This window comes from Bradyrhizobium sp. UFLA03-84 (genome assembly GCF_002289535.1).
Taxonomy (GTDB): Bacteria; Pseudomonadota; Alphaproteobacteria; order Rhizobiales; family Xanthobacteraceae; genus Bradyrhizobium; species Bradyrhizobium viridifuturi.
Window position 1 is genome coordinate 1 of the sequence record NZ_NSJY01000007.1, and the last position, 51291, is coordinate 51291.

Annotated in this window: 55 protein-coding genes and 1 pseudogene; 18 read left to right on the plus strand and 38 right to left on the minus strand. The window is 65.3% G+C overall.

Translation table 11 applies throughout. From position 1 onward, the window contains the following. The 6 genes and pseudogenes from CK489_RS42060 to CK489_RS09345 all read right to left on the minus strand — a co-directional run. A pseudogene (locus tag CK489_RS42060) lies at positions 1–425 on the minus strand (OmpA family protein); the annotation flags it as partial. Between the two features lie 231 nt (positions 426–656). Continuing rightward, the gene (locus CK489_RS42150) at positions 657–890 is read right to left on the minus strand and encodes a hypothetical protein (RefSeq protein WP_095732110.1); all 234 of its coding nucleotides are present in this window, start codon (positions 888–890) and stop codon (positions 657–659) included. Between the two features lie 105 nt (positions 891–995). Then, on the minus strand, positions 996–1382 hold the full coding sequence (locus tag CK489_RS09330) for a VOC family protein (protein ID WP_050631429.1): 387 nt from the start codon (positions 1380–1382) through the stop codon (positions 996–998). Positions 1383–1491: 109 nt separating this feature from the next. After that, complete coding sequence (locus tag CK489_RS09335; RefSeq protein ID WP_095732111.1) at positions 1492–2319, minus strand: FkbM family methyltransferase; 828 nt, start codon at positions 2317–2319, stop codon at positions 1492–1494. A 61-nt stretch (positions 2320–2380) separates the two neighbouring features. Then, positions 2381–4447 (minus strand): ABC transporter ATP-binding protein/permease, encoded by a 2067-nt coding sequence (locus tag CK489_RS09340; RefSeq protein ID WP_198960882.1) that lies wholly within the window; start codon positions 4445–4447, stop codon positions 2381–2383. Between the two features lie 99 nt (positions 4448–4546). Then, complete coding sequence (locus CK489_RS09345) at positions 4547–6691, minus strand: hybrid sensor histidine kinase/response regulator family protein (protein ID WP_094194336.1); 2145 nt, start codon at positions 6689–6691, stop codon at positions 4547–4549. Between the two features lie 352 nt (positions 6692–7043). Between CK489_RS09345 and CK489_RS09350 the strand changes: the two genes are divergently transcribed. The 3 genes from CK489_RS09350 to CK489_RS09360 all read left to right on the plus strand — a co-directional run bounded on the left by CK489_RS09350 (position 7044) and on the right by CK489_RS09360 (position 12057). After that, entirely contained in the window at positions 7044–7331 is a 288-nt protein-coding gene (locus tag CK489_RS09350) for a FeoA family protein (RefSeq protein ID WP_095732112.1), read from the plus strand. After that, complete coding sequence (gene feoB, locus CK489_RS09355) at positions 7328–9202, plus strand: ferrous iron transporter B (RefSeq protein WP_050631431.1); 1875 nt, start codon at positions 7328–7330, stop codon at positions 9200–9202. Before CK489_RS09350 ends, feoB begins: the two co-directional genes overlap by 4 nt. A gap of 104 nt (positions 9203–9306) precedes the next feature. Continuing rightward, positions 9307–12057, plus strand: a complete 2751-nt coding sequence (locus tag CK489_RS09360; RefSeq protein WP_095732113.1) for a bifunctional acetate--CoA ligase family protein/GNAT family N-acetyltransferase — start codon at positions 9307–9309, stop codon at positions 12055–12057. Between the two features lie 28 nt (positions 12058–12085). Here the strand turns inward: CK489_RS09360 and CK489_RS09365 are convergent, their stop codons facing one another. From CK489_RS09365 to CK489_RS09385, 6 genes are all read right to left on the minus strand, one after another. Beyond that, positions 12086–12871: a succinate dehydrogenase iron-sulfur subunit gene (locus tag CK489_RS09365; RefSeq protein WP_050424944.1), complete on the minus strand. Its 786-nt coding sequence runs from the start codon at positions 12869–12871 to the stop codon at positions 12086–12088. Positions 12872–12889: 18 nt separating this feature from the next. After that, positions 12890–14731: a succinate dehydrogenase flavoprotein subunit gene (gene sdhA / locus CK489_RS09370; RefSeq protein ID WP_095732114.1), complete on the minus strand. Its 1842-nt coding sequence runs from the start codon at positions 14729–14731 to the stop codon at positions 12890–12892. A 3-nt stretch (positions 14732–14734) separates the two neighbouring features. Next, positions 14735–15109, minus strand: a complete 375-nt coding sequence (gene sdhD / locus CK489_RS09375; RefSeq protein WP_094194339.1) for a succinate dehydrogenase, hydrophobic membrane anchor protein — start codon at positions 15107–15109, stop codon at positions 14735–14737. A gap of 14 nt (positions 15110–15123) precedes the next feature. Next, positions 15124–15522, minus strand: coding sequence for a succinate dehydrogenase, cytochrome b556 subunit (gene sdhC / locus CK489_RS09380; protein WP_095732115.1), 399 nt, complete (start codon positions 15520–15522; stop codon positions 15124–15126). A 229-nt stretch (positions 15523–15751) separates the two neighbouring features. Next, positions 15752–16108 (minus strand): LysR substrate-binding domain-containing protein, encoded by a 357-nt coding sequence (locus tag CK489_RS42155; protein ID WP_349626921.1) that lies wholly within the window; start codon positions 16106–16108, stop codon positions 15752–15754. After that, positions 16009–16671, minus strand: coding sequence for a LysR substrate-binding domain-containing protein (locus tag CK489_RS09385; protein WP_245350302.1), 663 nt, complete (start codon positions 16669–16671; stop codon positions 16009–16011). The genes CK489_RS42155 and CK489_RS09385 overlap by 100 nt, the downstream gene beginning before the upstream one ends. A 137-nt stretch (positions 16672–16808) precedes the next feature. On the opposite strand from CK489_RS09385, the gene CK489_RS09390 reads away from it, so the two are divergent. Then, positions 16809–17669 carry a sulfite exporter TauE/SafE family protein gene (locus CK489_RS09390; RefSeq protein WP_095732116.1) on the plus strand — a complete coding sequence of 287 codons (861 nt, stop codon included), beginning with the start codon at positions 16809–16811 and terminating at the stop codon, positions 17667–17669. Between the two features lie 104 nt (positions 17670–17773). Here CK489_RS09390 and CK489_RS09395 read toward each other — a convergent pair whose 3' ends face one another. Then, entirely contained in the window at positions 17774–18343 is a 570-nt protein-coding gene (locus CK489_RS09395; protein ID WP_143278112.1) for a hypothetical protein, read from the minus strand. A gap of 104 nt (positions 18344–18447) precedes the next feature. Beyond that, the gene (locus CK489_RS09400; RefSeq protein ID WP_095732118.1) at positions 18448–19974 is read right to left on the minus strand and encodes a malonate--CoA ligase; all 1527 of its coding nucleotides are present in this window, start codon (positions 19972–19974) and stop codon (positions 18448–18450) included. A gap of 87 nt (positions 19975–20061) precedes the next feature. On the opposite strand from CK489_RS09400, the gene CK489_RS09405 reads away from it, so the two are divergent. After that, positions 20062–20823 (plus strand): SDR family oxidoreductase, encoded by a 762-nt coding sequence (locus CK489_RS09405; RefSeq protein WP_095732119.1) that lies wholly within the window; start codon positions 20062–20064, stop codon positions 20821–20823. A gap of 203 nt (positions 20824–21026) precedes the next feature. On the opposite strand, the gene CK489_RS09410 is transcribed toward CK489_RS09405, so the two are convergent. Next, positions 21027–22427, minus strand: a complete 1401-nt coding sequence (locus CK489_RS09410) for an MFS transporter (protein ID WP_095732136.1) — start codon at positions 22425–22427, stop codon at positions 21027–21029. 329 nt (positions 22428–22756) lie between these two features. Here CK489_RS09410 and CK489_RS09415 point away from each other — a divergent pair, with 329 nt between their 5' ends. From CK489_RS09415 to CK489_RS09425, 3 genes are all read left to right on the plus strand, one after another. Beyond that, positions 22757–23311, plus strand: coding sequence for a fasciclin domain-containing protein (locus tag CK489_RS09415; protein WP_050631437.1), 555 nt, complete (start codon positions 22757–22759; stop codon positions 23309–23311). Between the two features lie 181 nt (positions 23312–23492). Then, positions 23493–24125, plus strand: a complete 633-nt coding sequence (locus CK489_RS09420; protein ID WP_095732120.1) for a cytochrome b/b6 domain-containing protein — start codon at positions 23493–23495, stop codon at positions 24123–24125. 11 nt (positions 24126–24136) lie between these two features. Continuing rightward, on the plus strand, positions 24137–24922 hold the full coding sequence (locus CK489_RS09425) for a molybdopterin-binding protein (protein ID WP_095732121.1): 786 nt from the start codon (positions 24137–24139) through the stop codon (positions 24920–24922). Between the two features lie 54 nt (positions 24923–24976). Here CK489_RS09425 and CK489_RS09430 read toward each other — a convergent pair whose 3' ends face one another. Together CK489_RS09430 and CK489_RS09435 are read right to left on the minus strand one after the other, a co-directional pair. Further along, positions 24977–26155, minus strand: coding sequence for a YbfB/YjiJ family MFS transporter (locus tag CK489_RS09430; protein ID WP_095732122.1), 1179 nt, complete (start codon positions 26153–26155; stop codon positions 24977–24979). An 89-nt stretch (positions 26156–26244) separates the two neighbouring features. Then, the gene (locus CK489_RS09435) at positions 26245–27108 is read right to left on the minus strand and encodes a DMT family transporter (protein WP_095732123.1); all 864 of its coding nucleotides are present in this window, start codon (positions 27106–27108) and stop codon (positions 26245–26247) included. Between the two features lie 147 nt (positions 27109–27255). On the opposite strand from CK489_RS09435, the gene leuB reads away from it, so the two are divergent. Beyond that, complete coding sequence (gene leuB / locus CK489_RS09440; RefSeq protein WP_095732124.1) at positions 27256–28368, plus strand: 3-isopropylmalate dehydrogenase; 1113 nt, start codon at positions 27256–27258, stop codon at positions 28366–28368. A gap of 111 nt (positions 28369–28479) precedes the next feature. Here the strand turns inward: leuB and CK489_RS09445 are convergent, their stop codons facing one another. Further along, positions 28480–28890, minus strand: coding sequence for a hypothetical protein (locus CK489_RS09445; RefSeq protein WP_050631443.1), 411 nt, complete (start codon positions 28888–28890; stop codon positions 28480–28482). 177 nt (positions 28891–29067) lie between these two features. Next, positions 29068–29862, minus strand: a complete 795-nt coding sequence (locus tag CK489_RS09450; protein ID WP_095732125.1) for a hypothetical protein — start codon at positions 29860–29862, stop codon at positions 29068–29070. Between the two features lie 115 nt (positions 29863–29977). On the opposite strand from CK489_RS09450, the gene CK489_RS09455 reads away from it, so the two are divergent. Next, positions 29978–31012, plus strand: coding sequence for an aspartate-semialdehyde dehydrogenase (locus CK489_RS09455; protein WP_050631445.1), 1035 nt, complete (start codon positions 29978–29980; stop codon positions 31010–31012). 26 nt (positions 31013–31038) lie between these two features. Next, entirely contained in the window at positions 31039–31590 is a 552-nt protein-coding gene (locus tag CK489_RS09460; RefSeq protein ID WP_095732126.1) for a TIGR00645 family protein, read from the plus strand. A 9-nt stretch (positions 31591–31599) separates the two neighbouring features. Here CK489_RS09460 and CK489_RS09465 read toward each other — a convergent pair whose 3' ends face one another. Next, positions 31600–32256, minus strand: a complete 657-nt coding sequence (locus CK489_RS09465) for a carbonic anhydrase (protein ID WP_095732127.1) — start codon at positions 32254–32256, stop codon at positions 31600–31602. Between the two features lie 144 nt (positions 32257–32400). Here CK489_RS09465 and CK489_RS09470 point away from each other — a divergent pair, with 144 nt between their 5' ends. Continuing rightward, the gene (locus CK489_RS09470) at positions 32401–33279 is read left to right on the plus strand and encodes an HpcH/HpaI aldolase/citrate lyase family protein (RefSeq protein ID WP_095732137.1); all 879 of its coding nucleotides are present in this window, start codon (positions 32401–32403) and stop codon (positions 33277–33279) included. A gap of 24 nt (positions 33280–33303) precedes the next feature. Here CK489_RS09470 and CK489_RS09475 read toward each other — a convergent pair whose 3' ends face one another. The 5 genes from CK489_RS09475 to CK489_RS09495 form a co-directional block, all read right to left on the minus strand. After that, positions 33304–33669 carry a c-type cytochrome gene (locus tag CK489_RS09475; RefSeq protein WP_050631449.1) on the minus strand — a complete coding sequence of 122 codons (366 nt, stop codon included), beginning with the start codon at positions 33667–33669 and terminating at the stop codon, positions 33304–33306. A 4-nt stretch (positions 33670–33673) separates the two neighbouring features. Continuing rightward, entirely contained in the window at positions 33674–34099 is a 426-nt protein-coding gene (locus tag CK489_RS09480; RefSeq protein WP_050631450.1) for a hypothetical protein, read from the minus strand. A 76-nt stretch (positions 34100–34175) separates the two neighbouring features. Further along, positions 34176–34967: a glycosyltransferase family 32 protein gene (locus CK489_RS09485; protein ID WP_095732128.1), complete on the minus strand. Its 792-nt coding sequence runs from the start codon at positions 34965–34967 to the stop codon at positions 34176–34178. Positions 34968–35157: 190 nt separating this feature from the next. Then, positions 35158–35760: a 3-isopropylmalate dehydratase small subunit gene (gene leuD / locus CK489_RS09490; RefSeq protein WP_095732129.1), complete on the minus strand. Its 603-nt coding sequence runs from the start codon at positions 35758–35760 to the stop codon at positions 35158–35160. A 188-nt stretch (positions 35761–35948) separates the two neighbouring features. Continuing rightward, complete coding sequence (locus tag CK489_RS09495) at positions 35949–36347, minus strand: metallopeptidase family protein (protein ID WP_050631452.1); 399 nt, start codon at positions 36345–36347, stop codon at positions 35949–35951. A gap of 101 nt (positions 36348–36448) precedes the next feature. Between CK489_RS09495 and CK489_RS09500 the strand changes: the two genes are divergently transcribed. Further along, positions 36449–36772, plus strand: a complete 324-nt coding sequence (locus tag CK489_RS09500; protein ID WP_095732130.1) for a hypothetical protein — start codon at positions 36449–36451, stop codon at positions 36770–36772. Here the strand turns inward: CK489_RS09500 and CK489_RS40660 are convergent. Then, positions 36769–36990 carry a hypothetical protein gene (locus CK489_RS40660; RefSeq protein ID WP_143278113.1) on the minus strand — a complete coding sequence of 74 codons (222 nt, stop codon included), beginning with the start codon at positions 36988–36990 and terminating at the stop codon, positions 36769–36771. The genes CK489_RS09500 and CK489_RS40660 overlap by 4 nt on opposite strands. Positions 36991–37245: 255 nt before the next feature. Here CK489_RS40660 and CK489_RS09505 point away from each other — a divergent pair, with 255 nt between their 5' ends. Then, entirely contained in the window at positions 37246–37488 is a 243-nt protein-coding gene (locus CK489_RS09505) for a hypothetical protein (RefSeq protein ID WP_050631454.1), read from the plus strand. Between the two features lie 130 nt (positions 37489–37618). Beyond that, positions 37619–37951 (plus strand): hypothetical protein, encoded by a 333-nt coding sequence (locus tag CK489_RS09510; protein WP_095732138.1) that lies wholly within the window; start codon positions 37619–37621, stop codon positions 37949–37951. A gap of 74 nt (positions 37952–38025) precedes the next feature. On the opposite strand, the gene CK489_RS09515 is transcribed toward CK489_RS09510, so the two are convergent. Next, complete coding sequence (locus CK489_RS09515; RefSeq protein WP_050631456.1) at positions 38026–38319, minus strand: DUF1330 domain-containing protein; 294 nt, start codon at positions 38317–38319, stop codon at positions 38026–38028. Between the two features lie 160 nt (positions 38320–38479). On the opposite strand from CK489_RS09515, the gene CK489_RS09520 reads away from it, so the two are divergent. Continuing rightward, a complete protein-coding gene (locus CK489_RS09520; protein ID WP_095732131.1) occupies positions 38480–39058 on the plus strand; it encodes a hypothetical protein in 579 nt (192 codons plus the stop codon). 48 nt (positions 39059–39106) lie between these two features. On the opposite strand, the gene CK489_RS09525 is transcribed toward CK489_RS09520, so the two are convergent. The 6 genes from CK489_RS09525 to CK489_RS09550 all read right to left on the minus strand — a co-directional run bounded on the left by CK489_RS09525 (position 39107) and on the right by CK489_RS09550 (position 44823). Next, positions 39107–39319: a hypothetical protein gene (locus CK489_RS09525; protein WP_050631458.1), complete on the minus strand. Its 213-nt coding sequence runs from the start codon at positions 39317–39319 to the stop codon at positions 39107–39109. Positions 39320–39423: 104 nt separating this feature from the next. After that, positions 39424–40830, minus strand: coding sequence for a 3-isopropylmalate dehydratase large subunit (leuC, locus tag CK489_RS09530; RefSeq protein ID WP_095732132.1), 1407 nt, complete (start codon positions 40828–40830; stop codon positions 39424–39426). Positions 40831–41176: 346 nt separating this feature from the next. Beyond that, on the minus strand, positions 41177–41557 hold the full coding sequence (gene rplS / locus CK489_RS09535) for a 50S ribosomal protein L19 (RefSeq protein ID WP_028336277.1): 381 nt from the start codon (positions 41555–41557) through the stop codon (positions 41177–41179). Between the two features lie 110 nt (positions 41558–41667). Continuing rightward, positions 41668–42429 carry a tRNA (guanosine(37)-N1)-methyltransferase TrmD gene (gene trmD, locus CK489_RS09540; protein ID WP_095732133.1) on the minus strand — a complete coding sequence of 254 codons (762 nt, stop codon included), beginning with the start codon at positions 42427–42429 and terminating at the stop codon, positions 41668–41670. A gap of 9 nt (positions 42430–42438) precedes the next feature. Further along, positions 42439–43521, minus strand: coding sequence for a quinone oxidoreductase family protein (locus tag CK489_RS09545; RefSeq protein ID WP_095732134.1), 1083 nt, complete (start codon positions 43519–43521; stop codon positions 42439–42441). Positions 43522–43611: 90 nt separating this feature from the next. After that, on the minus strand, positions 43612–44823 hold the full coding sequence (locus CK489_RS09550) for an MFS transporter (RefSeq protein WP_095732139.1): 1212 nt from the start codon (positions 44821–44823) through the stop codon (positions 43612–43614). A gap of 173 nt (positions 44824–44996) precedes the next feature. Here CK489_RS09550 and gcvA point away from each other — a divergent pair, with 173 nt between their 5' ends. After that, positions 44997–45908: a transcriptional regulator GcvA gene (gene gcvA, locus CK489_RS09555; protein WP_198960883.1), complete on the plus strand. Its 912-nt coding sequence runs from the start codon at positions 44997–44999 to the stop codon at positions 45906–45908. A gap of 11 nt (positions 45909–45919) precedes the next feature. On the opposite strand, the gene rimM is transcribed toward gcvA, so the two are convergent. The 3 genes from rimM to ffh all read right to left on the minus strand — a co-directional run bounded on the left by rimM (position 45920) and on the right by ffh (position 48421). Next, positions 45920–46441 (minus strand): ribosome maturation factor RimM, encoded by a 522-nt coding sequence (gene rimM, locus CK489_RS09560; protein WP_050631462.1) that lies wholly within the window; start codon positions 46439–46441, stop codon positions 45920–45922. Positions 46442–46458: 17 nt separating this feature from the next. Then, entirely contained in the window at positions 46459–46791 is a 333-nt protein-coding gene (rpsP, locus tag CK489_RS09565; RefSeq protein ID WP_050424979.1) for a 30S ribosomal protein S16, read from the minus strand. An 82-nt stretch (positions 46792–46873) separates the two neighbouring features. After that, positions 46874–48421, minus strand: a complete 1548-nt coding sequence (gene ffh, locus CK489_RS09570; protein ID WP_050631463.1) for a signal recognition particle protein — start codon at positions 48419–48421, stop codon at positions 46874–46876. A 379-nt stretch (positions 48422–48800) separates the two neighbouring features. Here ffh and CK489_RS09575 point away from each other — a divergent pair, with 379 nt between their 5' ends. Beyond that, a complete protein-coding gene (locus CK489_RS09575) occupies positions 48801–49865 on the plus strand; it encodes an MBL fold metallo-hydrolase (protein ID WP_198960884.1) in 1065 nt (354 codons plus the stop codon). Positions 49866–49993: 128 nt separating this feature from the next. Here CK489_RS09575 and CK489_RS09580 read toward each other — a convergent pair whose 3' ends face one another. Together CK489_RS09580 and CK489_RS09585 are read right to left on the minus strand one after the other, a co-directional pair. Further along, positions 49994–50713 carry an SIMPL domain-containing protein gene (locus CK489_RS09580; protein WP_095732141.1) on the minus strand — a complete coding sequence of 240 codons (720 nt, stop codon included), beginning with the start codon at positions 50711–50713 and terminating at the stop codon, positions 49994–49996. Between the two features lie 5 nt (positions 50714–50718). Further along, a partial coding sequence (locus tag CK489_RS09585; protein ID WP_095732142.1) for a GyrI-like domain-containing protein occupies positions 50719–51291 on the minus strand: 573 nt, incomplete at its 5' end.

Sequence of the window (51291 nt, forward strand, 5' to 3'; positions counted from 1 at the left end):
GGGGCGGCAGCCGGCGGTGGTGCCGGACGCACGGCGGGCGGTTCGGGGCGCGCTGGTGCTGCAGGCGGCGTCGGATGCGCAGGGGCGGCCGCGGGCGGCGGAGGTGGTGTCGGGCGTGCGGGCGCAGCAGCCGGCGGGGGTGGCGGTGTCGGGCGAGCGGGCGCAGCGGCCGGCGGCGGAGCCGGATGCGCGGGCGGCGCGGCCGCAGGAGGCGCCTGCGGATGCGGCGCAGCGGCGGGCGGCGCGGGATGGGCGGGAGCGCCCGGTGCCGGTCGCGGCTTCGGCTTTCCGTCAGGTCCGAGCTCTTCCTTTGGCTGCGCCTGTGCGACGACCAGCGGCGAAGTTTGTGCGTGCGACGCGGAGGTTGCGAATTGCATCACCGTCAGCGCAGTCGTGGCGAGCAGCACGAGACGAAGCTTTGTCATGGTATTGGAGTCCCCGGGGCGGAAAGTCTGGGCAGGAGGGAAAGTGAGAGCCGAACAATTCGGCAGGACGATGAATTGCCAGCCGTTAGGCCGGATTGTGGCGAGCGCCGAATCATCGACGAAGTTTATTTCGACATTATAACGGGTTGCATGTGTCTTTGTTCACTGGACATTCAGAAGAAACGCTTCGACACATTCGCAATCGATTTGGAACTAAGGCGCGAGGGTGACTTACCGCCCGGGCGGACGATCTGTCGCAGGCGGTGGGCCGGATGGTCCAGGCGGCCCGCGCACCGGTGATTCGTCGGGGGTGTTGCCGGGCAACTCGTCCGGCCGCGGCGGCTCGCCCGGTTCGCGCACGGGCGGCGGAATTTCCGGCTGCGGATTGCCCGGCGGAATTCCAGGCGGCGGTTCGCTCGGATTGCCCGGCGTCGCCGGTGGGATCTCGGGGGGCTCGATCGGCATCACATCGAGGCCCCGTGGCCGATGCCAAGTCGCGTCGCGTGCATTGATCGCTCCGTTGTCGTTCGAAGCGATAACGGATCGCGCGCCGCGCCGTTCCTGCCGGCGTTATCCTGGTGCGTGGCAGACCGCCTCGATGTTGTGGCCGTCGGGATCGAGCACGAACGCGCCGTAATAGTTCGGGTGATAATGCGCGCGAATGCCCGGCGCGCCGTTGTCGCGGCCGCCGGCCGCCATCGCGGCCTTGTAGAAGGCGTCGACGGTAGCGCGGTCCTTGGCGGTGATGGCGATGTGCACCGGCTTGTTCATCGCGCCTTCGCCGCCGATCCAGAAATCCGGCTTGCCGTTGGCGCCGAAGCCTGCCGCCGGCGCGTGGCCGGTGACTTCCGCAGGCACTTCCATGATCAGGCCGTAGTCGAGCGGTGCCAGCGCCGTCTGGTAGAACGCCTTCGCGCGTTCGTAGTCAGAGACCGAAAAGCCGATATGGTCGATCATCGCGAGCCTCCCTTGTTGCATCCGCGCTCTCGCTTCACCTCCCCTTTTAAGGGGCTTCAGGGGAAGGAGAAGATTGTTCGGTGCGACCGGCCTCAGCCGCGCGCAAGTCTCAGCTCCGCACCAGCAGCGTGTTGCTTCGCGTCCGGCCCTGATCGACGTAACCACGCGTGTGCATGTCCGCAATGCAGTCGTCGGTCCATTCGTCCTTCGACAGATGCTCGATCACGACCGCGCGCGGCCACAGTTGCTCCGGCGCGTCGCGGAAGAAGCCGACCAGCACACGATCCTCGAAACCTTCGACGTCGATCTTCAGCGCATCGACCTTGTCAGCGCCGGCCTCCTCGAGGATGCGTTGCAGCCGCAGCGACGGCACCTTGAATACCTTGCCGGTGGGCGTGCCGATGACGATGTGGCTGGCACCGAGATTGTCGCCGTCGGTCTCGATCATCAGCTCGCCGTCGGTGGGGCCTGCGGCCGCGGCGACCAGGCGCACCTGCGGAAAGCCTGAGGCCTGGGTGTTGAATTTGAGCCGCGCATGCGTGATCGGATGCGGCTCGATCGCGATCACCTTGCCATCGGGTCCGACATCGCGCGCCAGCGCCAGCGCATAGGTGCCGACATTGGCGCCGAGATCGACGAACGTGCCGCCGGCGCCGACATGGCGGCGCAGGAACGCGAGCTCTTCGAGGTTGTAGTCGGGATTGAACAGCGCACCGCGCTCGGTCGCGCTGTGCTGGTGATGGAAGCGGAACGATGCGCCTTGGTAGGTCACATCGAGCGGTCCCGCGCCGAGCAGATTGACAAGCCGCGACAGCCATGGCCGGAACGCGCCGCGCCTCAATCCGGTGCGATGCGCAAGCCGGATGATGGCGGCCTGTGCCGCATTGGGCGCCAGGGCGCCGAACGGCGCCGGCGAAATGTCGTTGCTGGGGATCACGCATTGCCCTCGTCAAAAGCGGCGCATGCATAGCCGGTTTTGACGGGAGCGCCAACGCCCGTTATGCGGCCTTGGCCGAAGCTCGACGATTCCGCAGGAAGCGCCCGAGCAGCTTTCGCTTGCCCTTGCGCGGGATGAGGTCGACGTCACTGACCAGCTTGGCGCCGCCCTTGCGGCGCTCCAGCACGATCTTGCGGCTGTGAAACGCTTCGAGCTCGACCCGATGAGCGACGCTGACGATGGTCGCGTTCGGCAACTCCGCCGTCACCATCTCCATCATCTTGTCCTGGCTCTTCTCGTCGAGCGCGGAGGTCGCCTCGTCGAGCACGACGATGTCGGGGTTGTGCAGCAGCAGGCGCGCAAACGCGAGCCGCTGCTTCTCGCCGCCGGACAGCGTCTGGTCCCAGGGTGCGTCTTCCTCGATCTTGTCCTTGAGATGGTCGAGGCCGACCTTGTGCAGGGCGTCGCCGATCTGCTCGACGTTCCAGTCCTCCGCCGCGCCGGGATAGGCCACCGCCCGCCGCAGCGTGCCCGAAGGCACGTACGGCTTTTGCGGCAGCATGAACAGGCGGCGGTCCGCATGCAGTCCGACACTGCCGCCGCCCCACGGCCATAGGCCGGCAATGGCGCGGACCAGCGTGCTCTTGCCGGTGCCGGATTCGCCGGCGACCAGCAGCCGTTCTCCCGCATCGATCGCGACTTCGGTTTCGCCGACCACGGCCGTGCCGTCATCGAGCGTGACCGAGAGGTCGTTGAGACTCAGCATGGCCTCGCCCTCGGTCTCGCCGCGTTTGATGCGGCCGAAGCCGTCGCCGGTCTCGGCGCGCTCGAGCCCGTCGAGCGACATCATCAGCGACGCGATGCGGCGTGCGCACGCGTTCCAGTCGGCGAGCCTCGGATAATTGTCGACCAGCCAGCCGAACGCAGTCTGCACGATGGTGAAGGCGGAGGCCGCCTGCATCACCTGGCCCAGCGTCATGCTGCCGTCGAGGAACTTTGGCGCGCACAACAGCAAGGGCACGACCGGCGCGATGAGATTCGATCCCTGCGAAACGAGCGTCGTGCGCATATGCTGCCCGGCGAGCCGCGCCCATTGCCGCAGCACGTTCGAGAATGTCCTGTCGATGCCGTCGCGCTCTTCGGTCTCGCCGCCGAGCAGCGCGATGCTTTCGCCGTTCTCGCGCACGCGGGTCAGCGTGTAGCGGAATTCGGCTTCCGCCTGGTTCTTGTCCTCGGATATCTGCACGAAGCGGCGACCGATCACCATGATCGAGCCGGATGCAATGGCGGCGTAGATGATCGCGGCAATCACCAGGAAGCCCGGGATGGTGATGGACGAGCCGCCCAGCGTCACCGTCAGCGCGCCGCCGATCGTCCAGAGCACGACGATGAACGTGATGGCGGACAGCAGCGCCGACGTCACGCCGGCGATGAAGTCGACCGGCGAGTCGGTCGCGATTCGCAGATCCTCGGCGATGCGGTATTCCGGATTCTTGTGATCGCCGTCGACCAGATTAAGCTGGTAGTAGCGGCCGTTCGCCAGCCAGCGCGACACCACGGCGTTGGTCAGCCAGGCGCGCCAGCGCCGTTGAATCCCCATGCGGCCGAATACCTGCGCGACGCCCAGCAGGACGCTGCCGATCGCGAGCGGAAAGAAGATCGCGGTGAGGTGGAAGACGCTGACCGAATCCCGCTTCTCGATCGCATCGAAGATCGCGCGATTCCAGACGTTGATGCCGTACTGGACGGCGACGTTGGCGACGATCAGCAGCAGCAGGCCGATCGTGAACAGCCACGCCAGCCGGTCGCCATTGCGGCCCCAGTAGCCGCGCGCAGTGATCCAGAATCGGGTCAGCAGATAGTCTTTGCGCGCCTGTTCGGCTTCCTCGGGCGACAGTTCGGGATCGGGTTCGAGGATTTCAGGCGGCGGCGGTTCGACATGGTCGCCGTTTTCCGCAATGACCTCGACAAATTCCGATTTGTCGTCCGCTTTCTTGTCGTCCGCTCCGCTCGGTGCAGCGTTGCCGTCCGCGGCACCGCCGCGCTTCGCTCTCGCGTTCCGAGGCAAGGTGGCCTTGGCCGGCGAGGGCCTGTTCGACGATCCGGATTTTGCCTCAGCCTTGCCCATCGCGCGACAACGCGAGGGAAATCACAAGGTTCCAGTGCGGTTCCGAGGCATGCAGAATCACCGGACGACAGCGTGCTGAGCTGTGCCAGCGCAATCACCTCACCCCGCCGGCGCCTGATCCCGCCGCAGCCGGCGCGAGCGTGCGGCCTTGTGCAGCATGCGCGCCAGCTGCTCGGCCGAATAGGGTTTCTGCAGCAGCTCGAAGCCGCCGCTGCCCTGCTGCGACAGCACCTGGCTGTAGCCGGAGGCGAGCACGATCGGCAGATCGAGCCGCTGCCGGCGGATCTCCTCGGCAAGCTCGATGCCGCTCATGCCGGGCATCACGACATCGGTGAACACGAGGTCGAACCGGCCGGGGTCGACGGTCAGCTCCTCCAGTGCGTGGGTGGCGTTCTCCACCAGCACGCAGGTGCAACCGAGCTGGGTCAGCGTGTCGGCGGCGAACTTTCCGACCTCGGCATTGTCCTCGACGATCAGGACCGTTGCGCTGGTCGGATCGACCGAAGGCGCATCCTCCATGAGCGGCGATTGCGCGCTGTGCTTGCCGACGACGCGCGGGAGATACAGCGTGAATGTCGAGCCCTTCCCGACCTCGCTGCTCACGGTGACCTCGCCGCCGGACTGCTTGGCGAAGCCGAACACCTGCGACAGGCCGAGGCCGGTACCGTGACCGACCTCCTTGGTGGTGTAAAACGGCTCGAAGATGCGGCCGAACAGCTCCTGCGGAATTCCGACGCCGGTGTCGGCCACCGACACCGCAACATGGCCGTGCGGGCTCGGCGGCGTGCTGGTCTCGGACGGCAGATTGTCCACGGCGCGGACCGCGATCGTGAGCCGGCCGACGCCGTCCATCGCGTCGCGCGCATTCACCGCCATATTGATGATGGCGGTCTCGAACTGGCCGGCGTCGGCGTTGACGAGGCAGGTCTGGTCCGGCACCTGCGCCGTGATCTCGATGCGCGAGCCGATCAGGGTCGCGATCATCTCGCTCAGGGTGCGGACGTTCTGGCAGGCATCGAACACCTCGGGCTTGAGCGTTTGCCGGCGCGCGAACGCAAGCAGCTGGTTGGTCAGCTTGGCGGCACGGTTCACCGTGTTGGAGATCGCATCGATGTAGCGCTGCCGCCGCGGCTCCGGTAGGTCCGGCCGCCGCAACATGTCGACCGACGCGCGGATCACGGTGAGTAGATTGTTGAAGTCGTGTGCGACGCCGCCGGTCAGTTGCCCGAGGGCTTCCAGCCGCTGGCCATGCCGCAATGCCTCCTCGGCTTCGATACGCTTGTTGGCCTCCTCCTCCAGGCGCTCGGTTCGCTGATAGGCGAGCACCAGCAAGCCGAACAGCAGCGCGGTGGCCGGGATGCCGAAGATCAGGTGCTGGGCCATGGTCGTGATCCAGCGCGCCCGGATCGCCAAGGTTTCCAGGCCGGCGCTGACATAGATCGGGTATTCGGCCAGCCGCTCATAGCGCATGCGCCGTTCGATGCCATCGACGGGGGAGCGGATCGTCATGGTGCCGGCCTGCGGATTGGCGGCCATCTGCTGTCCGAGCGGCCCGCTCGGCTCGAACCTGGCGTCGTGGTCGACGACCGGGAAGTGCGCCAGCACCGCGCCGTCGGTCCGGATCAGCGCCAGGAAGCTGCCGGGCTCGCGGCCGATCCGCGCATAGAAGTTTTCGAAATACTCCGGAAGCACCGAAGCCTGGATCACGCCGGCAAAGCTGCCGTCCGGGTTGCTGCGGCGCCGGCCGACGCTGAAGAACCGCGCGCCCTGATAGGGCGGCCGCGGGGTCAAGACCTCGCCGATATAGGTGCCGATGTCGCGCTCGACATGGATCCGGAAGTAGTCCCGATCCGAGAAATCGATGTCGGGAGCCGGCTCCACCAGGCTGTTGACCAGGGCATGGCCGCTGGCATCGAACACCCAGATCGATTTCACCTGGGGAAGCGTCTCGGCAACCTGGCGCAGCCGCTCGTGCAGGCTCTTCTCGCGCGCGACGATCTCGGCATCGCTCATGCCGCGGACGACCTCGGTGACCTCGCCGAGGCTGCGGTCGATGGTCTCGAACACCTTGAGCGCGTGTTCATGGGTGACGTCGAGGGTCCGCTGGATTTCCTGGTCGGCGGCCTCGCTGGTCGAGATCCGGGACATCGCCGAAGCGAACAGGAACAGCGCCAGCGGAAGGGCCAGCGAGCCAGCCATCATCCATTGCAGCAGTCTCAGCGAATTGCGTGGTGCGGTCGGCACGGGCGCTCCGGCTCCTTGCAGACCTTAACGCAAACCATTGTGCCGGAGGAAGCAAATCCCCGTCCCGGATCGCCGTATCGGAAGCTCGTCCGCGTCCGCGGGCAACGAAAGTCGGTTCGGGGCGCTCGGTCGGCTGCCGGCTCGAACTCAGGCCCGGCGCGGCGGGGCGATGACCGCCGGCCTGGCGGGGCCGGCCACGCCGCCCGCGGGGATCACGACCCCGTTAGCCGGAGCGCGGCAGTCAAGCGGAAAATCGGCCGGGAAGACGATCGGAGACGCTCTTTTTAGGGGTTCTAAAACCTCTCACGGGCAAATGCTTGACCCTGTGACTACCTGCTGAAAAACAGGCCGCATGACAGGCGATCCAGACACTTCCCAGGACATTCTTCACGACACCCGGCTCGGGCATGCGGATCGCGGTTTTGTCGGCAAGATCATCAGGCTCGATGCGCTCGTGACGGGCTCATCGCTCTCTCCGCAGGAGCTGGAGCAGCGCCTGGTCGAGATGGGATTTGTGGAAGGCGCGCGCGTGGAAATCCTGCACGAAGGCACGATCCGGCGGGACCCGATCGCGGTGCGCGTCGACAACATCACGATCGCGCTGCGCCGGAGCGAAGCCATGGCCGTGATCGTCGAATGACAACTGCATCCCTGCGCCTGGCGCTGGTCGGCGCGCCGAACACCGGCAAGACGTCGCTGTTCAACAGCCTGACCGGCAGCCGCCAGAAGGTCGCCAATTATCCGGGCGTCACGGTCGAGCGCAAATCCGGCGGCTTCGTCACGCCGGAGGGCCGCAGCGTCACCGTGCTCGACTTGCCCGGCACCTATTCGCTGCGCGGCCGCAGCCCGGACGAGGAGATCACCCGCGACATCGTGCTCGGCCGCTTCGACGGCGAGGCGGTGCCCGACCTCATGCTCTGCGTCGCGGACGCCACCAATCTGCGGCTGACCCTGCGGCTGGTGCTCGAGCTGAAGCGCGTCGGCCGGCCGATGATGCTTGTGCTCAACATGATCGACATCGCAAGGCGGCGCGGCGTGACGATCGATCTCGATCGGATGTCGCAGGAGCTCGGCCTGCCGATCGTGACCTCGGTCGCGGTTCGCAAGGGCGGTGTCGACGAACTCCTGAAGCGGACCGACGAATTCCTGGCGAAGTCGCATGAGGCGGCGGCCAGCGAGTGGACGACGCCGACGATTGCCGACCTCAAGGCGGCGCAGCGCGAGGCGGATCGCATCATCGCGGCAGTGGTGACGCTGCCGACCAAGCCGGACACGCTGACCAACCGGATCGATTCGGTCGTGCTGCATCCGGTCTGGGGTCTCGTGATCCTGGCCGTGATCCTGTTCGTGATGTTCCAGGCGGTGTTCACCTGGGCACAGCCGGCGATGGAGCTGCTGTCGGACGGTTTTGCCGCGCTCGGGCAGCTGATCCATGACCTAATGCCCGCAGGCTGGGGCCTGTTGCAGAGCTTCCTGCAGAACGGCCTGATCTCGGGCGTCGGCAGCGTCATCGTGTTCCTGCCGCAGATCATCATCATCTTCCTGTTCATCCTGCTGCTGGAAGATTTCGGCTACATGGCGCGCGCCGCGTTCCTGATGGACCGCATCATGGGTGGCGCCGGGCTGCATGGCCGCGCCTTCATTCCGTTGCTGTCGAGCTTCGCCTGCGCCATTCCCGGCATCATGGCGACGCGGGTGATCGACAACCGCCGCGACCGCCTGACCACGATCCTGATCGCGCCGCTGATGACCTGCTCGGCGCGGATTCCGGTCTACACGCTGATCATCTCGGCCTTCGTTCCGGCGACCACGCTGTGGGGCTTCGTCAATCTGCAGGGGCTCGTGATGTTCGGCCTCTATGCCGCCGGGATCACCAGTGCGCTGACGGTCTCGGCGATCGCGAAATTCTTCCTGTGGCGCGACCACGCGCCGGCGCCGTTCATGCTGGAATTGCCCGACTACAAGATGCCGCGGCTGCGCAGCATCGCGATCGGCGTATTCACCCGCGCCAAGATGTTCCTGTATCGCGCCGGCACCACGATCCTCTCGATGATGGTGCTGATCTGGTTCCTGGCGTCGTTCCCGCAAGCGCCCGCCGGGGCCGAGGGGCCGGCGATCAACTACAGCTTCGCGGCGATGATCGGCCACGCGCTCGAGCCGCTGCTGCGACCGATCGGCTTCAACTGGCAGATCGCGGTGGCGCTGATCCCGGGTATGGCGGCGCGCGAGGTCGCGGTCGCTGCGCTCGGCACCGTCTATTCGATCGAGGGCGGCAAGGAGGCGGCCGATCAGATCGGCCAGGTGCTGGCGCAGAAATGGACGCTGGCGACCGCGCTGTCGCTCCTGGTCTGGTACATCTTCGCCCCGCAATGCGCCTCGACGCTCGCGGTGATCCGCCGCGAGACCGGCGGCGCGAAGTGGATGGTGGTGACGTTCATCTACATGCTCGCGCTGGCCTATGCCGCAAGCTTCCTGACCTTCAATTTGGCGCAGGCGCTCGGCCTTCATTGATAAGAGCCGTTGTGGCGGCAATGGGTGCAACAGGCCGAACGACGAAGTAGAGTTCATCCGGGGGCGCCTCACGCGCATCCTCGGGTTCCCTGCGAGACCATGCAATGTCGACCTACGGCCTGGAGCGGCTCTTTTCGCCTCGAAGCATCGCGGTGGTCGGCGGTAGCCCGCGTCCGTCATCGCTCGGCGCAGCCGTGCTGCGAAACGTCAGGGCGAGCGGCTTTGCCGGCAAGGTCGGCGTCGTCAACCGGCAGTATGCCGATGTCGATGGCGTGCCGACCGTTCCGGACCTGAAGTCGCTGCCATTCGTTCCGGATCTCGTCGTCATCAGCGCGCCGCCGGCCGCGGTCCCGGAGATCGTGGCGGAGGCCGCCTTGGCCGGGGTTGCCGGCGCCGCGATCCTGTCGGCTGGTCTCGGCTACGGCGCGGGGTCGCTTGCGGAGCTTGCAGGGCAGACGGCGCGGCGGCACGGCATGCGCCTGATCGGGCCGAATTGCCTCGGCGTCATGGTGCCGCGCGCCAAGCTCAATGCAAGCTTCGCCTCGCATCAGCCGCCCGATGGACATGTCGCGCTGATCTCGCAGTCCGGCGCGGTCGCGTCGGCGATGATCGAATGGGCGGCGGAGCGGCGGCTCGGCTTCTCCGGTATCGCCTCGATCGGTGACCAGCTCGACGTCGACGTCGCCGACCTCCTGGATTATTTCGCGCTCGACGATCATACCAACGCCATCCTGATCTACCTCGAGGCGGTCAAGGATGCGCGCAAGTTCATGTCGGCGGCGCGCGCCGCGGCGCGCATGAAGCCGGTCATCGTCGTCAAGTCCGGCCGGATGGCGCAGGGGGCGAAGGCCGCCGCGACCCACACCGGTGCGCTGGCCGGTTCGGATGCGGTCTATGACGCCGCGTTCCGCCGCGCCGGCATGCTGCGCGTCTACGACCTTCGCCAGCTGTTCGATTGTGCCGAGCTGCTCGGCCGCGGCTTCGTGCCGCGCGGCAACCGGCTCGCGATCCTGACCAATGGCGGCGGGCTCGGCATCCTCGCGACCGACCGGCTGGCCGAGCTCGGCGGCGTTCCCGCGACGCTGATGCCGCAGACCATTGCGCGGCTCGATGAGTTGCTGCCGCAGGGCTGGTCGTGCGCCAATCCGGTCGACATCGCGGGGGATGCCGATGCCGCCCGTTACGTGGTGGCGCTCAACGCGCTGCTCGATGACGCCAACAACGACGCCATCCTGGTCGCGAATGTGGAAACCGCGGTGGCGCCCGCCGTGGGAATTGCCGAGGCCGTGGCGCAATGCGTGCGTGACCGCAGGACCAAGCGCAGCGCAGTCGCCGCACTGGTGCTCGCGGCATGGGTCGGCGCCGACGAGCGCACCGGCGCGATCTTCGAGGCGGCGCGGATTCCGCATTTCCCGACCGAGGACGATGCGGTTCGCGCCTTCATGTATCTGGTGCGCTACCGTGAGGCCTCTACGGCGCTCGCGGCGACCCCGCCCGGCGTCGCGTCGGTGTTCACGCCAGAGACGGCGGCGGCGCGGCACGTCGTCATGAATGCGCTGTCGGAAGGACGGGCATGGCTCGATCCGGCCGAGATCGTCGCCCTGTTCAAGGCCTATCGCATTCCGATTGTGACGACGCTCGTCGCCGACAGTGCCGAGGATGCTGCCGAGATGGCGGCGCCATTCCTCGCCGAGGGACATGCGATCGTGGTCAGGGTGTTCTCGCGCGACATCAGGCACGCGTCCGATGTCGGCGGCGTCATCCTCGACCTGCGCACCAGGGACAGTGTGATCGAGGCTGCCAGGACGGTTTTGAAGCGCGCACGAAGCGCGCGGCCCGACGCCATCCTGCAAGGCGTGACGATCCAGCCGATGATCGTGCGGCGCGCTGCGCGCGAATTGATCCTCGGCATCGCCGACGATCCGACCTTCGGCCCGGTGATCGTGTTCGGTCGCGGCGGCCCCGCGGTCGAGGTGATCAACGACAGGGCGCTGGCGCTGCCGCCGCTCGACATGAATCTCGCCCATGAGCTGGTCGGACGCACGCGTGTCTCGCGGTTGCTCGGCGGCTATGGCGATGTGCCGGCCGTCCCGGCCGAATTGGTGCCGCTCACCTTGGTCAAGTTGGCGCAAATGGCCGCCGACATTCCCGAGGTCGCCGAGCTCGACATCAATCCGATGCTGGCGGACGAGACCGGCGTGCTCGCGCTCGATGCGAGGGTCGCGATCCGCAAGCCCGCCCGGCTGTTCGCCGGCCAGACCAGGCTCGCGGTCAGGCCCTATCCGTCGCAATGGGAGGGCGAGCTCGCGTTACGTGACGGCTCGCGCGTCACGGTGCGCCCGATGCGGCCGGAGGACGAGCCGATGGTCGATGGCTTCTTCAAGCGCGTGAGTGCCGAGGACCTCAGGCTGCGCTTCTTCCATGCGATGAAGGAATTTTCGCACGCGTTCATCGCGCGGCTCACCCAGCTCGACTATGCGCGCGCGATGGCCTTCGTGGCGCTCGATCCAGTGAGCGGCGAGATGATGGGCGCGGTACGGCTGCATTCGGACTCGCTGTACGAGAACGCCGAATACGCGATCCTGCTGCAGTCCGATCTCAAGGGCAAAGGGCTCGGCTGGGCGCTGATGCAGCTCCTGATCCACTATGCGCAGTCGGAGGGACTGAAGCGGCTGTCCGGCCAGGTGCTCACCGAGAACACCACGATGATCGGGATGTGCCGCGATCTCGGCTTCACCGTGACGATGGATCCGGAGGATCACAGCATCGTCGACGTCGTGCTCGACCTCCGCAAGCCGGGGGTCGATGCGGTCGGTGCCGATATCCTGATCCGGCCCACGGCGACTGGCGGCTGATAACAGCGCCAGTCGCGGTCGCGGCAAATCAGATCTGGCGTTCGACCATCTTGAACTTGAGCTCGGCGATCGCCTCGGACGGGTTGAGGCCCTTCGGGCACGCCTTGGCGCAGTTCATGATGGTGTGGCAGCGATAGAGACGGAACGGATCTTCGAGATTGTCGAGCCGCTCGCCGGTCGCTTCATCGCGCGAATCGGTGACCCAGCGCGTTGCCTGCAGCAGCGCGGCAGGGCCGAGGAAGCGTTCGCTGTTCCACCAGTAGCTCGGGCACGAGGTCGAGCAGCAGGCGCACAGGATGCACTCGTAGAGACCGTCGAGCTTCTCGCGGTCCTCGTGGCTCTGCCTCCATTCCTTCTGCGGCGTCGGCGTCGTGGTCTTCAGCCACGGCTCGATCGAGGCATACTGGGCGTAGAAATTGGTGAGGTCAGGGACCAGGTCCTTCACCACCGGCTGGTGCGGCAGCGGATTGACCTTCACCGCGCCGCCCGCGCCGACATCGTGCATCGACTTGGTGCAGGCCAGGGTGTTCTGGCCGTCGATGTTCATCGCGCAGGAGCCGCAGACGCCTTCGCGGCAGGAGCGGCGGAAGGTCAGCGTCGGGTCGACGTGGTTCTTGATCCAGATCAGGCCGTCCAGCACCATCGGACCGCAATCATGGGTGTCGACATAGTAGGTGTCGACGCTCGGATTCTTGCCGTCGTCCGGGTTCCAGCGATACACCCGAAATTCGCGGGTCTCGGTGGCGCCGGCCGGCTTCGGCCAGGTCTTGCCGCCGGAAATCTTCGAATTCTTCGGAAGTGCGAATTCAACCATGCTTGCTCGCCTTCGTTCTCAGTAGACCCGCGCCTTCGGCGGGATGTACTGCACGTCATTGGTCATCGTGTAGTCGTGGACCGGTCGATATTCGATCGCGGTCTTGCCGGCCGGGTCGATCCAGGTCAGCGTGTGCTTCATCCAGTTCTTGTCGTCGCGGGCCGAGAAGTCCTCGCGCGCATGCGCGCCGCGGCTCTCGGTACGGTTGGCCGCCGAATCCATCGTCACGACCGCCTGCACGATCAGATTGTCGAATTCCAGCGTCTCGATCAGGTCGGAATTCCACACCAGCGAGCGGTCGGAGACCGAGATGTCGCCGACGCCGCCATAGACCTTATGGATCAGGTTCTGGCCTTCCTGCAGCACGTCGCCGGTGCGGAACACCGCGCAATTGTTCTGCATCACATGCTGCATGCTGTCGCGCAGCTTGGCGGTCGGCGTGCCGCCGGAGGCGTGGCGGAAGCGATCGAGCCGGCCGAGCGCGAGGTCAGCGGAATCCTTCGGCAACTCCGGCTGCTTGGCGTTCGCCGTCAGCTTGTCGGCAAGGCGCAGCGCGGCGGCGCGGCCGAACACCACGAGGTCGATCAGCGAGTTGGAGCCGAGGCGGTTGGCACCGTGCACCGAGACGCAGGCGGCTTCGCCGATCGCCATCAGGCCCGGCACCACCGAATTGTCGTCGCCGTTGCGCTTGGTCAGCACCTCGGCGTGATAGTTGGTGGCAATGCCGCCCATGTTGTAGTGCACGGTCGGCACGATCGGGATCGGCTCGCGGGTGACGTCGACATTGGCGAAGATCTTCGCCGATTCCGAGATGCCCGGCAGCCGCTCATGCAGCACCTTCGGATCGAGGTGATCGAGGTGCAGGAAGATGTGATCCTTCTTCTTGCCGACGCCGCGGCCTTCGCGGATCTCGATCGTCATCGCGCGCGAGACGACGTCGCGCGAGGCAAGGTCCTTGGCCGACGGCGCATAGCGCTCCATGAAGCGCTCGCCCTCGGAGTTGACGAGATAGCCGCCTTCGCCGCGGGCGCCTTCGGTGACGAGGCAGCCCGAGCCGTAGATGCCGGTCGGATGGAACTGGACGAACTCCATGTCCTGCAGCGGCAGGCCGGCGCGCAGCACCATGCCGCCGCCGTCGCCGGTGCAGGTGTGGGCCGAGGTGCAGGAGGCGTAGGCACGGCCGTAGCCGCCGGTCGCCAGGATCGTGGTCTGGGCGCGGAAGCGATGCAGCGTGCCGTCGTCGAGCTTGAGCGCGATCACGCCGCGGCAGACGCCCTGGTCGTCCATGATCAGGTCGATGGCGAAGAATTCGATGAAGAACTCGGCCGCGTGGCGCAGCGACTGGCCATACATCGTGTGCAGCATGGCGTGGCCGGTGCGGTCGGCCGCGGCGCAGGTGCGCTGCGCCTGGCCCTTGCCGTAGTCCATGGTCATGCCGCCGAACGGGCGCTGATAGATCTTGCCGTCCTCGGTGCGCGAGAACGGCACGCCCCAATGCTCGAGCTCGTAGACCGCGTCGGGCGCGTTGCGCACCATGTATTCGATCGCGTCCTGGTCGCCGAGCCAGTCCGACCCCTTCACGGTGTCGTACATGTGCCAGCGCCAATCGTCCGGATGCATGTTGCCGAGCGAGGCCGAGATGCCGCCCTGCGCCGCAACGGTGTGCGAGCGGGTCGGGAACACCTTGGTGATGCAGGCAGTGCGCAGTCCCGCTTCCGAGCAGCCGACCACGGCGCGCAGGCCCGCGCCGCCGGCGCCGACCACGACGACGTCGTAGGTGTGGTCCTGGATCGGATAGGCCTTGCCGTTCGTGGCCGGGCCACTCCCGTTGGTGGCCTTGCCGTTACCTTCGCCGGCCATGGGTCAAACTCCCGATGACAATTTGAGGATTGCGTAGATCGAGGCCAATGCGACCGCGACGCAGAAGAAGTTGTTGGCCATCACGCTGGCGATCTTCAGCTTCTCGTTGTGGATGTAGTCTTCGATCACGACCTGCATGCCGATCTTCATGTGCCAGGTGCTGGCGACGATGAAGAGCAGCAGGATGATGGCGATCGGGATCGAGCCGAGGATCTGCGCTGCGCCGGCATGGTTGCGGCCGATCAGCATGATCACCACGACGATCACGGGAACGATCAGCAGCGTCATCGCGACCGCGGTGAGGCGTTGACGCCAGAAATCGGAGGTGCCGGTATGCGCGGAGCCAAGGCCGCGGACGCGTTCCAGCGGCGTGCGCATCGAGGAAGGGCCGCTCATCGTCCACCTCCAACCGCATAGGCAATGATCCAGACCAGCACGGTCAGCGAGATGCCGGCGATCAGCGCGCCCCAGGTCAGCGCTTCGCGCTCATTGGCCTTGAACCCGTAGCCGAGATCCCAGACGAAATGCCGGATGCCGCTGCACAGATGGTGCATCAGCGCCCACGTGTAGCCGAACACGATCAACTTGCCGATCGCACTGCCGGTGAAGGCCTGGACATTGGCGTAGGCGGTCGGGCCGGAGGCGGCGGCGATCAGCCACCAGGCCAGCAGCAGGGTGCCGAAATAGAGTGCCAAACCTGTGGCACGGTGAACGATGGACAGCGCCATCGTCAGCGTCCACCGGTAGGTCTGCAAATGGGGTGAAAGCGGTCGTTCGATCCTGGCGGTCATCGGCGGGCTTTATGCTGTGAGGGACCGCGCCCGGCCCATCGGGGAACGCGGTAGAGGAGTTCTATTTACGGACTAGGATCACCCCGCGCAACGGCCAATTAGCCTTCGCTCGAACCGAAGTTCATTGTTAGACTTGCCGAATTCTGGTTGATCCGCAGCGTGGTATACTAAATGCAAGGCTAGGCGAACTAAGAAGTGAATCCCTGTTCGCTTACGGCGACAGGCGTGTTCAGCAGGCCGTTGACGGGGTCCGGAAGGCGTCGATCCTGCCCCATTGTTCCACCAGATAATCGACGAATGCCCTGATCTTAGGCGACGCGAGGCGCGCCGGCTGAAGCATCAAATGCAGCGGCGTCGGCGCCGGCTCATGGTCGATCAGCAGGCGCCGCAAGCGGCCGCACGCGAGATCGGACTGCACTTGCCACGACGGCACACGGACGATGCCCGCACCATCCCGCGCCGCAACAACCAACGCGTCTAGGCTATTCATCCAGAGCCGACCGGATATGCGGAATTTGCGACCCGTCTTCGAGCCGTCGGCAAAGCGCCATGCGGCGCTGCCGGGCGAATCGGAAACACCAGGCAGTCATGATCAGCAAGATCGTCCGGCGTCTGCGGCTCGCCGCGCCGAGCCAGATAATCCGGCGCCGCGCACACGATCATCTGCAAATCGGTGAGCTTGCGCGTGATGAGCTGCGAGTCGCGCAAGCGGCCGATGCGGACAGCGAGATGGATATCCTCCTCGACCATGTCGACGGCGCGGTCGATCAACAGCAGGTCGACCGACAGCGCGGGATAGCGGCGCAGAAACTCGACCAGCATCGGTGCGATCACGAGCCGTCCGACCAGGCTCGGTGAGCTCAGTCGAATCCGGCCTGACGGCTGATGCGGGTCCCGCGCCAGCGCCGCCCCCATCTCCCTCACCTCGCCGAGAATCGATTTCGCGCGCTCGTAGAGAATTCGGCCATCGTCGGTCAGCCCGAGCTGGCGCGTGGTGCGCAGCAGCAGGCGGGTGCCGAACTGCTCTTCCAGCGCGCTGATCTGGCGGCTCACCGAAGTCAGCGAGCTCGGCAACGACCGCGCCGCCGCCGACAGGCTGCCGGTCTCGACCGCGCGGACAAAGGCCGCCATCGCCGCAAGCTGGTCCACGCTCGATCCTTCCGCAATCCGCAACAGAGCCTGCTCAAGAGCATAGATACTCCCGAATCCCAAAAGGGGCTATTGATCTGCGCGAACAGCCTCACGGCAATCCGCTATGGGCGCCCAACGAACACTGCGCAAAGGACATGATGGCCGGCCTCGACCCCAGGGAATTGCTCGAGCTTGCGCTGCTGCTGGTCGCGGTCGGCGCGCTGTCCGGCTTTCTTGCCGGCCTGTTCGGGATCGGCGGCGGCGCGATCCTGGTGCCGGTGTTCTACGAATGCTTTCGCCTTGCCGGCGTGCCGCTCGAGGTGCGGATGCCGCTGTGCATCGGCACCTCGCTCGCCATCATCATCCCGACCTCGCTGAGCTCGTTCCGCGCCCATTATCGCCGCGGCGCGGTCGACATGACGATCCTGAAGCGGTGGTGGCTGCCGATCATGATCGGCGTCGCCGCCGGCAGCGTCACCGCACGCTTTGCGCCGGAGCGGCTGTTCAAGATCGTGTTCGTGATGGTGGCGTGGTCGGCGGCAGCGCGGCTGCTGTTGGCGCGCGAGACCTGGAAATTCGGCGACGACGTGCCGAAAGGTTTCCTGATGCGCGTCTATGGTTTCTTCGTCGGCCTGCTGTCGACGCTGATGGGCATCGGCGGCGGCCTGTTCGCCAATCTGCTGATGACGTTCTACGGCCGGCCGATCCATCAGGCGGTCGCGACCTCGTCCGCGCTCGCGGTGCTGATCTCGATCCCCGGCGCGCTGGGTTATGTCTACGCCGGCTGGCCAGCCGCCGCGCGCTTTCCGGACGTTGCCGCGCTGCAACTGCCGTTCGCGCTCGGCTACGTCTCCCTGATCGGCGCGCTTCTGGTGATGCCGACCACGCTCGTCACCGCGCCGCTCGGCGTGAGGATCGCGCACGCGCTGTCGAAGCGCGCGCTGGAGGTGGCGTTCGGGGCTTATCTCTTCATCGTCGGCGGACGGTTTGTGATCAGCCTTGTCGGCGGGCATTAACCCGTCTTCGCTGCTACGTCATTGGTGGTGGCGTTCCTTTGGCGCTCTAAACACCAGCAGGAACGGCAAATCCCGTGCGATGGGGTCTCTTGCGATGGGGTCTCTTATGCAACCAACTTCGACCACTTTTCAAAGATATCCCAAAGACCGTCCCCCTTTCTTTTTTGACTGACCACTCCGTATGCGAAGGTAACCACCATGCGCACCGGATTGAAGGGACCAAGCTTAAATGCCACGAGAACGGGCTGTCCGTAGTCTATAAATTTCTTGTTGGCGAGCGGCTGTTCCCACTTCAAGGATGGATGGTTCTTCAAGAAGACCTGACTCAAGTACATCCCAATATCCATAGCGAGAGACAGGGTGTGGTCGGTCAGCTCCTCGCAAGGAATATCGATCGGGAACTTCGTTTTTTTCTCGATGTTCTTGATCTCATTCTCCGAACGCGGACGGACAGCAATCTGGGTCACGAACCACTGCCCCAATAAGCTGAGAGAACTTGGATTTCCATCCGGCTGCCAACTTTCGTAGCCGGGAGTGCTCTGGACTGCCTTGGTTAGCTTGCCCACGCGCTGTGGGAGCGCCTCGCCAAACCATTCGAGATAGCGACCAAGTTCCTTTTTCGGCATCTCTTCAAAGGAGAGCGTAAAGGGCGGTCTTATCGGTTCGTAGGTCATAATCAACCCGTAGCCCGGATGGAGCGAGCGTAGTCCGGGAATCCCACCAATGATTAGACCGGTCCCCGGATTACGCCTCGCTTCATCCAGGCTACGCAGCCGAGCTACTTCGCGTAAATATCCTTATACGTATCCCGCAGAATGTTCTTCTGCACCTTGCCCATCGCGTTGCGCGGCAACTCATCGACGACGAAGACGCGCTTGGGCATCTTGAACTTGGCGAGCCGCCCGTCGAGCGCCTTCAGCACCGCGGCCTCGCTGACATCGGCGCCCTTGTTGCAAACCAGGACGGCGGTGACGCCCTCGCCGAAATCGGCATGCGGCACGCCGATCACGGCGGATTCGATTACGCCGGGCATGGCGTCGATCTCGCTCTCGATCTCCTTCGGGTAGACGTTGAAGCCGCCGGAGATCACGAGGTCCTTGCCGCGGCCGAGGATGTGGACATAGCCCTTGTCGTCGATCTTGCCGAGGTCGCCGGTGATGAAGAAGCCGTCGGCGCGGAATTCGGCCTTGGTCTTCTCCGGCATCCGCCAGTAACCCTGGAACACGTTCGGACCCTTGACCTCGATCATGCCGATGGTCTCGCGCGCCAGCTCCTTGCCGGTCTCGGGATCGGTGACCCGCACCGTCACGCCGGGCAGCGCGAAGCCGACTGCGCCAGGCACGCGGTCGCCCTCATAGGGGTTCGACGTGTTCATGTTGGTCTCGGTCATGCCGTAGCGTTCCAGCACGGCGTGGCCGGTGCGCGCCGACCATTCGCGATGGGTGTCGGCGAGCAGCGGCGCGGAGCCCGAAATGAACAGCCGCATGTGCTTGGTGGCGTCCTTGTTCAGGCCGGGGTTCTGCAGCAGGCGGGTGTAGAAGGTCGGCACGCCCATCATCACGGTGGCGCGGGCCATCAGCTTGAGGATCGCATCCGGATCGAACTTCGGCAGGAAGATCATCGAGGCGCGTGCGAACAGCGTCACGTTGCTCGCCACGAACAGGCCGTGGGTGTGATAGATCGGCAGCGCGTGGATCAGCACGTCCTTGTCGGTGAAGCGCCAGTAGTCGACCAGCGAATAGGAGTTCGAGGCGAGATTATCGTGCGACAGCATCGCGCCCTTGGAACGGCCGGTGGTGCCGGAGGTGTAGAGGATCGCCGCGAGGTCGTTGTTTTCGCGCGGCACCGTCGCGAAGTCCTTCGGCGCCTTGTCGGCGGCTTCGGTGAGCGAGCCCTTGCCGGTTGGATCGAGCGTCTCGACCTTGGCGCCGACCTTGCCAGCGATCGCCTTGATGCCCTCCAGCTTGGAGGGATCGCAGACCACAAGCGCCGGCTCGGCGTCCGATATGAAGTATTCGAGCTCGTTCAGCGTATAGGCGGTATTGAGCGGCAGATAGACGCCGCCGGCGCGCACCGTGGCGAGATACAGCACCAGCGCCGAAACCGACTTCTCGGTCTGTGCCGCGACGCGGTCGCCCGGCTTGACGCCGCGCTCAACCAGCACGTTCGCCATCTGGCCGGCGCGCGCGATCAGATCGCCATAGGAGATGCGGCTGCCGTCGAGCTGCTCGATCGCGAGCCGGTTGGGATCGTCGAGGCCGTCGAACAGGCGGGAAAACAGGTTGGCGTTGGTGGTCGTGTTCATGCAACATCCCCTGAGGGGCGAAAGCGCCGGTAACAGTCCGGCTGGATTAGCAAAAACGCCCTTCGGAAAGCAACGGAGACAGTTTGCATGACAAATCATGGGAAACGCGTGGTCTGGGTCACCGGCGGTGGAACGGGAATCGGTGAATCCGGGGCGGAATTCCTGGCTGCGGACGGCTGGACGGTGGTGGTTTCCGGCCGCCGCAAGGAAGAGCTCGACCGCGTGGTCGCCAACATCACGAAAAAGGGCGGCAATGCGGAGGCGATCCCGCTCGACGTCAGCAACAAGGCCGACGTCAACAAGGCGGCCGAGGCGATCGTCGCCAGGCATGGCCGCATCGATCTCCTGGTCAACAGCGCCGGCATCAACGTGCCGAAGCGCAGCTGGGCCGACATGGAACTGGAAGGCTGGGACAAGCTCGTCGAGGTCAACCTCAACGGCGTGCTCTATTGCATGCGCGCGGTGCTGCCGACGATGCGCAAGCAGCAGGACGGCTGCATCATCAACGTCGCCTCCTGGGCCGGCCGGCACGTCTCGAAGATGCCGGGCCCGGCCTACACCACGACAAAGCACGCGGTGCTGGCGCTGACCCATTCCTTCAACATGGACGAATGCGTCAATGGCCTGCGCGCCTGCTGCCTGTCGCCGGGCGAGGTCGCAACCCCGATCCTGAAGCAGCGGCCGGTGGTGCCGAGCGAGGCCGAACAGGCCAAGATGCTGCAGCCCGAGGATTGCGGCCGCACCATCGCTTTCGTCGCCAGCATGCCGGCGCGGGTCTGCATGAACGAGATCCTGATCAGCCCGACCCACAACCGCGGCTTCATCCAGACGCCGGCGAACCGGGATTAGGCGGAGCTCCCTCAACCGGTCGTCCCGGCGAAAGCAGCGACCCATAACCACCGGCGTTGGTGGTTAGCCTACGCTGGAGCCCCAGCTCGCGCAAAAACGATCATTCGTGGTTATGGGTCCCGGCTCGCGCGGAGCCTGTCATCGGGCGGCGCTTCGCGCCGACCCGTTGGCTTGGCCTGGACGACGGCGTGGGTGATTCTACCTTACTCGCTGATCTCGTTCAGCTCCTTGCCGGTATGCTCCGGCACGAACAGGAACACGCCGATCGCCATCGCGATCATCAGCACGGGGATGCAGAGGAACGCCAGCGCGAACGAGCCGGTGTGTTGCTGGAGCGCGATCGAGACGAAGGGGAACAGCACGAAGCCGACGAAATAGGCGATCGCCCAGACCACGCCGTTGGCGGCGCCGCGGATTCGGGTCGGGAAGATCTCAGCGGTGAGCGTCGTGCTCGGGCCCCAGAAGCCGAGGAAGCCGAGACACCAGGCGAGCCCGAACGTCCACAGCAGGACGCGATCCTCCGAATAGACCCAGAGCGTCATGAAGATCGCGCCCTCGATCAGGGTCACGATGAAGGTGCGGCGGCGGCCGATCTTGTCGATCAGCCAGCCGACCAGGCAGAGGCCGAGGAAGCCGCACAGGCCGTAGAACACGTAGAACAGGCTGTACTCGGTGGTCGACCAATGCTTCTCGGTCGACAGGTACAGCGGCATCCAGGCGCCGACGGTGCCGTAGATACAGGTCGAGGCGCAGGCAACGAACAGCGCGACCAGGGTCGAGGGCAGCACATCGGGCATGAACACCTGGCTGATGCCGACCGACTTGGCCTTGGTGAACCAGTTGTGGTCGTCGTCGCTGACGGTGCCGCCGCGCGCCAGCGTCTCCGAGATGCGCCGCTTGCGGTCCTGCGAGCGCACCCAATAGGGCGATTCCGGACAGGTCGAGCGGATATAGATCGCCAGCAGCGCGATCACACCGGGCACCATCACGGCGATGCGCCAGCCGAAATTGGCGGCGATGAGGCCAGTGATCGCACCGGCAAGCGTGGCGCCCAGGCACCATGCCGAGCGGGTGATGCTGATGACGCGGCCGCGCAGCCGCGCCGGCCAGGTCTCCGCCACCAGCATCGAGCCGAGCGACCATTCGCCGTTCAGCGCGAAGAACAGCAGTGAGCGCGCGATCACGAACACCGCAAAGGTCGGCGACAGCGCCGCGACCGGCATCAGCAGCGAGAACAGCGCGATGTTGACCGCGAGCAGCGTGCGGCGGCCATAGCGGTCGGCGAGCCACGGCCAGAAATAGAGCCCGGCGATGCCGACGAACAGCGCGATCTGCATGCCGGAGCGATACTCCGGCAGGGTGAGCTGGAATTCCTTGATCACCATCGGCGAGATCAACGCGAAGATCACGCCGTCCATGCCGTCGAAGCCCCAGCCGAGCGCGTTGGCGGTGGCGATGTGCCAATGGGTCTTCGTGAGTTCGGTGCTGCCGGCGACGGCGCGGTAGTTGGCGTATTGCAGATGCTTCTGTTCGAGCGGACCGACGTCGCTGTCGGCATCGTTCACCATGGGCGCGGCGCGCCCATCCGCCGTAATGCTGCTCATGACCGGCATCCCCACGACCGCCTGCGGCGAAGCTGCGCCGCAATCTCAGGCTGAACCAATCGAACAATGGCGGCAAGCAAATTGCTCGCGGCAGCGCACGCGTCCATTCCGTTGAATGGAATGCGGGATGGGTTGCGCGAAGCCTCGCGCATACGGAGCGCGGCGCGGCCGGTTTCAGGAATCACAAAGAATTATTTCCGGAAACCGCCCGGAAAACCTCGCGTAGCTCAGCTCAACGACGGCGCTTGCATCAACCAACCCGCGCCGTTGTTGCCCCTTCATCGCCGGCGGAGACGCGCCGGCCAGATTACCCATTGGGAGACGAAATCATGTCGAAGCGTATTGCCTATCTCGCTGCCGCCGCCTTCAGCGCGCTCGCGATCACAGCCACCGTCATCGCGCCGGTCCGCGCCGAAGAAAAGACCGTGATGGTCGGCGGCGCCGCGATGTTCCCGTCCAAGAACATCATCCAGAACGCCGTCAATTCGAAGGACCACACCACCCTCGTCGCCGCGGTGAAGGCCGCCGGCCTGGTCGGCACGCTGGAAGGCAAGGGCCCGTTCACGGTGTTCGCGCCGACGAACGCCGCGTTCGGCAAGCTGCCGGCGGGAACCGTCGACAGCCTCGTGAAGCCCGAGAACAAGGCGACGCTGACCAAGATCCTCACCTACCATGTGGTGCCCGGCAAGCTCGAGGCTTCCGACCTCACCGACGGCAAGATGCTGAAGACCGCCGAGGGCGAGCAACTGACCGTGAAGCGGCAGGACGGCAAGGTCTGGATCGTCGATGCCAAGGGCGGCACCTCGATGGTGACGATCTCCAACGTCAACCAGTCGAACGGCGTCATCCATGTGGTCGACACCGTGCTGATGCCGGCGTCGTAACACCCGGCCGCCCGGTTTAGTCCCTGACCGGTCCGACGAGATCGCGAGCCGGAGCCTCGCCCCGGCTCGCATTTTTGTGACCACATGAAGTGGCCAATATCAAACTGATGATGCCCGACCCTGTAACGGAATGCCGGTTCCCGGCGTATAAGCCGGTAACGACCACGAGCAGAGAACTTTCATGACGAGCCTTGCCGTCAGCGACCACCAGGCAGAGACCGCAACACCGGTGAAGGTGATCCAGCCGGTGTGGGTCCGGATCGTGCACTGGACCAACGCCTTCGCGATGATCCTGATGATCATGTCCGGCTGGCAGATCTACAACGCCTCGCCGCTGTTCAGTTTCACCTTCTCGCGCAGCATCACGCTCGGCGGCTGGCTCGGTGGCGCGCTGCTCTGGCACTTCGCTGCGATGTGGCTGTTGATGGTCAACGGCCTGACCTATCTGGCGCTGGGTTTCGCGACCGGCCGCTTCCGCAGGAAGCTGCTGCCGATCACCCCTGGCGGCGTGATTGCCGACACCAAGGCGGCGCTGACCTTCAAGCTGTCGCATGACGATCTCAGCAAATACAACTCGGTGCAGAAGCTGCTCTATGCCGGCATCATCATCGTCGGCGTCGTGATCGTGCTGTCCGGCCTGTCGATGTGGAAGCCGGTGCAGTTGCACTGGCTGGCGTCGTTGTTCGGCGGCTACGACATCGCCCGCTATGTCCACTTCACCTGCATGGCGCTGATCGTCGCCTTCCTGGTGATCCATGTCGCGCTCGCGCTGCTGGTGCCAAAGAGCCTGCGCGCCATGATCATCGGACGCTGAGGGAGGGTATTATGGGTCGTCTCAGAAAACTCCTCATCCCCGGCGTCGACAAGAAGCTGCTGGTGCGCGATGCGGTGAAGACGATGCCGGAGCTGACGCGCCGTCGCTTCATCACGGCCGGCACCAGCCTCGGCGCGCTGACGCTGCTGACCGGCTGCGACGTGGTCGATTCCTCGTCGGCGGAGGAATTGCTGAAGAAGGTCTCGAAGTTCAACGACGCGGTGCAGGCCTGGATGTTCAATCCGGACGCGCTGGCGCCGACCTTCCCCGAGAGCATGATCACCAAGCCGTTCCCGTTCAACGCCTATTACGACCTCGACGATGCCCCCGTCATCGCGGCGGAGGACTGGAAGCTCGAGGTGCGCGGGCTGGTCGACAACAAGAAGGCATGGACGCTCGACGAATTGTACAAGCTGCCGCAAGTCAAGCAGGTGACGCGCCACATCTGCGTCGAGGGCTGGAGCGCGATCGGCAGCTGGACCGGGACGCCGCTGCGCGACTTCCTCAAGATCATTGGCGCCGACACCCGCGCCAAATATGTCTGGTTTCAGTGCGCCGACAAGGACGGCTACAATTCACCTCTGGACATGCGCACGGCGCTGCATCCGCAGACCCAGATGACGTTCAAATTCGCCGACGAGATCCTGCCGCGCGCCTATGGCTTCCCGATGAAGATCCGGGTGCCGACCAAGCTCGGCTTCAAGAACCCGAAATACGTGCTCTCGATGGAAGTCACCAACGACTACAAGGGCGGCTACTGGGAAGACCAGGGGTATAATTCGTTTAGTGGGAGTTAGCAGCCGTCATCTCGGCCTAGTGCGCAATTGCGCACTAGGCCGGGACGACCAGGCTTACGGCCCCACCTTCCTCTGAAACGCCGACAGCAGCGCGCCGAGCGCGAGCATCGCGGCCGAGACGTTCAGCGCGAATGACAAGCTGCCGACCGCGTCGGTGATTGCGCCGACCACGATCGGCCCGAGCGTCTGGCCGATGCCGAAGGCGATGGTCATCGCCGCGATCGCGGTCGGCCAGGCTTCCGGCGGGTAGTTGAGGCGCACGAAGGCGGTGGTCGAGCCGACCACGGCGAAGAACGCGACACCGAACACCAGCGCCGAGATCCCGAGCAGCAGCGGCGAATGGCCGAAGATCGGCAGAGCGGCGCCGAGCGCGTTGACGCCGAGAATGATTGTTGTCGCGAGCCCGCCGCGGTCGAGCGCCAGCACCCGCCGCCACACCCATGGCGTGACGAATGCGCTGACGCCGATCAGGCTCCAGAATGCGCTCTGCGCCACCGCGCCGCCGCCACCGTCGCGGACATAGGCGATCATGAAGGTCATGTAGGCGATGTAGCCCGCGCCGAACAGGAAGTAGGCGGCGAGGTAGATCAGGACCGGCCTCACGGCGAATTTGGTCCGCACGATGCCGCCGGCGATCGCGTCGGCGTGGAATGGCGCAAGTAGCAGCGGCACGGTCATGATCACCGAGAGCAGGGTCATCGCCCACCACACGATCCACCAGGAGCCGGCGCCGAAGCCTTGCAGCACGAAGGGCGCGATCAGGCCGGATGCCAATATGCCGATGCCTGGCCCGGCATAGAACAGGCTGAGCAGGAAGTTGGCGCGTTCCGGTCGCGATTGCGCGATGGTTGCCGCGAGTGCGCCGCCGCCGACAAAGCCGATCGCGGCAGCGAAGCCGGCCAGGAGGCGGGCAAAGCTCAGCACGGCAAAATTGCCCGAGATGGCGCAAAGCGCCAGCGACAGCACGCAGGCCAGTGTCGACCAGCGCACCGATGTGGCGAGCCCGAAGCGCTGGATCAGCCGCGAGGCGAACAGCGCGCCGACCAGATAGCCGGCGGCATTGATCGTGTTCATGAAGCCGGCGGCCGAATACGACCACGCCAGCGAGTCACGCATATCGGGCAGCACCAGCGAATAGGCGAAACGGCCGATGCCGAGGCCGACCGTCGGTGCAAGCGATAGAATCAGGATCAGCCGCGCGGGGTGCGGGTAGGATGGGGTGGGGGCTCTCACAATTCACTCCGGCAATACCGGCATTGTGGCAGGCCGCGGCGCTCCTGCCCACCACTGGAGGCCGCAACACTGTCTTGCGTATCGGGCAATCAGGCGATCAGGACCAGCGCGACGCCGATCACGGTCAGCAGGGTTCCGGCGACGATCCGCGCCGTGATCTCGACATGCTTGAGCATGACGGCGCTCATCGCCACGGTCACCAGCGGGTAGATCGCCGCGAGCGGCGCCACCAGCGTAATCGGACCGTTGCGGACCGCGGCGAACAGGCTGAGCGCGCTGAGCCCGTTGCTGATCCCGGTCAGCGCGAACCAGAACAGGCCTTCGCGCGGTGCCTGCACCCTGAAGCTGCCCTTGCGGATCCGCTGCACGGTCAGCACCACCAGCGAGGACATCACGTATCCAATCAGGCAGGCCCATAGCGGACTCGGCCAGACCGCAAGCCCGAGCTTGGCGATCGGGGGCACGATGCCGCGCACCAGCGCGCTCGTGAGCGGCAGCAGCAGCGCCCAGCTGCGCCAATGGCCGAGGTCGCGCGGGCGGGTCACGGTGATCACGGCGGCGCCCGCGACCGCGACGACGAGGCCCAGGAGCTGCTGTGGCTGCAGCGGCTCGTGCAGCAGCACCACGGCCGCGGTGACCGCGAACAGCGGCGCCAGATTGCCGAGCGTCGAGGTGATCACCGGGCCGAGCGCCCGGTTCGACGCAAAGGTCAAAAGCGTCAGCGAGGCCGGGAAGAACAGGCCGATTGCCATGAAGATCGGCAAGGCCCGCCAGACCACCGGCTCGCCATGCAGGATCAGCGGCGACAGCACCAGGAACAGCAGGGTGAAGGAGGGCACGCTGATCGCCGCTCCCGACAGCGGCTCGACGGTGCGCAGGCCGAGCTGCGCCAGCACCACCCCGGCACCGAGGAAAATGGCCGAGGCGAAGGCGTAGATAATGGCTGCGGTCATGAGTCCGTCTTGTTGGCTTCTTGAGGCGCGGTTGGCTCTTTCCGGGCCATTTTGGCCCTGCTCAGGGTGCCTTGCCAATCGGTGCGGGGCGTTTTAGCACTCGCGCCAGACGATGACGGGCATGCCCGATTGAATGAGGTAACGACCATGGCGACCCACAAACTGCTGCTTCTCCCCGGCGACGGCATCGGCCCCGAAGTGATGGCCGAGGTGCAGCGCGTGATCGACTGGCTGAATGCGCAGGGCATCGCCAAGTTCGAGACCGAGCAGGGCCTGGTCGGCGGCTCCGCCTATGACGCACACAAGGTGTCGATCTCGGAAGCCGACATGGCCAAGGCCACGGCGGCCGATGCCGTGATCTTCGGCGCGGTCGGCGGTCCGAAGTGGGACAGCGTGCCCTATGAGGTGCGGCCCGAAGCCGGCCTGCTGCGGCTGCGCAAGGATCTCGGCCTGTTCGCCAACCTCCGCCCCGCGGTGTGCTATCCGGCGCTGGCCGAGGCCTCGAGCCTGAAGCGCGAGGTGGTCGAGGGCCTCGACATCATGATCGTGCGCGAGCTCACTGGCGGCGTCTATTTCGGCGAGCCGAAGACCATCAGCGATCTCGGCAACGGCCAGAAGCGTGCGGTCGACACCCAGGTCTACGACACCTACGAGATCGAGCGCATCGGCCGGGTCGCCTTCGACCTGGCGCGCAAGCGCCGCAACAAGGTGACGTCGATGGAGAAGCGCAACGTCATGAAGTCTGGCGTGCTCTGGAACGAGGTCATGACCCAGGTTCACGCGCGCGAATACAAGGACGTCACGCTGGAGCACCAGCTCGCCGATTCCGGCGGCATGAACCTCGTCAAGGCGCCGAAGCAGTTCGACGTCATCGTCACCGATAACCTGTTCGGCGACATGCTGTCCGACATCGCGGCGATGCTGACCGGCTCGCTCGGCATGCTGCCGTCGGCCTCGCTCGGCGAGGTCGATGCCAAGACCAAGAAGCGGCGCTCGCTGTTCGAGCCGGTGCACGGCTCGGCGCCCGACATCGCGGGCAAGGGCCTCGCCAACCCGATCGCGATGATCTCGTCGTTCGGCATGGCGCTGCGCTATTCCTTCGACATGGGCGCTCTCGCCGACAAGGTCGACGCCGCGATCGCGGCCGTGCTCGCCAGCGGCTTGCGCACCGCCGACATCAAGTCGGAAGGCACCACGCCTGCCAGCACGAGCCAGATGGGCGAGGCGATCCTGAAGGAATTGCAGAAGCTGCACGCGTAAATTTGACAGGCGTCATTCCGGGTTCTCGCTTCGCGAGCCCCGGAATGACTGTCTCAAAAAAAATGCCCGGCCGGAGCCGGGCATTTTCGTATCGGCTGCTTGCCGAAAATCTCAGTACAGCGGAAAGGTCCGTGGATAGCCGCCAAGGTCGGACGGCGGGCTGAGCGGCTGGCGATCGATCGGCCGGTTGTTGTTCTCGCGGCCGAACGAGGGATAGCCGACATCCGGCGGATAGGCATAGTCGTTGAACTTGCGGTCGCCCGGCAGCACCTCGGTGCCGGCATCCAGCCACGAGCGCGTGGTGACGTAAACGCGGGTACGCGGACCCTGCTGATAGACCCGGTTCGGACCCTGCGCGCCGTAATAGCGGCGGCCGTCGCGGTCATACTGCTCCTGCTGCTTGCGCTTGCTCGGGGTCTGGCTCTGCGCGCTGGCCGCGGTCATGCCGAAGGCGGTTGCGGTGACGGCAGCCGCAGCAAGCAACACCACGAGCTTGTTCGCGGCGGGGAGTTTCAAGGTCATCGCATCCTCGTCATTACGGCCCCTTCGGGGGCTGGCGCGTCCGCCAAAATCACTCGGAACACATTGTAGCCTTGGTGGGGAGGCCGTCACTAGGTCAATTGCGCCACACCGGGCCAGATAATGCGTGTCCGAGCGCAAAAGTTTCATGAAAACCAGTGCCTTGCCACGGTCTCGCCATCAAAGCGCGCCGCGCAGGAGCGGGTTCTCGCTGCCCGTCACCCAGTCGGCCGACAAAGCGGGCGGGCCGGAGGTAATGCAGTCGGTGCGCTTGAGCTCGGCATGCGCAAACAGCGCGGCGAGCCTCGGGTCATTGCCTGCGGCCAGCAGGGTCAGGCGGTTCAGCATGCAGACGATCGCGGCGCGCTGAGCCGGCAGGCTGGTGCCCTGGCAGGTCCAGCCGAAAATTCTGAGATCGGGGGCGTCGGCCTGCTTGAGGAAACCGAGGCAGGCGCGGCTGCCGTCCTGCCGCGCCGGGCGCAGCAGGGTGACGCTGCCGAACTTGCTGTCGACGATGCCGGCGGCCTCGAACTCGCGGAGGCCGCCCGGGTCGAGCTGCCCGGCAATCTCTGCGACCGCGGACCCCATGGCCTCGCCGCCGGGGCGGTAGATTTCCAGCCCGGCTATCGGTGCGCCATCGGCATCGGTCCAGTGGAAGACGTCCTTGCGGCCGCCCTCGGGATGCCGAAAGACTTCGTAAGCCTCTGTTTTGTCTCGTTGATCTAGCTTGCTGATGGCGAAGGCCGGGGTTTGGCGCCCGGCCAGGCTCCAGCCCGCGGCAGCGGGTGCCGCTACCGCCGTTGCGTCCGGCAGCTGCCTCCATAGATAGGTGCCGAGGGCGACGAACAACGCGAGCGCGATGGCATAGGCGAACAGCCCGGAGAACGTGGCGTACACCTCGTCGACGAAGCTCGTCAGGTCGGACCGATTTCTCGTATGATGGGATGCGGCCGGATCGGCCTGAAATAAACGCATCAAAACGCTCAAAGCTACGCAACGTTGTCTTGACGGGGTTTCTCGCATAGAAGCGCTGCCTCTTCCCTTTCCGCGAGCAGCGGGGGAACGGGCATATTTCGTCGGAGAGTGAACGATGGGTTACAAAGTCGCGGTGGTCGGTGCGACCGGCAATGTCGGGCGCGAAATGCTCAACATTCTGGATGAGCGCAAATTCCCCGCCGACGAGGTCGTCGTGCTGGCCTCGCGCCGCAGCGTCGGCATCGAGGTCTCCTATGGCGACCGCACCCTGAAGGTGAAGGCGCTCGAGCACTATGATTTCTCCGACATCGATATCTGCCTGATGTCGGCCGGCGGCTCGGTGTCCAAGGAATGGTCGCCCAGGATCGGCGCCGCCGGTGCGGTCGTGATCGACAATTCGTCGGCCTGGCGCATGGACCCGGACGTGCCGCTGATCGTGCCGGAAGTGAACGCGGATGCGACCGCGGGCTTCACCAAGAAGAACATCATTGCCAACCCGAACTGCTCGACCGCGCAGCTCGTGGTCGCGCTGAAGCCGCTGCACGACAAGGCGACGATCACCCGCGTCGTGGTGTCGACCTATCAATCGGTGTCGGGCGCCGGCAAGGACGCGATGGACGAATTGTTCTCGCAGACCAAGGCCGTCTACACCAATGACGAGCTGATCAATAAGAAGTTTCCCAAGCGCATCGCCTTCAACGTCATCCCCCAGATCGACGTCTTCATGGAAGACGGCTTCACCAAGGAAGAGTGGAAGATGATGGCGGAGACCAAGAAGATCCTTGATCCCAAGATCAAGCTGACCGCGACCTGCGTGCGCGTGCCGGTCTTCGTCGGTCACTCCGAGGCGGTCAATGTCGAGTTTGCCAATCCAATCACCGCGGACGAGGCGCGCAATATCCTGCGCAATGCGCCGGGCTGCCTCGTGATCGACAAGCACGAGCCGGGCGGTTACGTCACGCCCTATGAAGCCGCCGGCGAGGACGCGACCTATATCAGCCGCATCCGCGAGGATGCGACGGTGGAGAATGGTCTCGCATTCTGGTGCGTGTCGGACAATCTGCGCAAGGGCGCGGCGCTCAACGCCGTGCAGATCGCCGAGGTCCTGATCAACCGCAAGCTGATCACGGCCAAGCAAAAAGCGGCTTAAGCAGAGCGAACGGGGGGAGCGGCACCATGTCGGAACAAGCGGCTCCCACCCCAGCAGGTCCGGCGACGCCGCGCATTATGCGCGGCTTCGAATATGTGCTGTTCAACAGCCGCTGGCTGATGGCGCCATTCTATGTCGGCCTGGTCGTGGCGCTCGCCGTGCTGCTGCTGAAATTCGCCCGCATGCTGTGGGAGTTCGTGCTGCATGCGTCCGGCTACAAGTCGACCGAAGTCATCCTCGATGCGCTGGCGCTGATCGACGTCACGCTGGTCGCCAACCTCATTCTCATCGTGGTGTTCTCGGGCTACGAGAATTTCGTCTCGCGGATCGACACGTCGGGCAATCCGAACTGGCCGATCTGGATCACCAAGATCGATTTTGCCGGGCTGAAGCAGAAGCTGCTGGCGTCGATCGTCGCGATCTCCGCGATCCACGTGCTGGAAGCGTTCCTGAATATCGATGCCGCGTTCGATGCGACGCGGATGATCTGGCTGGTCGCCGTGCACCTGGTGTTCGTGATCTCGGCACTGCTGCTCGCGCTGTCCGATCGCTGGGGCAACGCTCACGACGAGGCGTAGCCGAAGGCGCTACTCGCCGCCCTTCAGGGCGTCGGTGACGCTGATGAATTCCTTCGCGACCCGGTCGAGCACGAATAGCGAGCCCTCGGCGACGCCGAAATAGGCGCCGTGCAGCTGCATCTCGCCGTTCTCCACGCGTTCGCGGACAAACGGGAAGGTCATCAAATTCTCCAGCGAGCGGAACACCGCGGCCTTCTCGATGCGGGTGACGAAGTCCTGCATGCTCTCATGGTCGCGCTGCTCGACCACCTCGCCCGGCTTGATGAACATCTGCATCCATTTGCCGATGAAGTCGCCGGGCGTCAGCGGCTTGATCTTGTCGACGAAGGCGCGGATGCCGCCGCACTGGGCATGGCCCAGCACCACGATGTTCTTCACCTTCAGCACGGTCACGGCGTATTCCAGCGCGGCCGAGACGCCGTGGGCGTTGCTGTCGGGCTGATAGACCGGAACCAGATTGGCGATGTTCCGGACCACGAACAATTCGCCCGGGCCTGCGTCGAAGATCACCTCGGGCGAGACGCGGGAATCGCAGCAGCCGATCACCATGGTTTCGGGAAACTGGCCACGTTCCGACAGATCCCGGTAGCGCGACTGTTCAGTCGGCAACCGCTGGGTCGCGAAGGTCCGGTAGCCGTCGATCAACTGCTTCGGAAAGAATTTCATGGCCTCTGGCTAACCACATGCCAATGACGGGAACAAGACTTTCGGCGTGCCGCCTGAGATGATACGGCAGCGTTGAAGGATGGTTCCTGCCCCAATGCCCAAACAATGGACAGCGGCGGAGCCCAAGCCCGCAGGAGAATGCCGATGACCCGTCCGCGCCGCAGCCTGTTGTTCATGCCGGGATCGAATGCACGGGCGCTGGAGAAGGCCCGCACGCTACCGGCTGACGGTATCATCCTCGACCTGGAGGATTCCGTTGCCCCCGACGCCAAGGCCGTGGCCCGCGAGCAGATCGCCAAGGCGGTCGCCGCCAAGGGTTTTGGCAAGCGCGAGGTACTGATCCGCATCAACGCGCTCGATACGCCCTGGTGGGTCGACGACATCGGCATGGCCGGCAAGGCGCAGCCGGACGGTATCCTGGTTCCCAAGATCTCCACCGTCGACGATCTCAACGCCGTCGCCGATCGCCTCAGCGACATCAATGCCCCGGCCTCGATCCGGGTCTGGGCCATGATCGAGACCGCGCGCGCCGTGCTGGATGCCGACAAGCTCGCGGCGGCGTCGAAGGATTCCGAAATCCGGCTTGCCGGCTTCGTGTTCGGGCCGAACGACATCGCGCGCGAGACCAGGATCCGGATGAAGCCGGGACGCGCGGCGATGATCCCGATGATCACGCACTGCATCTTGGCGACCCGCGCGCACGGCCTCGAGATCCTCGACGGCCCCTATGGCGACATCGGCAATATCGACGGCTTCGCGGAGGAATGCGCGCAGGGCCGCGATCTCGGCTTCGACGGCAAGACGCTGATCCATCCGAGCCACATCGATGCCTGCAACGCGATCTTCACGCCGCCTGAGGCCGAGGTCGCCGAGGCCCGCAAGATCATCGCCGCCTTCGCGCAGCCGGAGAATGCCTCGCGCGGCGCGATCCAGCTCGACGGCCGCATGGTGGAGCGCCTGCACGCCGAGATAGCCAAGCGCACCATCGCGATCGCCGACGCGATCGCCGCGATGGGGCATTGACGACCATCGACCATGAGGCGCGCTCTAGTCGCGCTTCAGGCTCATGATGTAGTTCACGAGATCATCGGCCTCGCTTGGGCCGACGATGATGTTCGGCATCTTCGGATGGCTCGTCTTCAAGAATACCTTCAACCAGAGTGCGGTCGTCGAATGCCGGTTGGCGACGGCGACGAAGTCCGGCGGTACTTTCTTCGCACCGGTCGCGATTGTGCCGATGACATGGCATTCCTTGCACCAAGCTTCAGCCAACCGATGCCCGGCAGCAATGCTCTCTGTGGGTTGCTCTGCACCATCGGCTCGATGCAGGCGCAGCAGAAAGAGGGCCGCCAGCACGATGATGGCGACCAGCAATCCACGGCGCCAGACGGCGCTATGATTGAGCATCGACATTCACTCAGGACCCGGAGGTGGGGTTGCCTGCAGCTTCACCCAGCGCATCGATCGTCGCGGCGTTCGGGCAGTACTGTTGATAGCGCGCGCCGGACTTGCCGGCTGCGAGATCGTGGTCGCACTGCCGCTTGTGGCCGCACAGGCTGCAGACCCGCTCCATGTCGCGCAGCACCAGTGGCTCGATGCGGGCGAGTTTCTCCCGGTCGATGCCGAGCGCCGTGAGCAGCCTGGGCAGCTCATCGGCGCTGTGCGGCCCCTGGCGCACCAGCGCGGTGAGGTCATCGGGGCTGATCCGCAAATCGGCTGCGATCTGGCTGAAACTTGCATCGTCAAGTTCGCGCAGTTCACCCAGCTCCCGCCGATGCTTCAGCCAATTGGCGAATACATCGGCCAGATATTCAACGACAGGGTACCGAGGTTCGGTGGTCATGGGCGCCTCTGATGTAAAGTGGCGCCACACTATGATGCCTGCCGTGCAGCCGGGCCTTGCGGCAGATCAAATCGGCTCAGGTCTGCCGAAACCTCTCCGCCGCCCACGCATAGAGGCTGCCGGGGATCGGGGCCTCCTTGCCGCGGCCCTTCGGCGAGATGTGCAGACCGATGATCCCGGGATCGTTCAGATACTTCGAAAATTCCGACGGCTCGAAGAACAGTTTTGGTTCGGCGTGCACCGCGTAGAACGATTGCTTCGGCAGCGCGTAGTGCAACTCGCCTTCGCGGCGCGCCAGCGCGGTGAGTGCGGCGGGGCCGTAGATCGCGATGCGGATGTCGGACAGGCGCCTGGACTTGCCGCGCAGCTTGCGTATCGCAAAGGTCAGACGGTGGCGCAGCGCCAGCCAGTCCGGCGTCAACTCGTCCTGCTGCATCAGCGCCTCGAACGCGCGCACGATCGGATCGTTGTGCGGCAGATACAGCACCGAGTTGCCGAGCTGCCGCGGCCGCTCCCAGGCGAAATAGGGCATTGTCGGATCGATCTCGACGGGCTTGAGCAACAGCACATCGGCATCGAGCCAGAGGCCCGCGCGCTGCTTCATCAGCCGCATCCGGAACAAGTCGCTGAATTGCAGGATGGTCCAGTCGCGCCACGAGCCGTCCGGCTCGGCCGGACGCAGCCGCTCCGAGAACGCATGCGGCAGCACCGCTTCGGCCTCGGCATTGCCGACACCATCGGGCAGTCCGGGGACAGGATCGAAGCTGTAGACGGTGACCTTGTGCCCGGCCGCCAGCTGCGAGCGCAGGCAGGTCTGGCGCAGCGCGTCCATCGAGCCATGCCAGAAGGTGACGATGTCAGGCAGCATGCGTGTCAGCCATCAGCAGGTTCGTGACAGGACGACCAAAGCGTTTTCAAGCGAAGTGGATACCGGTTCGCGTGAAGAAAACGCGTCAAAACTAGAACCTAGAGCACCGTTCCGATCTCATCGGAACGGAGCTCGATCAAAGAAAAGCCCCGGCGCCTGAGGGCACCGGGGCGCGATGATACGCCGGGCCTCAAGCCCAGGCACGTTCCTTGAGCTTGGCCTCAAAGCTGTCGATCGACTTCTTCTTCTCCATCGTCAGGCCGATGTCGTCGAGGCCGTTGATCAGGCAGTGCTTGCGGAACGGATCGATCTCGAACTTCACCTTGCCGCCGTCGGGACCGCGGATCTCCTGGTTGGGGAGGTCGATGGTCAGCGTCGCATTGGCGCCGCGCTCGGCATCGTCAAACAGCTTGTCGAGGTCCTCCTGCGACACGCGGATCGGCAGGATGCCGTTCTTGAAGCAGTTGTTGTAGAAGATGTCGCCGAACGAGGTCGAGATCACGCAGCGGATGCCGAAGTCGAGCAGCGCCCACGGCGCGTGCTCGCGGCTCGAGCCGCAGCCGAAATTGTCGCCGGCGACCAGCACCTTCGCGTTGCGATAGGCGGACTGGTTGAGGACGAAATCGGGGTTCTCGCTGCCGTCATCCTTGTAGCGCTGTTCGGAGAAGAGCCCCTTGCCAAGGCCGGTGCGCTTGATCGTCTTGAGGTACTGCTTCGGAATGATCATGTCGGTGTCGACATTGATGATCTTCAGCGGTGCCGCGACGCCTTCCAGCGTGGTGAACTTATCCATCGGTGCTCTTCCCGGGCCAAAAGTAGGGGTAGGGGCCGGATGTTTATCGCGAATGTGACAGCGGTAAAAGGGCCATTTCTGCAAAGCTGGAGCCCATTACGCTCCGATGGAAGCGTAGTGGGTTCCAGATTCTTGTTTTGACGCGCTTTCGTCACGCGATCCGGGGGTCCACTTCGCTCGAAAGCGCTTTACCCCGCATCGGCCTCAATCGCCTCCATATCGGCGTCGGAGAGGCCGAAATGGTGCCCGATCTCGTGGATCAGCACGTGGCGGACGATGTGGCCGAGGGTCTCGTCGTGCTCGGCCCAATAATCCAGGATCGGCCGGCGGTACAGCCAGACCAGGTTGGGGAGCCGGGCCACGTCGCCATGGCTCTGCTGCGGCAGGCCGACGCCGTGAAACAGGCCGAGCAGGTCGAACTCGCTCTCGGCCTGCATCTCATCCAGCACCTCGTCGGTCGGGAAGTCGTCGACACGGATGATCAGACCCTCGCAGAGGGCCCGGAACGTCTCCGGCAGGCGCTCGAAAACCTCGTGCGCCATGGCCTCCATCTCGGCGAGCGAGGGGGCTTTTGCTGTGGTCCACATGACACTCCTTTAGCGCGAGTGCCTCCAGCGGCGCCAGCGCAGTTGACCTTAGCGGCGCAATGGGAGACCGTGCGGCCGATAATTGGGGCTCGGGTGGCGTGATGAAAAGGATCGTGGCGGCAGCGCTGTTGGCGGCATCAGTCGGGCTCTTGCTCCCGGTAGGCGAGGCGCGGGCGCAGAGCGCCGCAGCCGAAGCGCGCATCGGTGAGCCGGCTCCGGTGCGCGAGCGCGTCGTCGAGCACCGCCACCTGAAGCGCGTGCCGATCTACCGCTCCCGGCCCGATCATTGGGAACCGGATGTGATCCCGCGCTACAATCCCGGCCCGAACGCCGTGCGCGATTGCACCGCGACCTATGTGCAGGAGCACCGGCCAAGCGGCACCGTGATCACGCCGCGCATGAACTGCTTCTGGCGTCCGGGCTAGCTGCACAGACGTCGGCGCGTCGCACTGATCAGCGCGACGGCTGCGATCGCTCCCATCGTTCCATAGACCGCGAGCGCCATCAGCATTTGCGTGAGATGGCTCGCCGTCCCCATGCCGCCGCCCGGTCCTTGCGCGGCGAGCGCGACATCAATTGAAATCATGGAACCGAGCGCGGCCGCGCCGCACGTGTGCCATTTGCGCTGACTCTGTTGTGCCAACGGTGATCTCCTGTGAGCGGCACCTCACAACACATACGACCAATGGCTATGCTGGTTTTACGTGCGGACACGAAAATTCACGCGGCCATATCGGAACCTGAGCGCGCCACCGGCATTCATGATTGTGGCGCAGATATTCACTTCCCATTCACGTCGCCCGCATTCTGCTTGCGATCTGCGTCGCGGCAACGGGGGTCGATTCGAAACTGAATCGTCGTTGCACGACGTGACATCCAGGAATCAAGGAGACAACGCATGAAGGTGATGAACGTTCTGGGGCTTGCGGCCGTCGGTGCCGTGCTGGTTTTGGCGGCGCCGGCCGAGCGCGCGAACGCGATGTCGCTCGCCACGCCAGGCACCGCCGCAACGGTTCAGGACAATGCGAGCCAGACCACCACGCAGGTACGCTATGGTCACGGTCATGGTCATGGCTGGCACCGTGGCTGGGGTCGCGGACATCACCGCGGCTGGGGCCATCGTCGCCACTGGCGCCACTGATCGCGCGGCGTATCAGCGCAGTTGAGACACAGGCCCGTGAACAGCGGGCCTGTTGTCGTTCTCAGCCATCAAACCGGCAGATTCGCGCGCGCGAGATGACATCAATCGAAATCTGCAGGAGTTGATCGTGATGAGATGGATCGGCGTTGCCGCTGTCGCATGCGCATTCGCATTGACGGCGCCGGCATCGGCAAAAGCTGCGGCATCAGCCAAGCCGCAGGCTGCGGCACAAGGGCAAGCGGGCAAGGCGACGGACATCAGCGCGCAGCGCCATCATCGCCATTACCATCGTCACCATTATCACCACGGCTACCGTCCGTATTACCGGCCGTACTACCGGCCCTATCCGTATTACCGGCCGTACGGCTCCTATTACTACGGACGGCCCTACTACTATCGGCCCTACCCTTACGCTTCGCCGGCGCCGTTTACCTTCGGCTTCGGGTTCGGCCCGTTCTGGTAACGAACCTCGCCGCATGGTGCGCGAAATGGGTGGCGCAGCAGGAGAGCAGCCCCGGCCGGGGCCGCTCCGGCGTGTCATGGTGCAAAGCCCTTCGCCAGCAGCACAATGCCTTGCGCACCCGCCTTGCGATCCCTTGAGATCTCGACGTATTCGGGTGATTCCGACCAGGCGCGGAACGCGGCTTCATCAGGGAACGACATCAGCACCAGCTTGTCGCGATCCCAATTGCCCTCGAGAACTGCGGGATGTTCGTCGGCCGACAGCAGCCGCCCGTCGAACTTCCTGAACACATCGAAGAAGCGCGCCTGATAGCGGTCATAGGCGGCGCGGTCGGTCATCTTAAGCTGCACGATCACATAGACAGTCACTGACGTTCCCTTCCGGACTTTTTGCCGCACGCGCCTTGCGTGTTCATGGCGCATTCAGTTGCGCGCTTCTAGCGTCACGCTGGGAGCGACCGCAATGAACGCAATGCGACCGGCTGCTGCGCAGCGCGGCGGTCATTGCTGTTGTCAGGGAGGTTCGGAGATGAGGGAGAGCTGTTTGCGGCGCGGATTGCTGCGCCGTCTCGGCGTTGCGGCGGCTGCGGTGTTCGCGTTGTCGATCGCTTCGCAGCAACGCGCCGAAGCGCTGTCGCTGGCGAGCCCGGGCACCGTGCCCGCGGCAAAATCCGCGGCTGATGCCATGACGACCCAGGTTCGGCATGGCGGTGGCGGCGGCCACGGCGGTGGAGGCTTTCACGGCGGCGGTTTCCACGGCGGCGGTTTCCACGGTGGCGGATTTCACGGCGGCGGTTTTCATGGTGGCGGTTTCCGCGCCGCGCCGGCGTTTCACGGCGGCTATCGCTATGGCGGCTTTCATCGCCATTACGGCGGCTACCACCGCTTCAATGGCGGCGGTTACCGCTACGGCTACCGGCCCTACTACCGGCGGCACTTCCATCACCGGCGCTATTTCTATGGATCGTCCTACTATCCCTATTATTACCCGGCCTATTACCATCACCGCCGCTGCCGGGTGATCTGGACCTATTACGGGCCACGCCGGATCTGCCGGCCGTGGTGGCACCATCGCCACCACTGGCGGCCGTACCGGGTCTATTGGTAAGGCCTGAAACGACAGCGGGCGCCTCGCGGCGCCCGTTAACTCCTCAAGCTAATCCCAGTTCTTCAGCTTCCAGGATTTGATTTTCCACGGCGTCAGGTTCTCCATCCGCCATTGCGTCCAGCGCTCCGGCGGCCAGTGGCTGAGGCGCGAGGTCTCCTTTACCTCGGGAAGCGGATCGATGATGCGCGGCGCGGCGCGGCGACGGTGCTTCTGCCGCGTCGCCTCGCTGATCATATCGACGAATTCGGGTTTGTCGGCCACGGCACGCGCTCCTTGCGAAGGCTTGTTTCGCAAGGAGGCAGTGTGCGTGCGCTCTGTTAACGAGCCGTTTCCGCAACGGCTCGAGCTTGAGACGAAACCTCTTATTACCGCCAGTCGCGGACGTCGACGAAGTGGCCGGCGATCGCGGCGGCCGCGGCCATCGCGGGCGACACCAGATGGGTGCGGCCCTTGAAGCCCTGGCGGCCCTCGAAGTTGCGGTTCGAGGTCGAGGCGCAGCGCTCTTCCGGCTTCAGCTTGTCCGGGTTCATCGCCAGGCACATCGAGCAGCCCGGCTCACGCCATTCGAAGCCGGCCTTGATGAAGATCTTGTCGAGGCCTTCGGCTTCCGCCTGCTCCTTCACGATGCCCGAGCCCGGCACGATCATCGCGTTGACATGCGCGTTGACCGTCTTGCCCTCGGCGATCTTGGCGGCGGCGCGCAGGTCTTCGATGCGGCCGTTGGTGCAGGAGCCGATGAACACGCGATCGAGCTTGATGTCGGTGATCTTGGTGCCGGCGGTCAGGCCCATATATTTCAGCGCGCGATGCTTGGAGAGCCGCTTCGCCTCGTCCGCGATCTTGTCCGGATCGGGCACGAAGCCGGTGATCGAGATCACATCCTCGGGGCTCGTGCCCCAGGTGACGATCGGCGGCAGCTTCGCCGCGTCGAGCCGCAGCTCGTGGTCGAAATGCGCGCCCTCGTCGGAGCGCAGCGTCTCCCAGTAGCGCATCGCGGCGTCCCAGGCGGCGCCCTTCGGCGCCTTCGGGCGGTCGCGCAGGAAGTCGAACGCCTTCTGGTCGGGCGCCACCAGGCCGGCGCGCGCGCCGCCTTCGATCGACATGTTGCAGACCGTCATGCGGCCTTCCATCGAGAGCGCACGGATCGCCTCGCCGGCATATTCCAGCACATAGCCGGTGCCGCCGGCGGTGCCGATCTCGCCGATGATTGCCAGGATGATGTCCTTGCCGGTCACGCCTTCGGGCAATTTGCCGTCGACGATCGCGCGCATGTTCTTGGCCTTCTTCTGGATCAGCGTCTGCGTCGCCAGCACGTGCTCGACCTCGGAGGTGCCGATGCCGTGCGCGAGCGCGCCGAACGCACCATGCGTCGAGGTGTGGCTGTCACCGCAGACGATGGTGGTGCCGGGCAGCGTGAAGCCCTGCTCCGGGCCGATGACGTGGACGATGCCCTGGCGCTTGTCGAACTCGTTGTAATATTCGATGCCGAATTCCTTGGCGTTCTCAGCCATCACCCGCATCTGCTCGATGCTCTCGGGGTCGGGGTTCGGCTTCGAGCGATCGGTGGTCGGGATGTTGTGGTCGACGACGGCGAGCGTCTTCTCGGGCGCATGCACCTTGCGGCCGGCGGCGCGCAGGCCTTCGAACGCTTGCGGCGAGGTCACCTCGTGCACCAGATGGCGATCGATATAGAGCAGGCAGGTGCCGTCCTCGGCCTCATGGACCAGGTGGTCGTTCCAGATCTTGTCGTACAGCGTGGTCGGTTTGGACATGAGCTTCAGCTCCAGAAGAAATTCAGTGTTGAATGGTGTGAGCGCGTCTTGAGCGCGCGAGCAGGCGAAAGCGTCCAGGCAGCGTTACGCTGCGCGTCTAAGCTCAGACGTTGCCGACGTCGCAAAGCGCCCGAAGAAGCGGCCGGGCAGCCGCGAGCGATCGTCGATCACGACGCGCTTGCAGGGCTGGGTTGCTTGATCCGGAACCATTCTAAATTTCTAACACAGGGCTCGCGCCCGCGACAATCGATCCATGCGCGGGGTGCTACGTCAGATAGGTATGCCGCAACAAAAAAGCGCGGGGCAGGCCCCGCGCTTTTGGTCACATCCCCTTTTAAGGGAAACGTTACTCGCCGACGGCGGTCTGGCGGTCCTGCTTCTCGACGATGCGGGCCGACTTGCCGCGCAGGTTGCGCAGGTAATAGAGCTTGGCGCGACGCACCTTGCCGCGACGCACGACCTTGATCGAGTCGATCATCGGCGACATCACCGGGAAGACGCGCTCGACGCCTTCGCCGTACGAAATCTTGCGCACGGTGAAGCTCTCGTTGAGGCCCTGGCCGGAACGGCCGATGCAGACGCCTTCATAGGCCTGCACGCGGGTGCGCTCGCCTTCGACCACCTTCACGTTGACGATGACGGTATCGCCGGGGCCGAACTCCGGGATTTCCTTGGTAGCGGCAAGCTTGTCGAACTGCTCTTTTTCGAGCTGCTGAATAAGGTTCATCGAAATCTCCATCGGCGGCGCGCCCAGCCTGTATGGGGGCTGCGCAAACGTCCATCTATCCTGCGCGTGTGCGGATTAGGCCGTGCCTATAAGGCAAAGCGCAGGGTTTGTCACCCGTCTGTCGTGTTTTTTGTCCGTCGCGGAGCGGCTTTTTGGCCGGCCTTGCGGGCCCAGAGATCGGGCCGCCGGGCCGCCGTCAGGGCCTCGGATTGGGCCAGCCGCCACGCCGCGACCTTCGCATGATCGCCGGAAATCAGGATTTCCGGGATCTGGCGGCCCTCGAACTCCTGCGGGCGGGTGTATTGGGGGTATTCCAGTAGTCCCTCGGAAAAGCTCTCCTCGGTTCCCGAGGCCAGCTTGCCCATCACCCCAGGCAACAGGCGCACGCAGGCGTCGATCAGCGCCATCGCGGCGATTTCGCCGCCGGACAGCACATAGTCGCCGATCGAGACCTCCTCGAGGCTCCGCGCCTCGATCACCCGCTGGTCGATGCCCTCGAAACGGCCGCAGACGATCAGGGGGCCGGGGCCGGCCGCAAGCTCCATGACCTGGCTCTGGGTCAATGGCCGACCCCGCGGGCTCATCAGCAGGCGCGGCCGGCCGGGGGCGACATCAGCGGCGTCGATCGCCGCCGCCAGCACGTCGGCCCGCAGCACCATGCCCGGACCGCCGCCGGCCGGGGTGTCGTCGACGCTGCGGTGCTTGTCGGTCGCCGACGCCCTGATGTCGCGCGCCTCCAGCGACCAGACGCCCCCGGCCAATGCCTTGCCGGCGAGGCTGACGCCGAGCGGCCCCGGAAACATATCCGGGAACAGGGTCAGCACGGTCGCGCGCCAGATCGTCGCTTGGGCCGGGGTCTCTTGCGATGTCATGGCCTCTGGTTACGGCACCACGGCCGTAAGGTCGAGGCTCTGCATCATGGCGGCCGCGTCGACGGCGCGGCGGAAGTCGGCAAGGGCGAAGGTCGCGACGTTGATCTTGCTGAGATCGAGCAGGCCTTCGGCGGCGAGGCCGGCGAGCTGGCCAGGTGCCGTGCGGTCGTACATGAACTGCCCGACCACTTCCCAGTCGTTGGCCAGCATCTCGCGGAAGGACAGTTCGAGCGGCACGTCGGCGCTGCCCATCAGCACCATGCGGCCGCCGCGCCTGAGCGCGCGCAGGCAGGAGAGCGTGGTCGAGGTGCTCTTCGCGGCGCCGAGCAAATCGAGCGCGACATCGGCGCTGCCGCCGGCTGCGCGGCGGATGGTCTGAACGTCGGCTGCGGCATCGCCGCTGACGACGGCGGGAATGACGCGTGGGCCGAATGCATCGCGCAACTGTTCGAGTGCGGCCTGCTTGCGTCCGACGGCGACGACGCGTCCCGCGCCCATTGCGACCGCGAGCATCACGCCGCCCGAGCCGAAATAGCCGGTCGCGCCGTTGACGATGATGGTCTGCCCGCCGCGCAGACCGGAGCGCTGCAAGCCGCCAAACGGCACGATCAGTTTGGCCAAGCCGATCAGGTCGGTCGCCGGCCTGTCGTCGAGATTGGCAAGCGGCGTGACGCAGGCGGCGGGCCAGTGTGCGATCTCGGCAAACACGCCGTCGCGCCAGCGTGCCTGCAACGCGAACGCCTCCGGCGTCGTCACCGTCGCGGTGAGGCCGATCAGGATCTGCGGCGGATCGCGATCCGGCACGTCACCGCGCAGATGCGGGCTGAGGAACACGCGGTCGCCATTTTGGACATGCGTGACGTTTTCGCCGGCGGCGACGACGCGCGCGATCGCATTGGTGCCCGGCACGAAGGGCATCGGCGGCAGGCTGTAGGGCAGCGCGCCTGAGAGCAGCCTGTTGGTATAGGACAGCACCATGCCGGCTTCGATCCGGACCACGACGCCATCGGGCGCGGGCTGGGGCGTTGCGACATCCTCGAAGCGGAGATCATTGTGGGCGTGCAGCCGCCAGGCCTTGTGCGTGCTTGTCATGGTTTTGCTTTCCGTTGGCCGTCCTCATCGACAACGGACTATGTATTGCGCTGACCCGACCGCGCCAGATCGACGCTGCAAAATGCGGCGTCAGGCGTCGGCGCTGCGCGCGTTAGCTTCGTCGGTGAGATGCCGCGCGAGCGCGACCGCAAGCGGACAGATCGCCAGTGCCGTCAGTGCGGTCGCAGCCGTCGCGAGTGTCGGGCCGAGCGCATCGCCAAGCAGGCCGTAAAGCACCGGCGCGATCGCGCCCGATCCGATGGTGCCGGTATAGAACAGCGCGAAGGCGCGCTCGGTCTGATGCGGCGGCGTTAGTTCGGGCACCGTGCCATACAGCACCGAGGAGGTGCCGTTGAGCATCACGCCGAGCAGCGGCAGCAACACGATCGCCGGCGCCAGCGGCAACAGCAGCACCGCAAGGATCAGCGCCGCCGTGCCGCCCTCGGTGATCAACACGGTGTGCAGCGTGCCGACCCGCGCGCCGAGCCAGCCGCAGCTGAACTTCCCGGCAGCGCCGCCGATGAAGACCAGCGCCAGCGCGAGGCCGTTGGTCGGCAGCGCGGCGCCCTTGTCGCGCAGCAGGAACGGCAGGAAGGTGAGGAAGCCCATCCTGACCGCGGTATCGAGGATTCCGATCGCTAGCAGCCAGGGAAAGCCGCCGCCCGCGCTCGCGCGGCGCGATGTTGTGCTCGCCTTGTGCTCGGCGCCCTTACCAACCGACGGCATCCAGAGCGCGATGCAGATCGCGACCAGCAGGCCGGCCAATGCGAGCACGAGCAGCGTGTGCCGCCATGACATGATCACGAGCAGGATCGAGGTCAGCGCCGGGATCGCCGCCTTGCCGAGATCGCCGCTGAAATTATAGATGCCGAGCGGCCCGCGCGCGCCCGCGCCGTAGGCGCGCGACACCGCCGATGAAGCGATCGGATGCTGCGTGCTCGAGCCCGCGCCTGACAGCGCCAGCGCGAGGCCAAGTCCGATCACGCCGCCGGAGAGGCCGGCGAATACATAACCGAGCGCCGACAGCGCCGTGCCCGCGATCAGGATGATCTTGCCGTCGATCCGCTCCGCGACGCGCCCGACCGGAATCTGCAGGCCGGCCATCGCGCCGGCATAGAGCCCGCGCAGCAGCGCCAGCAGCCCGTAGCTCAGCGCGAACTCGGCCTGCCAGACCGGCAGCAGCACGTAGATCAGGTCGGTGTAGCCGTCGTGGAGGGCATGGTTGAGCCCAGTCACCGTCAGCGTGCGGGTTGCCCGGGCTTGGTCGGAACGAGGCGCGCCGGCTTCGACGGACACGCTCATCTCTGCCATCCAAGGTAAGAAAATCTAAAGATTGGATGATGATGCATCGGAGGGCGTCTTCGAAAAGAGGGGAGATATCCGAGTAGTTTGTTGGGCAATATGCGCGCGATCGCTCGTTGTCACAAATCAGTAATAATCAGGCAATGCGTTAGAAAATCTGGTATTGGGTGGTCATGTTCGTCCCACGCCGCAGCCTGCCGCCGCTCAATGCGGTCCGCGCCTTCGAGGCCGCCGCGCGGCTCGGCAGCTTCAAGGAAGCCGCCGCCGAGCTCAGCGTGACCCATGGCGCCGTCAGCCAGCAGATCCGTCTGCTCGAGGAATGGCTGGGCGCGCCGGCGCTGTTCCGGCGATCGGTGCGGCGCGTGGTGCTGACGCCGGCGGGCGCTGCGCTGCTGGCAGAATTCGCGCCGGCGCTCGACCGGATTTCCGCGGCCGTGCAGCAGCATCGCGCGCGGCGCGGCGATACCGCCGTCGCGGTATTGCGCGTCAACGCGCTCGCGACCTTCAGCTTGCGCTGGCTACTGCCGCGGATGAGCCGGTTTCGTGCCGAGCATCCAGACATCGAGGTGCGCTTGAGCACGTCGAATGATCCCGTGGACGCGCTGCCTGAATCATTCGATGTCGTGATCCGTGGCGGGCCTGACACCTTCCACGGATTCTCATCGCGCTTCCTGGTGTCGGAGCGAAGGTTGCCGGTGTGCAATCCATCGCTGCTCGAGCAACAGCCGCTGCGTGAGATCGCGGATCTCTCAAGGCACACGCTGCTGCATGTCACGTCGATGCCGCGGCTGTGGCGCGACTGGCTGACGGAAGCGGGACACTCCGCGCTCGAGCCGGCAGCGGCGCTGACGTTCGATCATTTCTATCTGACGATCCAGGCCGCGCTTGATGGCCTCGGCGTCGCGATGGGCCCGACGGCGCTGATCGCGGACGATCTCGCAGCCGGGCGTCTGGTGACGCCGTTCCCGGACGTCAGCCTGCCGGCGCGGAGCTACTTCGCCTACTTCGCGGCGGGCCGCAGCAACGATCCGCACAGTGCGGTGTTCTGCGACTGGCTTGAGCAGCAGGGCCGGATGACGGGCTGAAAATATCCGGGTTAGGCTGCCGACGGATCGTCGCCGTCGATTTCCTGCGGCAGGTCGATGACGACACGGCCGCCGGCAAGATCGACCGTCGGCACCACCGCGTTGGTGAAGGGCAGCAGCATCGTCGCGCCCTGCGGCGGGGCGATCTCGATGATGTCGCCGGCGCCGAAATTATGGATCGCGATCACCTTGCCGAGCGGCTGCTCTGCCGTCGTCACTGCGGCGAGCCCGATCAAATCGGTGTGGTAGTATTCGCCGTCGTCGGTGTCCGGCAGCCGGTCGCGCGGCACGTAGAGTTCGAGGCCGTTGAGCCGTTCGGCGTCATCGCGGCTGGCGACGCCCTTCAGCGTCACCACCAGATGGTCCTTGGCCTCGCGCGCATGCGTGACCTCGAACTGGCGCGAGCCGTCTTTGGTCATCAGCGGGCCGTAATCCCTGACGGCCAGCGGGTCTTCGGTGAAGGTCCACAGCCGGACGGCGCCGCGCACACCATGCGCAGCGCCGATACGGGCGACACAGACCGGTGCAGTCACCGTGGTCGCCGTTCAGCTTATGCCTTGGCGGCGGCTTCGGCCTGCGCCTTGCGCTCCTTGCGCGGCACGGCCTTCTCGGGGTTGTTGCGCGGCGCGCGCTTCTTGACGCCGGCGGCGTCGAGGAAGCGGGTCACGCGATCCGACGGCTGCGCGCCCTTGGCGAGCCAGGCCTTCACCTTGTCCATGTCGAGCTTCAGGCGCGCCTCGTTGTCCTTCGGCAGCAGCGGATTGAAGTGGCCGAGACGCTCGATGAAGCGGCCATCGCGCGGGAAGCGCGAGTCGGCGACGACGACGTGATAGACCGGACGCTTCTTGGTGCCTGCACGAGCGAGGCGGATAACAACGGACATTCAGTTCTCCTTCAAAGGTCGATGTGTTCGATTGATCGGTATTCCGCGCCACGCCGGCATCTGAGCCGTCGCGACGAATTGCTCATTTCTTCTTACCCGGGAAGCCGCCGAGGCCCGGCAGCATCGGCTTGCCGGAAAGGCCGGTCAGGCCCGGCACGTTCGGCAGGCCGCCGCGCAGCCCGGCCGGCAAATCCTTCGGCAGATTGGGCAGGCCGCCGCCGGCGCCGCCCTGCATCTTCTCGGCGAGCGCCTTCATCTCCTCGGGCGAGGGCGGCTTCATGCCGCCGCCAAAGCCCATCGCCTGTGCGATGCCGGCGAGCGGGCCGCGCTTGCCGCTTCCCATGGCCTTCATCATGTCGGCCATGTTCCGGTGCATCTTCAAAAGCTTGTTGACGTGCTCGACGCTCTGGCCGGCGCCGGCTGCGATGCGCTTCTTGCGGCTCGCCTTAAGCAGGTCCGGATTCTTGCGCTCCTGCCGCGTCATCGAATCGATGATCGCGACCTGGCGCTTGAGGATCTTGTCGTCGATGCCGGCCGCCGCGATCTGGTTCTTCATCTTGGAGATGCCGGGCATCATGCCCATCAGGCCGCCGATGCCGCCCATGTTCGCCATCTGCTGCAGCTGCTCGCGCATGTCGTTGAGGTCGAACTGACCCTTGCGCATCCGCTCGGCGGTGCGCGCGGCCTTCTCGGCGTCGATATTGGCGGCGGCCTTTTCGACCAGCGAGACGACGTCGCCCATGCCGAGGATACGGCCGGCGATGCGGCTCGGATGGAAGTCCTCCAGCGCGTCGGTCTTTTCACCGGTGCCGATCAGCTTGATCGGCTTGCCGGTCACCGCGCGCATCGACAGCGCGGCGCCGCCGCGGCCGTCGCCGTCGACGCGCGTCAGCACGATGCCGGTGAGGCCGACGCGCTCATCGAACGAGCGCGCAAGGTTGACCGCGTCCTGGCCGGTGAGGCTGTCCGCGACGAGCAGCACTTCATGCGGGTTGGCGGCGGCTTTGATCTCGGCCGCCTCCTTCATCATGTCTTCGTCGAGCGTGGTGCGGCCGGCGGTGTCGAGCAGCACGACGTCGTAGCCGCCGAGCTTGCCGGCTTCGAGCGCGCGCTTCGCGATCTGCGGCGGCATCTGGCCGGCGACGATCGGCAGCGTCGGAATGTCGAGGTCGCGGCCGAGCACCGCGAGCTGCTCCATCGCCGCCGGGCGGTAGACGTCGAGCGAGGCCATCAGCACCTTGCGCTTGTCGCGCTGGACCATGCGGCGCGCGAGCTTCGCGGTGGTGGTGGTCTTGCCGGAGCCCTGCAGGCCGACCATCATGATCGGCACCGGCGGCACGGAGTTGATGTCGATGGTCTGGCCGTCGGAGCCGAGCGTGGCGACCAGCTCGTCATGGACGATCTTCACCACCATCTGGCCCGGCGTCACCGACTTGACGACGGTGGCGCCGATCGCCTGCTCGCGGACCCGGTCGATGAAGCTGCGGACCACCTCGAGCGCGACGTCGGCTTCGAGCAGCGCGCGGCGCACCTCGCGCATCGCGGCATCGACGTCCTTTTCGGTCAGCGCACCGCGCCCCGTCAGACGATCGAGAATGCCACCAAGCCGTTCCGACAGATTGTCGAACAATGCCGTTGTCCTTCGTTGCGCCCGTGAGCGCGCTTCGCTCGCTTCGGGTCATCCGCCCGCATTCGGGGGTGATGACCAGATAGTTTGCCTTGGCACCGAGCCAAGATGATGGTCCAAACACTTTCGCGCCCGAGGGCGCATCGCGCTGTCGGGCGTTGACCTCTGGCCTCCAGGACCAGTCGGCGGGTCGAAAAGACGAAGCTTTCCGAGAAAGTGGCTGCGTTAAACGCTGCCGGGGCGGCAAAGTCAAGGCAAGTTTCGCCGGAAATCGCGCCGCTTGCGCCTTAAGGTACTGAAATTACGTCATTTTGCTGCGTTGATTCCGAATTCGGCGTGGCCACCCATATAAACGGAGCCTGCCTCCTGTTCGGGAACCCGCTTGCCCATCACCCGCCGCCGCGTTCTTGCAACCTTGACCGGAGCCGCCGCTGCGATCGGCGTGCCCTCGATCTGGATGTCCCTGATGAAAACCTATGACGGCCCCGCCTCGGATCACTTCGACGGCCTACATTTCTTCGATCCGGATGGTTCGCCGCCGAAATCGCTCGGCGAGGTGCTGCGCTGGCAGTTCGCGGGGCGCGGCAAGCGCGCGGTCTGGCCGGAATGGGCGCCGAGCCCCTATGCCGATACGCCGCCGCCGCGCGTCGAGGGCGACAAGGTGCGGCTGTGCTTCGTCGGCCATGCCAGCTGGCTGATCCAGACCTCAGGCCTCAATATCCTGGTCGATCCGGTGTGGTCGATGCGCGCCTCACCGTTGAGCTTCGCAGGTCCGAAGCGGCACAATGATCCCGGCATTGCGTTCGAGAAATTGCCCAAGATCGACATCGTGCTGGTGTCGCACGGTCACTACGACCATCTCGACATAGCGACGCTGTCGAAGCTTGAAATGACGTTTGGTCCTCGCGTGATCACGCCGCTCGGCAACGACATCACGATGCGCGCGGCGGATTCCGCGATCAAGGCCGAGGCGTTCGACTGGCATCAGCGCGTCGAGCTCGGCAACGGACTCGCCACGACGCTGGTGCCGACGCGGCACTGGTCGGCGCGCGGCCTGTTCGATCGCAACAAGGCGCTATGGGCGAGCTTCGTGCTGGAGACGCCGGCCGGCAAGCTCTACATCGTCTGCGATTCCGGCTATGGCGACGGCCGGCATTTCCGCCGCGTGGCGGAGGCGCATGGCCCGCTCCGGCTCGCGATCCTGCCGATCGGCGCTTATGAGCCGCGCTGGTTCATGCGCGACCAGCACATGAACCCGGAGGATGCGGTGAAGGCGCTGGCCGATTGCGGCGCCGCGCAAGCGCTGGCGCATCATCACGGCACGTTTCAATTGACCGACGAGGCGATCGACGCGCCGGCGATTGCGCTGGGTGAAGCGCTGGATGTGGCGAAAGTGCCGCGGGAGAAATTCGTGACGTTGAGGCCGGGCCAGGTGTTCGAGATCTAACCGTCGTCCCGGCGAAGGCCGGGACCCATTACCACCGAGTTTGGTTGCGAACGGAAGCGCGGCCCCAGCGTCGCGCAACAATCAATATTTGGAGTTGTGGGTCCCTGCTTTCGCAGGGACGACAGGTACTACTGCGCCGGCTTGATCGCCCAGGAGACGCTCACATTGACTGTCAGCGTTTCCTCGCCCTGCGCGACCGGTGTCGGTGCGGCGAATCCGGCCGTGGCCATCTTGGCGCGGAACACCGGCACCGGCGCCGAGCCGACCTCCGCGATGTTCAACGGCGCGCCGAGCGTGACGCCCGCAGCCTTGGCGTAGATTTCAGCCTTGCGGCGGGCGTCGGCGACAGCTCTTTCACGGGCCTCATCGAGCAGCTTGGAAGCCTGCGACACCGAGAAATTGATCCCGCCGATATCATTGGCGCCGGCGCCGACCAGGACGTCGATCACGCTGGCGACCTTGCTGACGTCATGCAGCCTGATCGTGACGCGGTTGCTCGCGTGATAACCGACGATGCTCGGCGGCGCGTTCGGCGACGACGGCGGACGGTTGGCGAATTGCGGCTGCAGCGACAGCCGCGAGGTCTGGTAGTCCTTTTCCGCGATGCCGGCGGCCTTCAGCGCCGCCAGCACCCTGCCCATCGTCACATTGTTGGCGTCGGAGGCTTCGCGCGCGGTCTTGGCGTCGGTGGTGACGCCGGCATCGAGCTGGGCCTGGTCCGGCGGCACCGAGACGGTGGCCTCACCCGTGACTGAAATCGCTGGCGGGAAATCGGAATCGGCCATTGCGGGTACGGCAAGCAGGGTGGTTGCGAGGAGGGCAGCGGCGAAGGGTAGGCGGTTGGTCATCTGGCTCACTTCAGGGGTACGTAGACGTTGATTACGAGCTTGTCTTCGGCGGTCTTCAGCGGATCGGTGATGTATTCCTCGATGAAGGTGTCCTTGGCTTCGAGCTTCTTGTCGTCGAGGTGATTGGTGATCGCCTCATAGGTGTTGTCCATGTTGTCGTAGGAGCCGCGGTGGACGAACTTCAGTGCCTTGCCGTCGGGCGAATTGCCCATGCTCATGTTCTTGCCGAGGTTCTTCGCATCCTGATCGACCGGGATTTCGGCGATGAAGGTGAAGCCGGTGTCGTCGGTCGAGGTGTAGACGATCATCGGGTTGCCCGACGCCTTGATGCCGTCCTTGTCGAGCAGGGCGGTGAGCTGCTTGAACGCCTCGATCAGCGCGTCGAAGGCGGAATCCCAATTGGCCGTGCCCTTCAGCATCACGACCTTCTTCGGCTCCAATGTGAACGGCTCGCCGAACGGGTCGGCGGTCTGGACCGGGGCGGCCGGCGGCGGCGTCGGAGACTGCGACGCGGCGGGGCTGTCGGCCGGCGACTTGGTCTCGGCCGGCGGGGGGGCGGGGGGTGGCGACCGGGGGGG

What these genes read in the sequence shown, in the direction of transcription:
- CK489_RS09520 (WP_095732131.1), top strand. Translation starts at nt 38,480, where the DNA reads ATGAGGGAGAGCTGTTTGCGGCGCGGATTGCTGCGCCGTCTCGGCGTT.
- leuD (WP_095732129.1), bottom strand. Translation starts at nt 35,760, where the DNA reads ATGGATAAGTTCACCACGCTGGAAGGCGTCGCGGCACCGCTGAAGATC.
- feoB (WP_050631431.1), top strand. Translation starts at nt 7,328, where the DNA reads ATGACAACTGCATCCCTGCGCCTGGCGCTGGTCGGCGCGCCGAACACC.
- CK489_RS09465 (WP_095732127.1), bottom strand. Translation starts at nt 32,256, where the DNA reads ATGAAATTCTTTCCGAAGCAGTTGATCGACGGCTACCGGACCTTCGCG.
- CK489_RS09410 (WP_095732136.1), bottom strand. Translation starts at nt 22,427, where the DNA reads ATGAGCAGCATTACGGCGGATGGGCGCGCCGCGCCCATGGTGAACGAT.
- CK489_RS09470 (WP_095732137.1), top strand. Translation starts at nt 32,401, where the DNA reads ATGACCCGTCCGCGCCGCAGCCTGTTGTTCATGCCGGGATCGAATGCA.
- CK489_RS09475 (WP_050631449.1), bottom strand. Translation starts at nt 33,669, where the DNA reads ATGTCGATGCTCAATCATAGCGCCGTCTGGCGCCGTGGATTGCTGGTC.
- CK489_RS09455 (WP_050631445.1), top strand. Translation starts at nt 29,978, where the DNA reads ATGGGTTACAAAGTCGCGGTGGTCGGTGCGACCGGCAATGTCGGGCGC.
- CK489_RS09510 (WP_095732138.1), top strand. Translation starts at nt 37,619, where the DNA reads ATGAGATGGATCGGCGTTGCCGCTGTCGCATGCGCATTCGCATTGACG.
- CK489_RS09360 (WP_095732113.1), top strand. Translation starts at nt 9,307, where the DNA reads ATGTCGACCTACGGCCTGGAGCGGCTCTTTTCGCCTCGAAGCATCGCG.
- CK489_RS09495 (WP_050631452.1), bottom strand. Translation starts at nt 36,347, where the DNA reads ATGTGGACCACAGCAAAAGCCCCCTCGCTCGCCGAGATGGAGGCCATG.
- CK489_RS09390 (WP_095732116.1), top strand. Translation starts at nt 16,809, where the DNA reads ATGATGGCCGGCCTCGACCCCAGGGAATTGCTCGAGCTTGCGCTGCTG.
- rpsP (WP_050424979.1), bottom strand. Translation starts at nt 46,791, where the DNA reads ATGTCCGTTGTTATCCGCCTCGCTCGTGCAGGCACCAAGAAGCGTCCG.
- CK489_RS09425 (WP_095732121.1), top strand. Translation starts at nt 24,137, where the DNA reads ATGGGTCGTCTCAGAAAACTCCTCATCCCCGGCGTCGACAAGAAGCTG.
- CK489_RS09480 (WP_050631450.1), bottom strand. Translation starts at nt 34,099, where the DNA reads ATGACCACCGAACCTCGGTACCCTGTCGTTGAATATCTGGCCGATGTA.
- rplS (WP_028336277.1), bottom strand. Translation starts at nt 41,557, where the DNA reads ATGAACCTTATTCAGCAGCTCGAAAAAGAGCAGTTCGACAAGCTTGCC.
- CK489_RS09350 (WP_095732112.1), top strand. Translation starts at nt 7,044, where the DNA reads ATGACAGGCGATCCAGACACTTCCCAGGACATTCTTCACGACACCCGG.
- CK489_RS09500 (WP_095732130.1), top strand. Translation starts at nt 36,449, where the DNA reads ATGAAAAGGATCGTGGCGGCAGCGCTGTTGGCGGCATCAGTCGGGCTC.
- CK489_RS09330 (WP_050631429.1), bottom strand. Translation starts at nt 1,382, where the DNA reads ATGATCGACCATATCGGCTTTTCGGTCTCTGACTACGAACGCGCGAAG.
- CK489_RS09505 (WP_050631454.1), top strand. Translation starts at nt 37,246, where the DNA reads ATGAAGGTGATGAACGTTCTGGGGCTTGCGGCCGTCGGTGCCGTGCTG.
- trmD (WP_095732133.1), bottom strand. Translation starts at nt 42,429, where the DNA reads ATGACATCGCAAGAGACCCCGGCCCAAGCGACGATCTGGCGCGCGACC.
- CK489_RS09485 (WP_095732128.1), bottom strand. Translation starts at nt 34,967, where the DNA reads ATGCTGCCTGACATCGTCACCTTCTGGCATGGCTCGATGGACGCGCTG.
- CK489_RS09340 (WP_198960882.1), bottom strand. Translation starts at nt 4,447, where the DNA reads ATGGGCAAGGCTGAGGCAAAATCCGGATCGTCGAACAGGCCCTCGCCG.
- CK489_RS09420 (WP_095732120.1), top strand. Translation starts at nt 23,493, where the DNA reads ATGACGAGCCTTGCCGTCAGCGACCACCAGGCAGAGACCGCAACACCG.
- sdhA (WP_095732114.1), bottom strand. Translation starts at nt 14,731, where the DNA reads ATGGCCGGCGAAGGTAACGGCAAGGCCACCAACGGGAGTGGCCCGGCC.
- leuC (WP_095732132.1), bottom strand. Translation starts at nt 40,830, where the DNA reads ATGTCCAAACCGACCACGCTGTACGACAAGATCTGGAACGACCACCTG.
- CK489_RS09395 (WP_143278112.1), bottom strand. Translation starts at nt 18,343, where the DNA reads ATGACCTACGAACCGATAAGACCGCCCTTTACGCTCTCCTTTGAAGAG.
- CK489_RS09435 (WP_095732123.1), bottom strand. Translation starts at nt 27,108, where the DNA reads ATGACCGCAGCCATTATCTACGCCTTCGCCTCGGCCATTTTCCTCGGT.
- CK489_RS09365 (WP_050424944.1), bottom strand. Translation starts at nt 12,871, where the DNA reads ATGGTTGAATTCGCACTTCCGAAGAATTCGAAGATTTCCGGCGGCAAG.
- CK489_RS09405 (WP_095732119.1), top strand. Translation starts at nt 20,062, where the DNA reads ATGACAAATCATGGGAAACGCGTGGTCTGGGTCACCGGCGGTGGAACG.
- CK489_RS09550 (WP_095732139.1), bottom strand. Translation starts at nt 44,823, where the DNA reads ATGAGCGTGTCCGTCGAAGCCGGCGCGCCTCGTTCCGACCAAGCCCGG.
- CK489_RS09415 (WP_050631437.1), top strand. Translation starts at nt 22,757, where the DNA reads ATGTCGAAGCGTATTGCCTATCTCGCTGCCGCCGCCTTCAGCGCGCTC.
- sdhC (WP_095732115.1), bottom strand. Translation starts at nt 15,522, where the DNA reads ATGACCGCCAGGATCGAACGACCGCTTTCACCCCATTTGCAGACCTAC.
- leuB (WP_095732124.1), top strand. Translation starts at nt 27,256, where the DNA reads ATGGCGACCCACAAACTGCTGCTTCTCCCCGGCGACGGCATCGGCCCC.
- gcvA (WP_198960883.1), top strand. Translation starts at nt 44,997, where the DNA reads ATGTTCGTCCCACGCCGCAGCCTGCCGCCGCTCAATGCGGTCCGCGCC.
- CK489_RS09545 (WP_095732134.1), bottom strand. Translation starts at nt 43,521, where the DNA reads ATGACAAGCACGCACAAGGCCTGGCGGCTGCACGCCCACAATGATCTC.
- CK489_RS09580 (WP_095732141.1), bottom strand. Translation starts at nt 50,713, where the DNA reads ATGACCAACCGCCTACCCTTCGCCGCTGCCCTCCTCGCAACCACCCTG.
- CK489_RS09450 (WP_095732125.1), bottom strand. Translation starts at nt 29,862, where the DNA reads ATGCGTTTATTTCAGGCCGATCCGGCCGCATCCCATCATACGAGAAAT.
- CK489_RS09460 (WP_095732126.1), top strand. Translation starts at nt 31,039, where the DNA reads ATGTCGGAACAAGCGGCTCCCACCCCAGCAGGTCCGGCGACGCCGCGC.
- CK489_RS09400 (WP_095732118.1), bottom strand. Translation starts at nt 19,974, where the DNA reads ATGAACACGACCACCAACGCCAACCTGTTTTCCCGCCTGTTCGACGGC.
- sdhD (WP_094194339.1), bottom strand. Translation starts at nt 15,109, where the DNA reads ATGCGCACGCCGCTGGAACGCGTCCGCGGCCTTGGCTCCGCGCATACC.
- CK489_RS09445 (WP_050631443.1), bottom strand. Translation starts at nt 28,890, where the DNA reads ATGACCTTGAAACTCCCCGCCGCGAACAAGCTCGTGGTGTTGCTTGCT.
- CK489_RS42150 (WP_095732110.1), bottom strand. Translation starts at nt 890, where the DNA reads ATGCCGATCGAGCCCCCCGAGATCCCACCGGCGACGCCGGGCAATCCG.